This window comes from Mucilaginibacter gossypii (assembly GCF_900100945.1).
GTDB lineage: Bacteria > Bacteroidota > Bacteroidia > Sphingobacteriales > Sphingobacteriaceae > Mucilaginibacter > Mucilaginibacter gossypii.
The window spans coordinates 633880-691550 of record NZ_FNCG01000001.1 but is presented as its reverse complement, the minus strand read 5'-3'; the positions used below and the strand labels follow the sequence as shown (position 1 = coordinate 691550).

At 41.1% G+C, this 57671-nt stretch carries 48 protein-coding genes, 1 tRNA gene and 1 riboswitch (2 of these 50 only partly in view); of the genes, 29 read left to right on the top strand and 20 right to left on the bottom strand.

Features of this window, described 5'->3' with window-relative positions; translation table 11 throughout:
• The 13 genes from BLS28_RS02940 to BLS28_RS02880 form a co-directional block, all read left to right on the top strand.
• Positions 1-475 carry the 3' end of an SLBB domain-containing protein gene (locus tag BLS28_RS02940; RefSeq protein WP_091162793.1) on the top strand. Its footprint begins 2009 nt before the window's first position, so only the last 475 of its 2484 coding nucleotides appear in the window; the start codon falls outside the window, past its left edge; it ends in the stop codon at positions 473-475.
• Positions 476-501: 26 nt separating this feature from the next.
• Positions 502-1575 carry a GumC domain-containing protein gene (locus BLS28_RS02935; protein WP_091162792.1) on the top strand — a complete coding sequence of 358 codons (1074 nt, stop codon included), beginning with the start codon at positions 502-504 and terminating at the stop codon, positions 1573-1575.
• Positions 1576-1582: 7 nt separating this feature from the next.
• Complete coding sequence (locus BLS28_RS02930; protein WP_091162791.1) at positions 1583-2638, top strand: glycosyltransferase family 4 protein; 1056 nt, start codon at positions 1583-1585, stop codon at positions 2636-2638.
• Between the two features lie 82 nt (positions 2639-2720).
• Entirely contained in the window at positions 2721-4295 is a 1575-nt protein-coding gene (locus BLS28_RS02925) for a lipid II flippase MurJ (RefSeq protein ID WP_091162790.1), read from the top strand.
• The gene (locus BLS28_RS02920) at positions 4279-5568 is read left to right on the top strand and encodes a glycosyltransferase family 4 protein (protein WP_091162789.1); all 1290 of its coding nucleotides are present in this window, start codon (positions 4279-4281) and stop codon (positions 5566-5568) included. Before BLS28_RS02925 ends, BLS28_RS02920 begins: the two co-directional genes overlap by 17 nt.
• Positions 5569-5684: 116 nt before the next feature.
• Entirely contained in the window at positions 5685-7088 is a 1404-nt protein-coding gene (locus tag BLS28_RS02915) for a hypothetical protein (RefSeq protein WP_143020679.1), read from the top strand.
• Entirely contained in the window at positions 7081-8118 is a 1038-nt protein-coding gene (locus BLS28_RS02910) for a glycosyltransferase family 2 protein (RefSeq protein ID WP_091162787.1), read from the top strand. Before BLS28_RS02915 ends, BLS28_RS02910 begins: the two co-directional genes overlap by 8 nt.
• Positions 8119-8121: 3 nt before the next feature.
• The gene (locus BLS28_RS02905; protein ID WP_143020678.1) at positions 8122-9372 is read left to right on the top strand and encodes an oligosaccharide repeat unit polymerase; all 1251 of its coding nucleotides are present in this window, start codon (positions 8122-8124) and stop codon (positions 9370-9372) included.
• A gap of 2 nt (positions 9373-9374) precedes the next feature.
• A complete protein-coding gene (locus BLS28_RS02900) occupies positions 9375-10433 on the top strand; it encodes a glycosyltransferase family 4 protein (protein ID WP_091162785.1) in 1059 nt (352 codons plus the stop codon).
• Positions 10430-11548, top strand: coding sequence for a glycosyltransferase family 4 protein (locus BLS28_RS02895; protein WP_091162784.1), 1119 nt, complete (start codon positions 10430-10432; stop codon positions 11546-11548). The genes BLS28_RS02900 and BLS28_RS02895 overlap by 4 nt, the downstream gene beginning before the upstream one ends.
• Positions 11549-11669: 121 nt before the next feature.
• On the top strand, positions 11670-13013 hold the full coding sequence (locus BLS28_RS02890; protein ID WP_091162783.1) for a sugar transferase: 1344 nt from the start codon (positions 11670-11672) through the stop codon (positions 13011-13013).
• A 134-nt stretch (positions 13014-13147) separates the two neighbouring features.
• Positions 13148-15802 carry a glycoside hydrolase family 78 protein gene (locus BLS28_RS02885; RefSeq protein ID WP_091162782.1) on the top strand — a complete coding sequence of 885 codons (2655 nt, stop codon included), beginning with the start codon at positions 13148-13150 and terminating at the stop codon, positions 15800-15802.
• A 113-nt stretch (positions 15803-15915) separates the two neighbouring features.
• Complete coding sequence (locus tag BLS28_RS02880) at positions 15916-16554, top strand: MgtC/SapB family protein (protein ID WP_091162781.1); 639 nt, start codon at positions 15916-15918, stop codon at positions 16552-16554.
• Between the two features lie 961 nt (positions 16555-17515).
• Here BLS28_RS02880 and BLS28_RS02875 read toward each other — a convergent pair.
• A complete protein-coding gene (locus tag BLS28_RS02875) occupies positions 17516-18562 on the bottom strand; it encodes an NHL repeat-containing protein (protein ID WP_091162780.1) in 1047 nt (348 codons plus the stop codon).
• Positions 18563-19320: 758 nt separating this feature from the next.
• On the opposite strand from BLS28_RS02875, the gene BLS28_RS31505 reads away from it, so the two are divergent.
• Genes BLS28_RS31505 through BLS28_RS02845 form a run of 7 tightly spaced genes read left to right on the top strand, consistent with a single transcriptional unit; the run spans position 19321 to position 24599 of the window.
• Complete coding sequence (locus BLS28_RS31505; RefSeq protein WP_369596615.1) at positions 19321-19446, top strand: hypothetical protein; 126 nt, start codon at positions 19321-19323, stop codon at positions 19444-19446.
• Positions 19447-19479: 33 nt separating this feature from the next.
• The gene (gene folE / locus BLS28_RS02870; RefSeq protein ID WP_091162779.1) at positions 19480-20160 is read left to right on the top strand and encodes a GTP cyclohydrolase I FolE; all 681 of its coding nucleotides are present in this window, start codon (positions 19480-19482) and stop codon (positions 20158-20160) included.
• Positions 20160-20876, top strand: coding sequence for an SDR family NAD(P)-dependent oxidoreductase (locus tag BLS28_RS02865; protein ID WP_091162778.1), 717 nt, complete (start codon positions 20160-20162; stop codon positions 20874-20876). The genes folE and BLS28_RS02865 overlap by 1 nt, the downstream gene beginning before the upstream one ends.
• Position 20877: 1 nt before the next feature.
• Positions 20878-21534, top strand: coding sequence for a flavin reductase family protein (locus BLS28_RS02860; protein ID WP_091162777.1), 657 nt, complete (start codon positions 20878-20880; stop codon positions 21532-21534).
• 3 nt (positions 21535-21537) lie between these two features.
• Positions 21538-22788: an NAD(P)/FAD-dependent oxidoreductase gene (locus BLS28_RS02855; RefSeq protein ID WP_091162776.1), complete on the top strand. Its 1251-nt coding sequence runs from the start codon at positions 21538-21540 to the stop codon at positions 22786-22788.
• Positions 22785-23852, top strand: a complete 1068-nt coding sequence (locus BLS28_RS02850; RefSeq protein WP_091162775.1) for an oxygenase MpaB family protein — start codon at positions 22785-22787, stop codon at positions 23850-23852. The genes BLS28_RS02855 and BLS28_RS02850 overlap by 4 nt, the downstream gene beginning before the upstream one ends.
• 36 nt (positions 23853-23888) lie before the next feature.
• Complete coding sequence (locus BLS28_RS02845) at positions 23889-24599, top strand: MarR family winged helix-turn-helix transcriptional regulator (protein WP_091162774.1); 711 nt, start codon at positions 23889-23891, stop codon at positions 24597-24599.
• 416 nt (positions 24600-25015) lie between these two features.
• Here BLS28_RS02845 and BLS28_RS02835 read toward each other — a convergent pair whose 3' ends face one another.
• The 4 genes from BLS28_RS02835 to BLS28_RS02820 are packed head-to-tail and all read right to left on the bottom strand — an operon-like array spanning position 25016 to position 32180.
• Complete coding sequence (locus BLS28_RS02835; RefSeq protein ID WP_256337325.1) at positions 25016-25240, bottom strand: hypothetical protein; 225 nt, start codon at positions 25238-25240, stop codon at positions 25016-25018.
• A gap of 29 nt (positions 25241-25269) precedes the next feature.
• Positions 25270-27492: an alpha-amylase family protein gene (locus BLS28_RS02830; protein WP_218134332.1), complete on the bottom strand. Its 2223-nt coding sequence runs from the start codon at positions 27490-27492 to the stop codon at positions 25270-25272.
• A gap of 16 nt (positions 27493-27508) precedes the next feature.
• A complete protein-coding gene (locus BLS28_RS02825) occupies positions 27509-29107 on the bottom strand; it encodes a RagB/SusD family nutrient uptake outer membrane protein (RefSeq protein ID WP_091162772.1) in 1599 nt (532 codons plus the stop codon).
• A 19-nt stretch (positions 29108-29126) separates the two neighbouring features.
• Positions 29127-32180, bottom strand: coding sequence for a SusC/RagA family TonB-linked outer membrane protein (locus BLS28_RS02820; protein WP_091162771.1), 3054 nt, complete (start codon positions 32178-32180; stop codon positions 29127-29129).
• A gap of 287 nt (positions 32181-32467) precedes the next feature.
• On the opposite strand from BLS28_RS02820, the gene BLS28_RS02815 reads away from it, so the two are divergent.
• Positions 32468-33484 carry an AraC family transcriptional regulator gene (locus tag BLS28_RS02815; protein ID WP_091162770.1) on the top strand — a complete coding sequence of 339 codons (1017 nt, stop codon included), beginning with the start codon at positions 32468-32470 and terminating at the stop codon, positions 33482-33484.
• A 483-nt stretch (positions 33485-33967) separates the two neighbouring features.
• The gene (locus BLS28_RS02810; protein ID WP_091162769.1) at positions 33968-34315 is read left to right on the top strand and encodes a hypothetical protein; all 348 of its coding nucleotides are present in this window, start codon (positions 33968-33970) and stop codon (positions 34313-34315) included.
• 185 nt (positions 34316-34500) lie between these two features.
• Here BLS28_RS02810 and BLS28_RS02805 read toward each other — a convergent pair whose 3' ends face one another.
• The 8 genes from BLS28_RS02805 to kdsA all read right to left on the bottom strand — a co-directional run bounded on the left by BLS28_RS02805 (position 34501) and on the right by kdsA (position 42464).
• A complete protein-coding gene (locus tag BLS28_RS02805; protein WP_091162768.1) occupies positions 34501-35316 on the bottom strand; it encodes an AraC family transcriptional regulator in 816 nt (271 codons plus the stop codon).
• A 52-nt stretch (positions 35317-35368) separates the two neighbouring features.
• Positions 35369-36406 carry an SDR family NAD(P)-dependent oxidoreductase gene (locus BLS28_RS02800; RefSeq protein ID WP_091162767.1) on the bottom strand — a complete coding sequence of 346 codons (1038 nt, stop codon included), beginning with the start codon at positions 36404-36406 and terminating at the stop codon, positions 35369-35371.
• A gap of 298 nt (positions 36407-36704) precedes the next feature.
• Positions 36705-36786, bottom strand: a tRNA-Leu gene (locus BLS28_RS02795).
• A gap of 93 nt (positions 36787-36879) precedes the next feature.
• Positions 36880-37668, bottom strand: a complete 789-nt coding sequence (locus tag BLS28_RS02790) for a helical backbone metal receptor (protein WP_091162766.1) — start codon at positions 37666-37668, stop codon at positions 36880-36882.
• Between the two features lies 1 nt (position 37669).
• Positions 37670-39073 (bottom strand): undecaprenyl-phosphate glucose phosphotransferase, encoded by a 1404-nt coding sequence (locus tag BLS28_RS02785; RefSeq protein WP_090527329.1) that lies wholly within the window; start codon positions 39071-39073, stop codon positions 37670-37672.
• 210 nt (positions 39074-39283) lie between these two features.
• Positions 39284-40615 (bottom strand): nucleotide sugar dehydrogenase, encoded by a 1332-nt coding sequence (locus BLS28_RS02780; protein ID WP_091162765.1) that lies wholly within the window; start codon positions 40613-40615, stop codon positions 39284-39286.
• Positions 40616-40726: 111 nt separating this feature from the next.
• Positions 40727-41662, bottom strand: a complete 936-nt coding sequence (locus BLS28_RS02775) for a KpsF/GutQ family sugar-phosphate isomerase (protein ID WP_091162764.1) — start codon at positions 41660-41662, stop codon at positions 40727-40729.
• 25 nt (positions 41663-41687) lie between these two features.
• Positions 41688-42464 (bottom strand): 3-deoxy-8-phosphooctulonate synthase, encoded by a 777-nt coding sequence (gene kdsA, locus BLS28_RS02770; RefSeq protein WP_091162763.1) that lies wholly within the window; start codon positions 42462-42464, stop codon positions 41688-41690.
• Between the two features lie 340 nt (positions 42465-42804).
• Here kdsA and BLS28_RS02765 point away from each other — a divergent pair, with 340 nt between their 5' ends.
• The 4 genes from BLS28_RS02765 (at position 42805) to BLS28_RS02750 (ending at position 44695) form a co-directional block, all read left to right on the top strand.
• Positions 42805-43134 (top strand): ArsR/SmtB family transcription factor, encoded by a 330-nt coding sequence (locus BLS28_RS02765; protein ID WP_091162762.1) that lies wholly within the window; start codon positions 42805-42807, stop codon positions 43132-43134.
• A 6-nt stretch (positions 43135-43140) separates the two neighbouring features.
• Positions 43141-43560 carry a VOC family protein gene (locus BLS28_RS02760; RefSeq protein ID WP_090527313.1) on the top strand — a complete coding sequence of 140 codons (420 nt, stop codon included), beginning with the start codon at positions 43141-43143 and terminating at the stop codon, positions 43558-43560.
• Between the two features lie 122 nt (positions 43561-43682).
• The gene (locus BLS28_RS02755) at positions 43683-44171 is read left to right on the top strand and encodes a VOC family protein (RefSeq protein WP_091162761.1); all 489 of its coding nucleotides are present in this window, start codon (positions 43683-43685) and stop codon (positions 44169-44171) included.
• Positions 44172-44194: 23 nt separating this feature from the next.
• On the top strand, positions 44195-44695 hold the full coding sequence (locus BLS28_RS02750; RefSeq protein WP_091162760.1) for an SRPBCC family protein: 501 nt from the start codon (positions 44195-44197) through the stop codon (positions 44693-44695).
• Positions 44696-44756: 61 nt separating this feature from the next.
• Here BLS28_RS02750 and BLS28_RS02745 read toward each other — a convergent pair whose 3' ends face one another.
• Complete coding sequence (locus BLS28_RS02745) at positions 44757-45002, bottom strand: cysteine-rich CWC family protein (protein WP_091162759.1); 246 nt, start codon at positions 45000-45002, stop codon at positions 44757-44759.
• Positions 45003-45230: 228 nt separating this feature from the next.
• Positions 45231-47555, bottom strand: a complete 2325-nt coding sequence (gene metE, locus BLS28_RS02740) for a 5-methyltetrahydropteroyltriglutamate--homocysteine S-methyltransferase (RefSeq protein WP_091162758.1) — start codon at positions 47553-47555, stop codon at positions 45231-45233.
• Positions 47556-47728: 173 nt separating this feature from the next.
• Positions 47729-47919: riboswitch (cobalamin riboswitch) on the bottom strand.
• A 120-nt stretch (positions 47920-48039) separates the two neighbouring features.
• Here metE and BLS28_RS02735 point away from each other — a divergent pair.
• The gene (locus BLS28_RS02735; protein ID WP_256337324.1) at positions 48040-49452 is read left to right on the top strand and encodes an MFS transporter; all 1413 of its coding nucleotides are present in this window, start codon (positions 48040-48042) and stop codon (positions 49450-49452) included.
• A 97-nt stretch (positions 49453-49549) separates the two neighbouring features.
• Here BLS28_RS02735 and BLS28_RS02730 read toward each other — a convergent pair whose 3' ends face one another.
• Positions 49550-50791 carry an MFS transporter gene (locus BLS28_RS02730; protein WP_091162756.1) on the bottom strand — a complete coding sequence of 414 codons (1242 nt, stop codon included), beginning with the start codon at positions 50789-50791 and terminating at the stop codon, positions 49550-49552.
• A gap of 349 nt (positions 50792-51140) precedes the next feature.
• Here BLS28_RS02730 and BLS28_RS02725 point away from each other — a divergent pair, with 349 nt between their 5' ends.
• Positions 51141-51737, top strand: coding sequence for a TetR/AcrR family transcriptional regulator (locus tag BLS28_RS02725; RefSeq protein ID WP_091162755.1), 597 nt, complete (start codon positions 51141-51143; stop codon positions 51735-51737).
• Positions 51738-51742: 5 nt separating this feature from the next.
• Here the strand turns inward: BLS28_RS02725 and BLS28_RS02720 are convergent, their stop codons facing one another.
• Together BLS28_RS02720 and BLS28_RS02715 are read right to left on the bottom strand one after the other, a co-directional pair.
• Positions 51743-52177, bottom strand: a complete 435-nt coding sequence (locus BLS28_RS02720) for a TlpA family protein disulfide reductase (protein ID WP_091162754.1) — start codon at positions 52175-52177, stop codon at positions 51743-51745.
• A gap of 45 nt (positions 52178-52222) precedes the next feature.
• Positions 52223-53074, bottom strand: a complete 852-nt coding sequence (locus BLS28_RS02715; RefSeq protein WP_091162753.1) for a hypothetical protein — start codon at positions 53072-53074, stop codon at positions 52223-52225.
• 385 nt (positions 53075-53459) lie between these two features.
• Between BLS28_RS02715 and BLS28_RS02710 the strand changes: the two genes are divergently transcribed.
• Positions 53460-55826: an alpha-L-rhamnosidase-related protein gene (locus tag BLS28_RS02710; RefSeq protein WP_091162752.1), complete on the top strand. Its 2367-nt coding sequence runs from the start codon at positions 53460-53462 to the stop codon at positions 55824-55826.
• A 230-nt stretch (positions 55827-56056) separates the two neighbouring features.
• On the opposite strand, the gene BLS28_RS02705 is transcribed toward BLS28_RS02710, so the two are convergent.
• Together BLS28_RS02705 and BLS28_RS02700 are read right to left on the bottom strand one after the other, a co-directional pair.
• On the bottom strand, positions 56057-56665 hold the full coding sequence (locus tag BLS28_RS02705) for an MCP four helix bundle domain-containing protein (protein ID WP_091162751.1): 609 nt from the start codon (positions 56663-56665) through the stop codon (positions 56057-56059).
• Positions 56666-56769: 104 nt separating this feature from the next.
• A protein-coding gene (locus BLS28_RS02700) for a LacI family DNA-binding transcriptional regulator (protein ID WP_091162931.1) crosses the window boundary here: on the bottom strand, positions 56770-57671 show its 3' portion. 124 nt of this gene lie beyond the right edge of the window; the window shows 902 of its 1026 coding nt (coding positions 125-1026); the start codon falls outside the window, past its right edge — the gene reads right to left on this strand; its stop codon occupies positions 56770-56772.

Sequence of the window (57671 nt, the reverse complement as noted above, 5' to 3'; positions counted from 1 at the left end):
TTCGACGAAAACCACTACCGATACCGTACAACAAAGAAATAATTATGTTGGTATTGAGTTGGATAAAATTTTAAAGTCTCCCGGATCAAAAACAGATTTGCTTTTGGAAAATGGCGATGTTATCAGGGTGCCAAAGCAACAGCAGATTGTTCGTGTTAACGGCCAGGTACTTTACCCAAGCGCCGTGGTATTTGACAAATCAAAATCATTTAATGATTTTGTTTCCAATGCCGGCGGTTACGGGCCGGATGCACTGAGGCGCGGCGCATATGTGGTTTACCCTAACGGAACGGTAAAAGGCACACGGAAGTTTCTTTTCTTTAATAATCATCCATCTGTTAAACCTGGTAGTGAAATATATGTACCTAAAAAATCAGAAAGTAAGGGTAATACTGCCCAAACTATATTAGGGTTTACTACCGGACTGGCTTCTTTGGGAGCAATTATTTTAGGGATATTAAGTTTGAATAAATAGCAGCTAAAAATCACCAAACTTTATTCATGACTCAAACTATAAAACATAGCCCCGACGAAATTTCAATAACAGATTTTGTAAAAAAAATTCGGTCGGTGTCTTCATATCTCAAAAGCAAATGGCTCATAATATTAATTACCAGCATAGCAGGTGGAGGATTAGGGTTAGCATATGCGATACTAAAAAAAACCGTTTACACGGCCTCTTCTACTTTTGTATTAGATGATGGAAATAAATCCGGTGGTTTAAATCAATATGCAAGTTTGGCCTCCATGGCTGGTATAGATATTGGCGGAGGAAGCGCCGGTGGAATATTTCAAAACGATAATATTCTTGAACTATACAGATCACGTTTAATGATTGAAAAAACATTGTTAAGCGAAGCAACCTTTAACGGCAAAAAGCAACAATTAATTGAAAGGTACATTGACTTTAACCATCTTAGAGACGTTTGGAAACAAGAAGATAATAACGGTGATATTTCATTTACCGGCAGTTCAGATAATTTTAGCCGTAAACAAGACAGCATTATTTCTAAGCTTGTTGAAGTACTCAATAAGCAATCGCTTACAGTTAGTAAACCGGATAAAAAACTGAGCATTATAAGAGTAGATGTTACAAACAAAGATGAATTGTTTGCAAAGGAATTTAATTTGAAACTTGTTGCAAATGTTAACGACTTTTACAAAACAACAAGGACCAAAAAGAGCAACCAAAACATACAAACACTTCAATTCCAAGCAGACAGCGTTAAGAGGGTTCTAAATAATTCAATTAATGGAGTTGCATCAGCAATAGATGCTTCACCTAACGCAAATCCCAGCCTGCAGATATTAAGGGCCCCGTCTCAGCGAAAACAAATAGATGTACAGGCAAGTACCGCTATTTATGGGGAGATTGTAAAGAACCTTGAACTTTCAAAAATGTCATTGAGACAGGAGACACCATTAATTCAATTAATTGACAGTCCCATACTGCCTCTCGAAAAAACTAAACTTAACAAACTTGTAGGATTTTTTGTGGGGATGTTATTAGCATCTTTGTCAATAGTATTAATACTATTATTATTCAGACAATCCAAATTGGTTCCTAAAGCTTAACTAATACATGAAGATCAGCATTATACTACCTCATGTAATTCGAAGACCAGGAGGGGGCACAAAAATCATGTATGAGTTTGCTAATCAGCTAAGTGATTTAGGTCACGAGGTTGTGGTATATAATTGCATACAAACGTCTTTTTTTGAATTATCGGGGCTAAAACTATTAGTAAAAAGATTGTACCTGTTTTTTAATAAACACCCGGCATGGTACAAATTCAATAAAAGCATAAAATCAACTATCATTAAACAGGTAAGCAATATCTTGATTGATGATGCTGAAGCAATTTTTTTTACAGGATGGTCATTAGCGTATGACCTCCAAAAACTCAGTCAAACTAAAGGAAAAAAATTTAATCTGATTCAAGATCTTGAATTTTGGACAGGCGAAAAAGAAACTATTATTGATTCGTATTTATTCAAGAACATAATTAAGCTAACTTATTCAAATCACATACAAAACTATATAACACAGTTAGGCGAACAGGTTCATAAAGTTTCAATTAGTGTTGATACGAACTTTTTTAAAATAGCATCGCCCATTGAGAAACGGGTTGAACGCACTATTTGTATGATGTATTCAACAGAGGAAAGAAAAGGGTCGAAGTTTGGTCTTGAGGCCTTGCTTAGGCTTAAAGAGCAAAACAACGATCTAAAGGTTCATTTATTTGGGACTTCCGCCGGACCTTTAAATTTGCCGGAGGGATTTCAATATCACCAAACGCCTAAAAACCTGCCGCAGCTAATGAATAGCTGCTCTATATTTTTAACCCCGAGTTTATGGGAGGGGTACGGAATACCGGGTATTGAAGCTATGCATTGCGGGTGCGCAGTAGTTTGCTCGGACGCTGAAGGACATATGATGTATGCTAAAAATAATGACACTGCCATTGTTTTTAAAGCTGGGGATACCAATAATATTGTTCATGCACTATCAATGCTGCTTAATGACGATAAGGAGCGGATAAGAATAGCAAAAAATGGGAATAAATTTATTTTAGGTCAAAAGTCATGGGCGGATTGCGCGATCGAACTGACCGATATTTTTGAAAAAAATAAATAGTACTTCAGAAAAAGTTCTTTGGTATATACGTCTAAAACCTAAACCATTTTACAGATTAATACTTTTTTAAAGTCAAAGCACGTTGAAATTTAAGTCAAAACTAAATCAGTATTTTAAAAAATCCAGTATTGCAATAACTATCGGCTTGGGAGGGCTTAAGCTCATAAAGGCAGTATTAACATTAGTTATAATTATACTTTCCGCTAAGTACTTTGGCGCTTCATCTGATAGGGATGCCTGGCTTGTAGGGGTATCGATAATTACGGTATTTATACAACTCTTATTTGGCCCAATCAACGAAACTTTTATTACAAAATATATTCACATCCGTGAAGAAGAATCGGAACAAAGCGTAAACGATGCTACAAACTCATTAGTATCAACTATAATTATCTTATCTCTTATTATCAGTGCAGGTATATTTTGTTTTGCGGATAGTCTTGCAAACTTATTTGCACCGGGCTTTACCGAGGACCAAAGAAAGGTACTGGTTTTGATGATCGATATTTTGATTCCTTCATTGATTATGCTGGAAATTGTTAATATCTGGAGTTCTATTTTAAATGCTTACAAATCATATTTTATTCCCGATCTATTTTCATTTGTTTCGCTTACGCTCAATATCATATTGATTATCATACTATCGCCGTCAATAGGCATATACTCATTAATTGTGTCAGCATATATAGGCTCAATACTTCTGCTCATTATACTGTATCGGGAACTTAAGTATAAATTTAATTATAGTTTCAAATTTATAATTCCAAATTTCCAACAGGTAAAACCCTTCTTCCTCTTCGCGTTACCTTTATATGTTAATTACTTGTTCTCACAGGCCGATACTATTATTGAACGCAATATAACAACCACAAAAGGCACCGGTAGTGTGTCAATGTTAGATTATGCCAGGAAATTTACTGAGCTGCCTACAGGTTTGATGATTGCAGTTGTAACAACGGTATTAACTCCTCTGTTATCGCTTTATGCAGTTAAAAACACAGCGAAAGAGTTAATGGAAGAAACTCAGAAGTATTTTAGGTTTACCATATTGCTGATTTTGCCTATTTCCATTATGTTGATTATTGCACCTCGAGAGATTATTGAAGTGGTTTTAGTTCGGGGTAAATTTGTAGAACAATATGTTAACCCTACAAGTCTGTTGCTTAGGTGGTATGGGCTTGGGTTATTTGCGGTTATATTTTATGTAGTTTATACCCAACTTTTAATTGCCCAAAAAAAAGTATATTTTTTTTCTAAGGTTGTGATATTAACCTATGTGGTTAAAATAGGCTTCAATATTTTTTTTAACAATTATTTTGAATTAAATACATTTCCCATATCATCAATGCTATCCAACTTTATAATGGGGTTAATACTTATGTATTTTGGACTGAAAGAATTTAGGAAAAAGATGCTTACTGATGCCTTTTTCATGCTCTTGATATTTTCTTTATTAGCAACAGGCGGGCTTTTTTTTCATGATTATTTAAAACCGTATTTAAAAAACAACCTGTTAGTAATATTTATCTCTTTCGCGTTCATCTTTAGTTTTGAGCTTATTTTAATTTTGATTTTGAGAATCGATGAAGCGAAGATAATTAGCAGGTTCTTCAGTTCATCATATAAGCGAGTTTTTTTAAATGGAAAAAAAGATTAAAATTATTGAATGCGCAGATCAACTGGGCTTAGGCGGCACCGAATATGCACTCCAATTATATTGTAAATATTTAGATAAGGAAAAATTTGATGTTACTGCGGTTGGCCTCTACAAAGGCGGGGAAAGAGAGCAATTAATTAAGGGCCTCGGTATTAAAGTGGTGGTATTAAATGGAGACTTTAACGAATTCGAAAAGATTATTGAAGGAACAGATGTTTTTCATTGGCATGGATATGGTCAGGTGGACGAAAAATTATTTGCTTCTTTAAACAAAAACAAACCCCGATTAATAATTCAAACTAACGTTTTCGGCCACTTTGAGAAATCGCCATTTTATGATCTTATTGACTTTGATCTGTATATCTCAAAAATGATATTGGTGCGGCGAATGGCACTTGACGGCTCATATGCAGAGCAATTTGTGGGTAAGCGAAAGGTATTGCCGTATCCGGTTGACATAGATTTTTTAAAAGATGAAAATATAGAACCTCCCTTGGCAGATGTTGAACAATTTAAAATTAAGCATAACATTAATGACTGCTTTGTGGTAGGTCGGGTAGGCCGCGCCGACGATCATAAATTTGATATGATAACACTTACCGCTTTTGCTGAATATCTCAACTATAACAATAATGCTAAATTTTTATTGGTGGGTGCCACGAAAAGGATGCTTGCGTTGATCAAAAAACTAAAAATAACTAACAGCGTAATAATATTAGATAACACAACTCATATGAAACAGCTTCTTACTTACTATAAAGCAATGGATGTTTTCTTAGCAGCAAGTAATATAGGCGAAAGTTTTGGAATGGTGATGGCTGAGGCAATGAGTATGGGAGTACCGGTGGTAACCATTAGCACCCCCGCTAAAGACAATGCACAGGTTGAAGTTGTAGATAATGGGGATACCGGCTTTGTGACATATCGATTAAAAGAGACGATAGCCGCTGCAATTAATCAGATTTGTTGTAATCCGGAACAGGCAAAACTATTTGGAAAAAACTCCATTCAAAAAATATACCGCTCCTACAGAGCTCAAGATATAGTTCATAGCCTCGAGCAGTTAATATTAAAAAACTTAGGCATTGAATTTAAAGATGCACCTTACTTAATTGTAAATTGGGATAACGATCTTAAAGCTGATTATAAAAATAGATGCAGCAATTTATTCGGACAACCGAATCTTATCGGCAAAATAAAAGTAAGGTATTACCAAACATTTGCTTATAAAGTTCACAACAAGCTTTTTAGCATAATAAGAAAAATGTGGTAATGAAAATATTATTTATTAGCTCGGCTCAACAGCCCGATTACTTATGCGATGCCATGTACCACGGCCTAAAAACCGTTTATGAACAGGGTGTTGAGGCGGTCAACGATATGTGGTATATGTACACTTCCCTGTTAACCGACGAACAAAAACACTTATATGGCAAAGGTTTTTCCCTTTATGGGCTATTGGCTCCTGAAATTAAAAATGTACCTCCAATTAACGACGTGCTTAACCGAATCCGGGAAGGCTATTATACTTATATCGTTTACGGCTCTGTTCAACAATGCAAATTATTTCTTGACCTTGTTATTGAAAATTACAGTTCAGATAAAATCATCTTTATAGATGGGGAAGACCGCACGTCCATTGTTAAAGAACTAACAACTAAAGGGTACTATTTTAAAAGAGAACTGATAAATAGCACTCCAACAGTTTACCCGATAGGGTTTGCAATTCCTGCCAAAAAAATTGTAAAAACGATTCCACAGAAAAGCAGAGAGTGGGCAATTAACTATCCGGGTAAGCTACATACATACATACATAAAACAGAGGATTCATATTATTTTGATTATCAGACATCAAAGTTTGCTGTAACGTTTAAAAAAGAAGGGTGGGATTGTTTGCGGCATTATGAAATCTTGGCAAACGGTTGCCTGCCCTATTTTAAAGACTTACATGAATGCCCTGATAAAACTTTAACAAATCTCCCTAAAGATATATTGCTGAAAATAAAAGCTAAAATTGAAAGTGGCACTCCATTCTCTGATGAAGAATATAGTGAAACTGTAAACGGCTTATTGGAATTTACAACTCAAAATTTAACTACCGAAGCCTTAGTGGATTATGTTTTTAAAGTGGTAAAAAGCACCGTTGACAAAAAAACTGTTTCCGCCAGGCTTAATTTTGCTGAAGATGCGGTTATTTTAAAGACAAGATTTATAGATGATGCATTGAACATATTTAAAAAAAACAATCCGGTTATTATTCATTATAGTTTATCCTCTGTTCAGGAATTAAGATATTTGCAACATACTCCCGGTATAGTTTATGCACAGACTTGTTTTAAATCTGCAATAGATACATCGTGGTCAAAGGCTATTAATCTTCTTGAACTACGGGAACAACCGGTTTCGTTTGCTGATGTTATAATTTCAGATATGACATTGCCATACCAGGAAGACATTCTTGATTATATGCAAAACGTTATTAAAGCTATGAATCATGATACAAGATTGATTATTGTGGTGCCCAATTATAAAAGCTTTTCAACTGTATTGGGTTTCATTAAAAATGATCTTAAGTTTGGTCGACTGACGCTTGCTAAAACATCTCAGGTTAACTTTTATTCAAGCAAATCATTGCTAAAATTTTTAAAGTCATTTAACCTATACCAAAGCAGGCAATTAGCCTATGATTTTGATAATAGCCATCCGATCAAAAGAGTTTTGAACAAATTTAATTTTCTGCGGTATTTTACCTGTCGAAAACTGATGATTGAAGCGAGGTTAAAACATGAGTAAAGTATTCATAGTTTTAGTAAATTATACTAAGTATAAAGATACAATTGAATGCTTGGAAAGTGTTTTAAAATCTTCATACCAAAATTTTGAGGTTATCATAATTGATAATTCGCCCAACGATGAATCTGAATATAATATTCGTCGATGGCTCAAAGGTGAATATAATTGTTCAGAAATAAACACGTTATTCCCTGAATTGGTTTATCCTATGCTTGGCAAACCAATTTCGTATACCTATTTAAAAGAGGCTCAGCTTGAAAAAGCTGAGCCGGCGCCTAATAAGGTACTATTTATAAAAGCTATTAACAGAGGTTTTGCCGCTGCTAATAATTTGGCATTTAAATATATTTTAAAAAGTGCTAATCAATCATCATTCGTTTGGCTACTCAATAACGATACCGTTATTGAAAAAGAAACGTTAAAAAATATGATTAACTTTTATAAAAATAACGATCCGGTATATGTTATCGGAAGCAAACTCAAATATTATTATAAAAAAGAGGCTTTGCAGGCAATATGTGGCCGATACAATAAATGGCTGGGAAGTACCTATCATATTGGCGACGGAGAAATAGACCGTGGGCAGTATAACAATTACGTAATGAGCAATGACAATTATATTGTAGGAGCATCAATATTTTTTCCAATTGTTTTTTTAAGCACTGTTGGCGTGATGAATGAAGACTATTTCTTGTATTATGAAGAAATGGATTGGATTTTGACAGGACGCAAATATGGCTTTAAAATAGCGTTAGAACCAACCGCGATAGTATATCATAAAGAGGGAGCTTCAATAGAAGGAGCTTCGTTAAACGGGAAAAATAAAGACAAATCTGTTGCCGATTATTTCTCTATAGTGAATCGGCTTAAGTTCACAAAAAAATGGTATCCTCAATGTACTGTCAGTGTTACTATAGGGGTATTTTATGCATTATTAAAGAGGTTATTAAAGGGCAGGGTGAGGTTCGTAACAAGGGTGACCAAAGCTGTTGTTAAAGTTTTGTTTACATCCTATACTGGTAAAATATAATTAATGAATAATTTTATTCTGTTCATTTCCCTTACAATTTTAACAATAGGACCGATACTAGTTTGGCCCAGCAGGTACAATGTGCCTATGTTGCTTAATGTAGGTTTTGTATTTGTCGCTTATTTCGTTCCGCTTATAATGCTAAGCGATAATGAAAATTATAGCGGAGAAGTTTTTGATTTATTTTACAAGATCACGGTTTTAGGCGCCTTTGCTTATTTATTGGGATTAATTATAGGTTACCTTGTACCTCTAATAAGAATGCCCTTAAGTTTTGTGATACGTGATAATGAATTTTATCAAAAACGGTTTATTAAACTTACACAGATTTTTCTGATTATAGGTGTCGCAGGCATGCTATTAAGCTACCTCTTAATGGGTTTTGTGCCAGCATTTGCAAGTGATCCGTTAAATGCAAAGTTTTTTAGGGGCGCTTATGAAGCTCCATATATGCGTGTAGCAGTTTTATACCGCATTTCTAATCTTATCTTAATAAATGCCCTCGGCTTTGGCTTTATTTTGGTTTATATCAAGCGGACATTTTTTAACATTTCCCTTGTAATACTCGCTTCATGTGTTCTGTTATCAACTTTGAACCGTGGAACAACGGCATTTGCGCTATTAACGGTTATTGGCCTGGTGTGCGCTGATAAAGGCCGACTATATTCGTGGTTATTCGTTATTTTCAATTCTTTTACAATAATTATAGGCAGTATCTCCTACTACATAATAGGGCTTATTTTTGGCATAGATCAATTCACTGATCTGTATTCCGAAGATTCATTGTGGACGCTGATTGCTTCGGGGGCACCGGACATATCAGATCAACTACAATTTTTAAAAATGTATCTGCTTAACCCGGAGCTAACTTATGGAAAAACTTTTTTGGGAGGATTAATTCCGGGTCATTACCAGTGGAACCCCTCGGTTTGGGCACTAAAAGTAATAAGTCCTGACACCGACCTAAATGACATTACTTCTGGAGGGCTAAGACTGCCTGTATCTATATGGGGATATACGGCATTTTCATGGCTTGGCGTTATTGCTGTAAGTCTCATATCAGGTTTAATAATGGGATATTTTACAAAATATCTGAAACATTGGATAAAAAGCGGCAGCATGTCAAAAAACATTGTTGCAATAACGTTTTATAGTCTTATCGGCATTCAACTATCGGGGTTTTACGTTTTTTCATACATGTTTTTCCCGCCTTTAATAGTACTTTTTTTCTATGTTTTTATTTTAAAAAAGTAAACATGAAAATTATTATCAACGCGCGTTTCCTCACCCAAAAACTTACAGGAGTGCAACGTTTTGCCATTGAGATAGCAAAACAGTTAAAATTGATGATGCCGGGGATTATATTTGTGGCTCCGTCCAACATCATTCACCACGATCTGGCTCAGCAGCTTGGTGTAATCATCATAGGAAAAAATAAAGGGGTTATATGGGAGCAGCTTGATTTACCATTATATTTAAAAAAGAACAGCAGCCCCTTACTTATCAACATGTGCAATGTTGCACCGCTATTTTACAACAATCAGGTAATTACCATACATGATATTGCCTTTTTAGTTAATCCACAGTGGTTTAGCAAAAACTTTGTAAGGTTTTACAAATTCCTGGTACCAAAGATAAGCAGGAAAGCTAAGCGCATATTCACTGTAAGTGATTTTTCAAAAACTGAAATCGTAAAGTATCTCCATGTCGAAGCCGCAAAAATAAAAGTGATATATAATGGCATATCTGAACTCCCCTCTCCTACACCTGTTAAATCAGATTACGGCAAGTATATATTGGCTGTAGGATCAATAGATAAAAGAAAAAACATACAGAACCTTGTGCAGGCCTTCGGATCAATAAAACACAGAGGTATTAGACTTATAATAGTTGGAGACAGCAACTCGATTTTCAATAACGAAGATAATGCGCATCTTGATGTACATCCTGATATTATATTCACCGGGCGCGTTAACGACCACGAACTTGCAGGTTTATATAACAAAGCAAGTTTATTTGTCTATCCAAGTTTATATGAAGGTTTCGGAATTCCGCCGCTTGAGGCAATGGCCCAGGACTGTCCAACGTTAGTATCTGACATAGACAGCTTGCGTGAAGTTTGCGGTGATGCCAGTGTTTATGTAAATCCGCTCAATGTTGCGGAGATTTCGAAAAATATTGATTTACTTATTGAAGATGTGGCATTATGCGGGCGTCTTGTTGAAAACGGAAAACAAAATATAAAGCGGTTTAGCTGGGAAACTTCGGCCAGGCAAATTGTCAATTCCATTACTGATTTAATTACACAACCTTGAAAGTCGCATTAGTACATGAATGGCTTACCGTAATTGGGGGCTCTGAAAATGTTTTTAAAGAAATTGCCGCATTATATCCGGATGCGGATATTTATACGCTTGTAGCCCGCGAGGAAACCATTTTTAAGCTTGGCCTTTCCCGGCATAAGATAAACACTTCTTTTATTCAGAAACTGCCATTTGCAAAAACTAAATACCGGGCCTATCTGCCTTTATTTCCTTTGGCTATTGAGCAGTTTGATTTATCAGGCTATGATCTGATTATATCATCCTCACATGCTGTAGCTAAAGGAGCTTTAACCAATTCAAACCAAATACATATCTGTTATTGTCATTCGCCAATACGCTATGCCTGGGACTTGCATCATCAATATTTAAAAGAATCCGGGTTGGACAAGGGCCTGAAGGGCTTCATAGCGAAATATTTGCTGCACCGCGTCCGGCAGTGGGACATCATAAGCACCAACCGGGTCGATCATTTTATCGCTAATTCAAACTATATAGCCAGGCGAATTAAAAAGATCTACGGCCGTGAAAGTACAGTTATATACCCCAACGTAGCAACAGAAGATTTTTTACCTGTTTATGAAAAAAAGGATTACTACGTTACCTGTTCACGGTTTGTCCCTTATAAAAAAATTGATCTGATTGTGCAAGCCTTTGCCCAGATGCCTGATAAAAAATTATTTGTTATTGGCGAAGGTCCTGATTTTAAAAAGGTGAGCAAATTAACTACCTCAAATACAACCTTACTTGGCTATCAACCATTTGATGTACTCAAAAAATACCTGGCCGAAGCTAAGGCGTTTGTGTTTGCAGCTGAAGAGGACTTTGGCATTTTACCTGTTGAGGCCCAGGCCTGCGGCACTCCTGTAATTGCCTTTGGTAAAGGGGGCGCGTTGGAAAGTGTTGTCGAAAACAAAACAGGCATATTCTTCTATGAACAATCTGCCGAAGCCATTAAAGAGGCAGTGGAGCGTTTCGAGGTTAACGAATCGTTATTTAATTATAAAGAAATTACCCGGCACGCTTCTTCTTTTTCAACAGATATATTTAAAAATGAGCTACTTGTCCAAATTAATAATAAAACACAAAATAAAATAAAGAATTATTAGTTTTTAATTGTAGCGTTCTCGATGAATACCCCGTAATTAAGTTTAACAAACATTGGTTTTATTTAAAAACGATTCGTTTTAGTAAAATTATTATATTTGCACAACTTAACCCTGATCGCAAATGCGCTACTCTAAACTACTTCAGCCATTCACATTTTTTTGTGATTTAATCTTATTAAATATTGCACTACAGTGTGCCCACCTATTTATATTTGCATTTTATTCGTCAGAAATACAGTCGACTGATTTTTTATTATTAGTTAACTTAACCTGGATTACCATTGCTTCGGTAACTAAAAACTATATCATAAAAAGGCCCCTGATATTAAGTGACAATTTAAGCAAATTTATGTCCTCTATCGTATACCACCTGGTAATGGTTCTGGGGATAGTATATTTCTTTAAGCTTTATGAGATAAGCAGAATGGTGATGTTTTGCACGTATCTTTTGTTTTTTATCTTTATAGTTGTTCAGCGCTCCCTAATCTTTTTCACACTCGATTTTATTCGTAAAAAAGGTTATAATATTAAACATGTCATCATAATTGGTAATGCTGATATCGTTAACCGGGTAAAAAAATCATTTTCAAGGCATCCGGAGTACGGGTATAATTTTATTACCACCATACCCGAAGAAATGATTGAGAGCCTGCCCCATGAAATATTATTTGATAAAATCCTTGAGGCCAAGCCAGATGAAGCGTTTATATGCTACAAATTTATGGATCAGCTTTTATTAAATAAACTGGTTAATCTCGGCGACCAACATTCCATTAAAATTAAACTGGTTTCGGACCTTGTACTTGATAACAGCTATGCCAGTATCGTCAATTATGAAAATCTCCCTGTAATACAGCTTTCTTCTTCCATTGAGCTTAGTTTGAAAATTATTTTCTTCAAGCGCTGTTTCGATATTATGTTTTCCCTTTTGGTAATGATCCCTGGGCTTCCTGTGTTTATTGCATTAGCGATAATAACTAAATTAACTTCAAAAGGTCCGGTTTTTTATCGCCAGGAAAGAATTGGCAGGAATCATAAACCCTTCAGAATGTATAAGTTCAGAAGCATGTATGTAAATTCAGAACAAGCCGTTCCGATGCTGTCAAAAGATAAAGATCCCCGAATTACCAAATGGGGTGTATTTTTACGTAAATCCAGGCTGGATGAATTACCCCAGTTTTGGAATGTTTTAAAGGGCGACATGTCTATCGTTGGTCCCAGACCAGAGCGGCAGTATTTTATTGAGCAACTCATAGAAGAATCACCTAACTACAAAAAGTTATTTAAACTCAAGCCGGGTCTCACCTCTATAGGACAAGTAAATTATGGCTATGCCGAAAATGTTCAGGAAATGCGTCATCGTGTTCGTTATGATCTTATATATTTAAAAAACATCAACTTTAATAACGACTTAAGCATAATTTTCCAAACCATAAAAGTGATGGTTCAACTCAAGGGAAAGTAAACGTTATTCCCAAACTCGGGATAACGATCTCTCGAAAATATAATAAGTATTCAAAAAGACAGAGCAGGATGGTAATGAAACCATCCTGCTTTATTTTTATAAACCAATTTACCGGTTACCCTATACATTAAATTATGAGAGCACCATTTCTTATTGGATGTTTTTTATTTTCATGGCTCACTACCTCGGCACAAGTGGTTTTAAAAAATCTTTTAACCGAAAACCTGAAAAACCCAATTTGTATTGATGCACACAATCCGCGTTTTAGCTGGCAACTTGCAGAAAAAAATAATATACCCGTCGGCCAACAAGCTTATGAAATACAAGTAGACTCAGCCTCGTTCAGCGAAAATAATACAACCCCGTTATGGTCGAGCGGAAAAATAACATCAAATCAGTCAGTGTATGTACCTTACCGCGGCAAAACACTGCTATCATGCCATAAATATTTTTGGCGGGTAAGGATTTGGGATACCAACGGATTACGTTCAGCTTGGAGTGATCAGTCATTTTGGAAAATGGGCCTGCTATCTGCTTCTGACTGGCATGCCCAATGGATTAGGCCTGCCTTAAATGATACAGTAAACGCCCCCGCTCCTTTGCTGAGAACTAATTTTTCATTAAACAAAAAAATACGGGAGGCTACAGCTTATATAACTTCGCATGGCTTTTATGAAGCACAACTAAACGGGCATAAAGTAGGCGACAGCTTCCTTACACCAGGATGGACAAGTTATAATAAAAGGTTACAATATCAGGCCTATGATGTTACAACTCTGTTAGCCCAGGGAGAAAATGCCATGGGTATTACACTGGGCAGCGGTTGGTATCGCAGCCCGCTGGGCCCTTATACACCCAGGGCTAATTTTTATGGTGATAAAACAGCAGTTTTAATGGAGATGAGGATCATCTTTACCGATGGCTCAGAGAAAATCATATCGTCAGATCAAAGCTGGAGATCATCTACGGGAGCTTTACAATTTGCCGAGATCTACAACGGTTGTATTATTGATACGAGATTAGAAAAATCAGGATGGGCAAAGCCCGCTTCTGATGACCATGACTGGCATCCTGTAATCATAATGCCATACGCTAAAAACACCCTTATTGCTACATATAACGAACCCGTTAAGCAACATGAAACATTTAAGCCAATAAAGGTCATAACTACGCCACGCGGTGAAAAGGTGATTGATTTTGGTCAAAATCTGGTGGGTTGGGTAAAAGTTACACTGAAAGGCCATCCGGGAGACTCAATTAAAATTGCTCACGCAGAAGTGCTGGATAAAGCAGGCGAATTTTATACAGAGAACTTACGGGCGGCAAAGGCCGAAAACACTTATATATTAAAAGATACCTTAAAACGTACATTTGAGCCGCAATTTAGCTGGCAGGGTTTCAGGTACATTAAGGTTAGCGGTATAAAAGGCGCATTAAATCCAGATGACTTTACCGCTGTAGCTGTTTATTCGGATATGAAAGCTACCGGGAGCTTTTTATGCTCCAACCCCTTGCTTAATCAATTGCAACACAATATCCAATGGGGACAGAAAGGTAACTTTCTTGATGTACCAACAGATTGCCCGCAACGCGACGAGCGCTTAGGCTGGACAGGCGATGCGCAGGTATTTTCACGTACAGCAGCATTTAATATGGATGTTCACAATTTCTTTACCAAATGGCTCAAGGATGTAGCTGCCGATCAGTATCCAGGCGGTAGTATCCCCTTTGTGGTTCCGGATGTATTCAAAAATGGCACAAATGAGGTTGGCGGCAGTTCAGGATGGGGAGATGTGTCAACCATCATCCCATGGAATATGTATTTTGCATATGGAGACAAAAAGATTTTAGAAAACCAGTTTCAAAGCATGAAAGCCTGGGTTAATTATATCCAAAAGCAAACCAGGAACAATTTATGGGTAACGGGTAATCATTTTGGCGACTGGTTGTTTTATAGTGTGAATAACGACAGAGATGGTACATCTGCGATAACCAACAAATATCTTATCGCACAATGCTTCTATGCATATTCAACCCAAATACTGATCAACAGCGCCAAAGTTTTAAACAAAACAACCGACGAGCAATATTATTCAAAGTTGTTGCTCAAAATAAAACGGGCATTTGTGAACGAATATGTTACCGCTAACGGCCTGATCTCATCAGATACCCAAACAGCATACGTATTAGCTTTGGAATTTGATATGCTGCCGAAAAACTTGAGACAGCAGGCTGCAGCCCGCCTTGTTAAGAACATCGGGCTATACCGGGATCACCTGACAACGGGTTTTTTAGGCACTCCTTATCTTTGTGATGCCCTCACCAGGTTCGGTTACGCCGACGTGGCGTACAAGTTATTATTGCAGGATACTTATCCTTCCTGGCTATACCCAATTAAACAGGGGGCTACAACTATTTGGGAAAGATGGGATGGTATCAGGACCGACGGCAGTTTTGAAGAGTCATCTATGAATTCTTATAATCATTACGCTTACGGGGCTATCGGCGATTGGATGTATCGCTATATTGCAGGTATTACGCCTGCCGCACCAGCCTATAAAAAAATAACAATCAAACCGGTAATTGGCGGCGGGCTATCATGGGCCGAAGGAAAATACGATTGCCCGTACGGAACCATCTATAGTAAATGGCAAATCACTGATAGGAAATTAGATATGAGGGTAACTGTTCCGCAAAATACAACAGCTGATATTTTTGTTCCCGATTTTTCAGGAAATAATTACAAAAAATTCACTGTGGGCCCCGGCAATTATCATTACAGCAGATGACAGCAATCTGTCTCTGAAAACCGGGTTCTCCCGCTACATAAATGATGAAATCCGGCAGGTTCAAGTATCTATAAAAATCATATATTCGGTTATAATCAAATAAAATTGAATTTATGGCTTTCGATATAGAAATACTGGTCAGGTTTTTACTGGCCCTGTTGTGGGGCGGACTTGTAGGCGCCGAAAGAGAATATCATGGTAAGGCGGCTGGCTTCCGTACCACCATCATGATATCTTTTGGCGCTTGTTTTTTCACACTCATGTCAACCGCCATTGGGGCGCCTGACAATGCAGACAGGATAGCATCAAACGTGGTTACGGGGATTGGGTTCCTTGGTGCCGGCGTTATTTTCAGAGGTGAAAACCGGGTTAATGGCATCACTACCGCAGCTACCATCTGGGCCGTTGCAGCAGTAGGCATGGGTATTGGAGCCGGTTACTACTTAGCTGCCGGGTTCGCCAGTATAATGATCCTGTTTATACTTTCCGTACTTCCTTTCTTTCAAAAGAAAATAGATTATTATAATCAATCCAAAACATTTTATATTAAATGCCCGGTCTCGGTAAATGGTATCATCTTGTGCGAAGATATGATGACAGCTCATAAACTGAAATTCAAGATGGTTAAGAGGGTGAAAGATGGTGACTATATGCTTTTAACATGGCAGCTTCACGGACCTTCAGTTAAAATGGATCTGTTCATCAACTCAGTTAGCGATATTCCAGTTATCGAACATTTTGAGTTTTCGTGATATCGACAACGTATTAATTATTATATCCACAAAGCAAATGCTTTTTCATTCTCCCACAAGAATTCTGCTTGATCCGAGTTCTGTTTGATCAAATCGAAAAGTAGCGGCTTTTTATAATTAAAAAGGTTCACTCTTTTAAAGTGCCCCTTTCAGAACTCAGACACAGTTCCTATATGGTGCGCCTAACGGTACAGAATTCGAACCAATTTCTAAAGGATTTGGCTGTTTTATGCGAGTTATCAGCCATGCAATAGCTTTTTTTACACACCAAATATCCTCCGGAAAGTCAATCTGGTTTATTTAGCTTTTTGAACCTTATATATCCCAATCCCCCTTCAACATAAGTCAGCTGGCTTTTGCTATGTTTAAGATCATCATTTTAAATAACAGGTTTTTAGGCATGATACGCCAGTGGCACGAGCTGTTTAGCGGATCTTGAAAACCCAGCCGGATTCCGGCATTTTGATTGCGCCGAACGTTAATGTGTTGATGATTGACCTAAACAGCTTGTCCAATCAATATTTGATTGTTTAGGCGTTATGATTAATTTGTTCCGATCCTCTGTCCGTATCGCGGACTGCGGGTGTAATCAACATTAGGATTCAGAAATAATGTTGAATATGATATGGTCCATGAGGTTCAATTATTACAAATTTAACAAGAGGAATAAAACTCAATTGTAAATAATTAGCTTAATCGATTACCTCAAGAGAAGCAATTGGCTACCTGCAATTAATTCATAAAAAAGTTGCCAATAAAATTGACAACTTGCCTAAAATAGTACTAAAACCCGATGTACCCACAGACCTATTTTGGATGAACTGAAACTATTAGCCACTCTGTTTGATGGTCAGGCTGATTTCAAATATCTAACCCGTTTTCGATAGAACCGATTATTCAGGGTTTATGCTTGACCATTCCTAACATATAATGGAGTTTTAATAGATATCATTCAGAGAGTTTATCTACTTATCACTATTTTCCGTATCATAGTATTGCCATCAGTTACATATAAATTGCCGAAATTATCTGCGGCCACGTCAGTTGGGGTTTTAAATGTAGCTGTAGCGCCCGGGCCATTATCTGACCCAAACTCACCGGTACCGGCTACCGTGGTTACCACACCTTGAGGGGTCACCTTGCGTATTTTATTATTCAGACGATCCGCCACGTATATATTACCTGCGGCATCTATACCCAAACCAAACGGAGTATCAAATGAAGCTGCAGCACCCTTGCCATCAGCTTCACCCTTGGCGCCGCTTCCTGCAAGCGTACTTACCACGCCTCCCCGGTTAATCTTACGGATTAGGTTATTGTGGGAATCTGCCACATATAGGTTACCGATAGCATCTACTATTACATCAGAAGCACCATTAAATGACGCAGCAGTACCCTTGCCATCGGCCGAACCTGCTGCACCGCTACCTGCAAGGGTTGTTACTACGCCTTCCGGGCTTATCTTACGGACCAGGTTACTATGTACCACGTAAACATTACCGGAGGCATCTAAGGCCAAACCTCCCGGATTATAAAATGTAGCCGTAGCTCCCGGGCCATCGGCTGTTCCCTGGGCACCGCTACCTGCAAAGGTTGTTACCACGCCCTCCGGGTTTACTTTACAGATCCGATTGTTATGACTATCGGCTACATATACAGTACCTGAAGCATCTACCGCTATGCCGGACGGATACCAAAACACAGGGCCCCGGCCATCCATGTCAACCTTATCGTTGCCGGCAAGGGTTGTTACTACAGCCGCCGGGCTTATCTTACGGATCAAGCCGGTCCAATTATCTGTCACGTATATGTTACCGGCAACATCTGTTGCTATACCCACTGGGCTGTTAAATGAAGCCGATGTGCCGACACCATCAGATGACCCTCCAATACTTTGACCGGCAAACGTGCTAACCGTTACTGTGGTGGGTTTGTGAAAGTCTTTAATACAGGATGCATTGCCTAACAGAAAGGCTAATCCTAAAACAACAGTTATTTGCGTTTTCATAATACAACGAGTAAAACTAAAAAAAAGAGATCCTTATTACTCCAGTGCTGATTTCAACAACCTATATGATGATCTTTACTAGATATGCTGAAAAAAGCAATACCCAAATTTGTATCCCAAAAGACACAATGCGCTTAATCTTATAATGGATAGCTCAGGTATGCCGGCCATTGGGCGGACTGCGAAATTTGTACTACCTTATACATCAATAGGCGATAGACAAATGCCGGGCAAACCGTTATTAACCAGGGAAGTCAAATATTTTTTTCTGTGTTACAAATTGTAAAAACATAAGCAATAATAGGAAAAGGATCAGGTTTTCAGAATGCTTGTCATCATCTAAATAACTGACTGTCATCATCTACAACATGCATTTATCATCTTTTTATCAACTGAATTATAACATTGGTTTTTGGGATCAATTAAAAAAGTTTGCGGAAATAGTAATTTATAATCTTTCTTAATTTATACAAAATTGTACTACATGTTAAAATATAGTATATGATTGTATTATATTTGAATCGTAAACTAAATGCTAATTTTCCTTAAATGTTAAAGTCAAATCCTATCAATAATATTATCCCTGACGAAAAATCTTCCGTAGCGGTGATTGGCTCTGGGTTTTCTCGTTTAAGTGCAGCAGCCTATTTAGTCAAAGCCTGATATAGTGTCACTGTATAATGGTTTGCTGACCGGCACGGGCCTGGAAAACCTGGTAGTTTGGTATAACCCGGGCACACATCATAGGCGTACGTATCTTGACCATTTCTGTAGAGGATGTTTTTTATGGGATGAATCTGATCCTGCTAAATGTAATGATCTATACAGGTTTAAACACAGGGTTTTATTTCCGGCTTAAAAATCAGCGAAGGGCAATAATATAGTAAACGCCATTTAACTTATACTAATACGACTTCATGATAAAAGACGAAACAGTTAACGACTTAACTTTAGCGCAGGTAGTAACTGATCTGGAACAAGATCATTATAACGCTGCTTTCGACACGCCACTCCGGCCTGATGCATTTGAACTGGACGACGATACCAAAATGGAACTTATCGCCAAACATTTCGCCGCAATAATGGAAACCTTGGGAATGGACCTGGAAGATGACAGTTTGAGAGACACACCTAAGCGGGTAGCTAAAATGTATGTGAAGGAGATATTTAGCGGCCTTAACCCTGCTAACAAACCCAAACCCACTTTATTCAAGAATCCATTCAACTACAATCAAATGCTGGTGGAACGGAATATTGCTGTATTTAGTAACTGTGAGCACCATTTTGTACCTATTGTAGGTAAAGCCCACGTTGCCTATATCAGCAATGGGCAGGTAATCGGTTTATCAAAACTGAACAGGATTGTTCAGTACTGTTCGCAAAGACCACAGGTGCAGGAAAGGCTGACCATGCAAATCGCCAATATGCTCAAAGAAGCGTTAGGCACGGAAGATGTAGCGGTAATTATAGACGCGCATCACCATTGCGTATCCAGCCGTGGTATCCGGGACGCCGGCAGTACCACGCTTACAGCTGAATACAGCGGGCAGTTTCTAAATATTGAAACCAAGAATGAATTTTTAAAGTATATCGGATAATGGACTTCAACGGAAAGAATATCCTGGTGGTCGGAGGCAGTTCCGGCATTGGCTTATCATTAGTTCAACTGCTTCATCGGCAGAACGCCAATATTTATACGGTATCAAGATCGGCATCAGCCGAGTGGCCGGAAGATTTACATTTTTTAAAAGCAGACGTTTTAGAAAGTTTGGATGCGATGGAGCTGTTCCTTCCTGAGCAACTGCACGGGTTGGTTTACTCGGTCGGAAGCATTACGCTGAAACCGTTCGGCAGGTTAACTGATGAAGATTTTTTGAAAGATTTCCAGCTGAACGTTTTAGGTGCAGCACGTATGATCCGGCAGGCTATGAAACCAATTAAAAATGCCGGAGGTTCATCCATTGTTCTGATCAGTTCGGTCGCCGCCAAAACTGGCATGCCTTACCATGCCAGTATAGCAGCTGCCAAAGGCGCAGTTGAAGGCATGGCGCTTTCTTTGGCAGCCGAGCTTGCTATCCAGCATGTCAGGGTTAACGTGGTAGCCCCCTCATTAACAGACACCCCACTCGCTCAGGCCTTGTTGAGTACCCCTGAAAAACGGGAAGCCTCCGGTAAACGTCATCCTTTAGGAAAAATAGGACAACCCGAAGATATCAGTCGGCTTATCGCCTATTTATTATCGGATGACAGTACCTGGATGACGGGGCAGGTTATCGGCATGGATGGCGGCTTAGGTAAATTAAAAACAAGTTAAGATGCAGGATATAAAAAGCGAAAACATCTATCAGCTGGAAAAGCAATACAGGACAAGCCTGATCAACAGTTTGATAGGCTACCGGGCTTTGAATCTTTTGGGAACAACCAGTAATGACGGTGTCACTAACTTGTGTATCATCAGTTCTGTTTTCCATTTGGGTGCGAACCCGCCGCTTATCGGAATGGTGATCCGACCCGAACGTGAGCACAATGATACGCTGCGTAACATCAGATCAACAGGACAATATACCCTCAATAACGTGTTACCAGAATGGTACATGCAGGCGCACCAAACCAGTGCAAGTTATCCTTCCGGCTTTTCTGAGTTTGACACCTGTCATTTCAAAAAGTATTATACAAATGGATTTAAGGCACCTTTTGTGAAAGCATCCAACGTACGCATAGGGCTGGAATTACGTGAGATGATTGATATGGAGGTTAACGGAACAACAATTGTTATAGGTGAAATAGTCCATATCCTAACAGAAGATGGATTGATCGGGGCAGATGGAACAGTTGATCACGGTAAAGCTGGAACCATGACCGTGGCCGGTTTGGATACCTACTATCTACCGCAACCCGTTGGGCAACTCGCCTATGCCAAGCCTGGAGTTGAACCTCATTTATTAAATACAAATACCAGCTTCAATACATAAGCCATGAAAAAAGACGCGGAAGTGATTGTTGTAGGTGCAGGCATAGCCGGTTTAACAGCAGCCAAAATATTAAAGGCTGCTCAAAAATCGGTCTTGGTTTTGGAGCACTCCGATGGAGTAGGTGGTAGAGTGCGAACCGATGAGGTGGATGGCTACCTGCTCGACCGGGGTTTCCAGGTTTTTTTAACAGCTTATCCGGAGGCCAGAAACCTATTGGATTATAAGGCGCTGGACCTTTGTAAATTCGATCCCGGCGCAATTATTTTGAACAAAAAAGGCGCTAATATTTTAGGCGATCCGATCAGGCAGCCAGGTTCAACAATGAGCACTTTGCTGTCTTCAGCTGCTACATTTACTGATAAATTACGCATGCTCCGATTAAAGCTAAAATTGGCCGGTAAGAGTATCGACAAGATTTTTTCAGAACCAGAGATCACCACCACAGAATACCTAAAAAAAGAAGGTTTCAGCGGAACCATCGTAAACCAGTTCTTCATGCCCTTTATGACCGGGATATTTCTCGAAGACCGCTTAAGTACCTCCAGCAGAATGTTTGAGTTTGTTTTTAAAATGTTCAGCGAGGGTGATGCCGCTATCCCAGCCAAAGGAATGGGCATGATACCTAAACAACTGGCCGAATGCCTTGCTCCGCAGGAACTCTTATTCCATCAAAATGTATCCGTAGTTAATGGAGGCTCGGTAACAACAACAGATGGGCTTAGCTATCACGCTAACTTTGTTTTGATAGCTACCGATCCTTTGCGTTCTCCCATAAGCAACAGAAATTCGAACATTGAGCATCATTCTGTAAGCAATATGTATTTCACCGCCAGGAAACGACCGTTTGAAAAGCCCCTGATAGCTTTAAATACGTTACCTGGAAAAATTGTAAATAACATTGCCGTATTGGATCGTATTTCTAACAGGTATTCTGAAAGCGGTGATACTTTAATTTCATTATCGTTAATAGGCGACCATTCAAATGCGAACCAAAATGAACTACAGGAAAATGTGGTTAGCGAATTGAAATTCTGGTATCCCGAAGCCGTTAGCTGGAAACACTTAAAAACCTACCATATTGATTATGCGCTGCCGAATGACGACCACGTGACTAATGAACCTGGTTATACAACCATACGGGTAAATGACCAATGCTTCATTTGCGGGGATTATTTGATGAATGGCTCAATTAATGCAGCGATGAAAAGCGGCAGGCTGGCTGCAGAGGGCATTATAAATACCATGCGCTTATGATCAACCATAATTTATATAGCAATGAACTTTTAAACCGCAAGCGGCTGTTGGGTGATAAACGGGCGGACGAGTTTATACATTATGTTTTTAGCGATCCGGTAAAGAAGAAGCAATTACAGGACTGGATGGGTGGCCAATCAGGTGCCGACCATTTGAAATTATTACAGCATTTATTCCCAAAAATTGACTTTATTGATAAAGCTACGGAACTGCCAATATGGGCGCAACCACTACTGATGAGAAACGGCGCTATTTTCTATGCCCGGCATTCGGAGATAATTATGAGTTTACTCGGGCTGTTATCATTACCCTATTGTTATAATGCAGCCAATGGCGCGATGGTGCTGTACTTGTCCGAACTGATCCGTAAACAAACTACCAAAAGGCTTTATGATACCGCTGTGTTTGTTTGGGAGGTTATGGGGCCGGATGCTTTCGGTAAAAACGGAAACGCTTATGAAGAAATTTTAAAAGTGCGGATCATGCACGCTGCCGTTCGTTACTACACACTGCAAAGCGGTAAATGGGATGATAGCTGGGGATTACCGATCAACCAGGAAGACATGGCCGGAACAAACCTGTCATTTTCACTGATCGTTATTCGCGGGTTACGAATGCTCGGTTACAGCGTAAGCCAGGATGATCAGGCGGCGTTTATGCACATATGGGGAGTAGTAGGTTATCTGTCGGGATTAGATGAAGATCTGATCCCTGAAAACTCTAAAATGGCGCAGCAACTTGATAACATTATTAAACGAAGGCAGTTCGCTGTTTCTGCACATGGACAGGAATTAACCAGATCGCTGACCGCTCATATCCTTTCCGTTAATAAAAGTAAGGCCACGGCCAACGATATACTGGGCTTGATGCGTTACCTGCTTGGAAAAGAAATGGCCGATATGCTGGCGATCGACGCCCCCGAACTGCCTGCTTATAAACTAACCCTGATCAAAACGTTGAACCTGTTTAAAAGCATTAAGCCGCAGGGAGATGCCAAGAAAAATTACCAGATTGCCTATGCTACCTTCAAGACGCAAAACCCAGCACTCGTTAAAAGAAACTAATTTTGAAAATTGCCGGCATGCTTAATTTATAAAAACATGAAATCATACCAACTCATTCATCAACTGATCGATCTTGTAGATGAACTGGAAAAAGAAAACCAGGGACGGGAAGTGTCTTTGCAGGATTTTACAGGTTTTCTTTTGAATAAGGTTGGCGATCCCGCCGTTAATAATCATAGCAGTGAAGTTAGGTTCGGTGATAATGACAGCGCCGCTTTGGATATTGCTTATCAGTTGGATAATAACATCGGGCGCCTGTTTGTTTTCATGAGTCGTTACGCCAAATCATATATTAAAAAAGCACTGGAGGGTACGCCCTTGCAAACCGCCGAGGATTTTACGGCACTGGCTATTTTATTAACGCACCCGCACTTATCAAAAAGTGAACTTATCAGCCATAATCTACAGGAAAAAACTTCTGGTACGGAAGTGATCAGGCGTTTGGTTGTGTCAGGGTTGGTTAGGCAGTGGGACGATGAAAAGGATAAAAGAAGTAAGCATATTGCCATTACTGACGAAGGCAAGAAATTATTGTTCCAGGTATTTGAACATACCAACTATGTGGGACAGATCATCACCGGCAGGTTGACCTTTGCCGAAAAATTCACGCTGCAATATCTTTTACAAAAATTGGAAAACTTTCATTTGGAACACTACGAAAAGAAAACCATCCTCAGCAAGGAAGATCTTAAAAAAGTAGCGACCGGAATCACACCGCATAATGGGCGTACCTCTGATCCAGAGTAACATCGATACTGAAGTCATTATTGAAATGCCGTACAAAGCCAGGGCCTCTTCGTTGCGATCAGGCTGTAATTAGATGACATTGACCATCAAGATCGAACTCATGAGCAGAATGAATTATGCATTTTTAAATTTTGCCGTCAACTTGTAAAGGGAGGTCGAACGAAACACACTGCGCCCGGTAAAAGAAGTTATCCAGTTTAAATGAAATACTCAAAAAACTAAAAATCAGCAACACGATTTGTGAAAAGAAAATGATTAAACAGGCTTTATATAAATCAAGTTTTGAATCAGGTAATTGGTAGAACGTTATCGCTTGCTGAACCAATACAAAAATTCATCCTAACACGATAACAATAAGAGGTAAGTTTACGGCTTTAAGAAAACACAAAGCGTACTCTTGTAAAATAAAATCATGGCTACGGTGAAAAAACCATGATCTTCAGGTAATCGTTTTTCAGAAACACTGCCGTGTATTCCTTATCCGTTTTTTCATCAGATATTTTTTCGACAACCGGGTGGGGATAAACAACACCGCTACTGCCCTGGTAAACCCCTTTCTCCAGAAACATTGGATTTTTTTCCGGTTGTCCGATCCCATAGGTCGGGATGGTCACTTGTTCCGCCCAAGCTTTTACTTCCATATCGGGTATATTATAATTGTAGTTTTAAATTAATTAGATGGTACCAGTTTAAGCATTCTCGCATCTGCTGCAGGTACGCTGGTAGAAAAAGTTTCTTGTCCGCTTTCGATCTTGCCTACTGTATGATCCGTCAGAAAATCTTTTATAAGGTAACCGGTGTTCGTAAGACCCAGCTCCTTCTTTTTCCAAATTTGGTCATAGCCGGCGGAATTACTGAAGTTGAACTGTGAGATCAAGACTTCTTTACCCGGCAGAAAAAATGCCATCTGCTGGTCGAGTGACTCACCGTCAGCTACCTTTACTGGTGTAAAAGCCTTTGGTGCACTAAAGAAAGCGCACAGGTATTTGTTGTTCAGGTAAACTGCTGCGCGATCAGCCGCGAGTTTATTCCGGTAATCCGAGCCGTCCCCAAGTATACTGCCCATGCTCATCATAGCATACAGACGTACCTGGATATCTTTTTCAGTCAGATCAGGATTTTTCTGGAAATTCTTCATGATGGCCACATCCAGGTTGGTATACGGCCAAAGTGTTCCCTGTACCCACCAGAGATGAGACCCGCTGGCAAGGGATGCCTCTGTACTACCATAATGCGGGAAACCCGGCTGATCGTCCCTAAAATGGGAGTAGACATCCGTAGAAACAAAACGGCCATGGGCATACTGGCTGGGGAACATGGGAGAAATTGCCTCAGTTATAAAAACGTCTTTGCCCAGAATGGAATCCGCCAGTGATTTCAACATGTTCATACCGTAATTGTAAGCCTGAAGACCGGAACGAACGGACGAGTTGTACCGACGGGTAGATTCAAGTGCGCCGGCAGTTAAGAAATCGATCTTCAAAAATTTTGCGCCGATCTCTTTAGCTTTTTTGAGCTGGTAGATCACGTACTGCCGAACGGCAGGGTGTGTAGGATCCATCGCCAGGCACCCCCAGTCGCCTTCCTTATACCAGATCGGGTTGCCGTGATCGTCTGAGAGCAGCGCGTCTGAAAGGTTATAATCTGATCCCTGAATTTTAGTATTTGCAGTATTGTTCCGCCAGGTCCACATGGCGAAGGGTATAAAGTAGAAGCCAAGATCCTGTTTTTTCTTGTCAATGTATTTACCGAACGATGCCAGCAAACTCGTGGTATATATACCCTGATCATAAGAATCGATACTCATAACCGGTCTTGAATATTTATTGAACTGATCAAGCGTTGCAATAAAATCTGAAATCTTGGGAATATCACGCGGCATCATTTTCCCCTCATAACCCAGCACGCCTTCCACACCAAAACTATTCCAATAAAAAGGTGCTGCGCCTTTCCAGTCCAGCCGGCCGTTTAGTAAAGCGTTGGCATTGCCGTAGTCAATAAAAATTTTGCGGACATCTCCCGCAGCAAGGAAAATCACGGACGAATGAACTGACGGCCCCTTAGCGGTACCATGCACTGCATGATCGTGGGTTCCGTCGTTGCCCCCATACTCTGGTCTTAATGCAGAATTATCGGGGGTTGCTACGCCGTCGGTAACAGATAGTGAATCGACCTGACCCGTAGTCTTACCTGAATGATATGCAATACCGGTTTTCCAGAAGTCGTGGCTCAGACTGCCAAAGACGATACCTGAAAAACTATTGTTGTCGTAAACTGAAGAAAACTCGTAGGTTATGCCGTTGAATGCAGGTTTCCCGGGTTCCCAGCGTCGTTCCAGAATATGCGTCCAGTTATCGTTGTCAAACGGAACGTCGAGCAAACGCGGCTCGGCGCCCGGCTGCACAAGCAGGGCCTTTTCTTTTGGTAAAACAGCCAACGCGCAGATCTCACGGGTTTCCATTTCTTCATCCGTACCGTCTCCTTTAATGGCAGTAAGATTAGCAAAAATGTAGGGGTGATCGGTATAGATCAGCAACTGCTGCAACAAGGTAATTCGGGCCGCATTTCCGGAGTGTCGTATCGTCAGCCGTATACCTTTGCCGGCGGCATTGCTGAACGTATCAGTGCTTACCTGGTGCAACTGGCAGTCAGTCGTCGCCAAATATCCGGAAGATAATTCCCTTACATAGGCAATGGCGTTATCAATCGTAACGCCATTGCCAAATTTAAAATCCAAACGCCCTGTTTTTTGGTTGATAGTGACGGCGGACCCTTCGCTTCTAACCATTAGCGCGTCACCCGACCGATCTACTTGCTGTGCGAGCGATGCGAATGGGAAGCAGTAAAGAACTGAAGCCAGGGTAAACAGCCACAGATATTTGAATTTGCTCATATATAAATCAATTTAATTAGTAACCAGGATTTTGTGCTTTTAATCCCAGTGCAGCATTATTTTGCAATTCGCTCAGAGGAATAGGATACAACAAATTTTTGGAAGAAATCTCCTGCGTTGGATGCGGATCGGTAGACGAGTTATTTTTCTTCATAAAGTCACGTTTTGGATCGTCGTAACGTTTCACCCGCGAGATCAATGTGCCCGTACGCTTCAGGTCGAACCAGCGCCAGCCTTCAGCGCCCAATTCCCGGGCACGCTCATCCAGTATGATCTCTCGCATCGAGACCTGATCGGTCAAAGCGTAATTTACCGAACTATTTCCAAAAGCGCGTTCACGTATTTTATTGAGCGGTACCAGTGCTGCCTGAGTTTGACCCAATTCGTTCAAAGTTTCCGCATACATCAGGAATACGTCTGCTGCGCGCAGATAATATAAGTTTTTGCCAGAGTGATAAACATCAATGTCGCTGGAAGAGATATCATACTTTTTCACGGTTGGTAACCCCGGGTCTGCCCACCAGCTCATGGTGTTACCGTTACTGTCATAACGATCGTGACTGATAGAAGCTTTGTAACGTGCGTCATACTGATATGCCCATGAGTAAGGTTTCGCAAAAACGGTATCAGCGTAAAACGCTGTGGAAGTTATCACCGTACCGCCATAGCCTGGAGTATGCTGATTGAATTGTTGAAAAGGCACCGGAGGACCAGCGTAGGAACCGTAAAGATTCTGCAATCCCTGAGTGTTATTGTTGTTATCTGTAGAATACTGGATCTCAAAAAGTGATTCTGTATTATTTTCATGCTGACCATCAAAGAGATCAGCATAATTTGCCAGCAAAGTCAGTTTATTACCATTAATCAGTTCCTCAAACGTTGTTTTAGCATTCTGGTAGTCATGCAAGGTCAGGTACACTTTTCCTAACAAGGCTTTTGCCGCTTCCATATTGGCCCGGCCGGCGGCACTTGCTCCAAGTTGACTTTTAGCCCAGCAATTGGTCGAAGCAAACTTAAGATCGGAAATGATCTGGTTATAAACTGTAGCCTGCGGCGTACGCGGTACGCCGTTGTCGAAAGCCGTGTTTTCAAGCGGCATAGGCACATCGCCGAATAATTGAACCAGGTAGAAGTAATAAACCGCGCGCAGGAATCGGGCTTCGCCAACCAAACGGTTTTGCAACGAAGCGTCTCCGAAATTCTTGATCTGCGGAATATTAAGAACTGCTGCATTTGCATTGGCAATCCCTTTATAACAAACGCTCCAAAAGCCGCTGATGTCAGCGTTCTGACTGTTGAAGGTAAGGTCATAAACGTCAATACCCACTACTCCAGCCCAATAAGAACCATAACCCTGCGCCTGGTAAGCGCAGCGCGCCTCATCGGTGCCAATTACGCCAATAAGCTGATAGTCAGATTTTTTAAGCGTCTGCAATTGCTGATAGATACCGGTTACACCTGCTATAGCCCCGGCCTGGTCCTTATAGAGGCTTTGGGCCGAAACAAATACTTCCGGAGTATAGTCAAGTTCCTTACGGCAACCGGCGATGACAAACAACAGCATGATGGCTGTGATACCGATTGCTTTGAATTTTATACGTTGAAAAGTTTTCATGTCTAATTTGGTCTTAATGTTACAGGGAAAGTCTTGCGCCTAAAATGAAAGTACGGTAACGAGGATAAATTTCGTTAGATGCATAATTACCGGCGATATCCGGGTCAATTCCTTTGTAACTGGTGAAGACAAATGGATTCAGCGCCTGCGCATAGATATTCAAAGTGTTGACTTTTATCTTTTTCAGTAGCGAAGAAGGTAGATCATAACCTAACGTAATATGCTGGATTCTCAGGTAGCTGGCATTCTGGATGGAATAGCTTGATCCCTGAGAGATACCACCAGGCAATGTTTTAAGCGAAGTACCGAAAGAGTTTGGTCTTGGAATTACTGTATTTGTATTCGTTGGGGTCCAGTAGTCACCCCCCTGAACGGTGACGTTGCCCTGGCTACCAAATGCCGAATTGTAATAAGTCAGGTTGGTAAAAGTCAGGTTGTTCAACTTCTGACCATACGCAAACGTACTGTTCACAGTCAGTGAGATCGCCTTGTAACGGAAGTAATTCCAGAAATTGCCCGAACCTTTTGGAATGCTTGAACCTACCACCACCTGATCCAGCGGTGTAATCTTTCCGTCACCATTAACGTCGCGTATTTTGATGTCGCCAGGTTTGCCATTTGGATTTAACTTGAAGTTATCTCCCTGCTGGTACAGGCCGTCGAAAATGTAGTTTACGAAAGTGCCCGCTGGCGGCAAGCCAACGCGAAGGTACAGGTTAACGGAATCCCTGCCCGGGAATAGCTTGGTTACCTTGCTGTCATACTTCGACCAGTTGATCTGCGCCTGCCAGGTAAAGCTGGCCGTCTTCACCGGAGTTGTTTTCAGTGCCACGTCAATGCCGCGCGTTCTCATGGCCGCAACGTTCACGTATTCTGTTTGAAAACCAGATGATGGCGCCAAAGGAAGTGGCATCAGCAGGCTGCTGATATTTTTATTATATACGTCAAGTGATAATTGAATGCGGTTATCGAACATGGCAATGTCGGTACCTGCATTGAACTGGTGCTGCACTTCCCATTGCAGAGAGTTGTTTCCGAATACGCCGTTCGTGCCCCCCGCCAGGTAGCCACTGGTTACACTCGTCCCGTTAAACGGATAAGTGGTTGGGTCATACCGGGTATAAATTGCGTCATAAGGCAAGTTCTGATTACCTACCAAGCCGTAGCTGGCGCGGAGTTTAAAGTCGCTCAGCCAAGTTTTCAGCTTGAAGCCGATCCATGGCTCATCGATCACCCGCCAGGCGCCGCTGACTGTGGGGAATACACCGAATTTATTGTTACCCCCAAAGCGGCTGGATCCGTCCTGACGGATCGTGCCGTTCAAGATGTAACGTCCTTTAAATTTATAGACAGCCCTGCCGAAGAATGAGCGTACTGCCCAACCATCATAATTGCTATTGTCCTGCAATTTCTGACCGGCACTGCCGATGGCTTTATAACTCAGCAAGTCCGTTGGAAACTGGCTTCCCTGCATATCAGTCGCCGTATTTTCGTGACGTTCAAAAGTGAAACCGCCCAGTAAACTCAGGTCGTGGTTGCCTTTCGTCAGGTTATAGGTTGCAGTATTTTCCCATAGTACGTCCGTAGCACGGGTATTATAAATCTCACCTAAGCCATTTGTCGGTGCATAACCCGGTCCTGTCGTTCTTGGCCAATACTTATCTTCTTCGGCTTGATAGATATCAGCGCCGATACTGGAACGGAACATCAGGTTTTTTACCGGTGTAAACTCGACGAATAGGTTTGCATTGGTCCGGTTGGTGGTGTATAAGTCGATGGCGTTTAAGGCCAGTGTTACAGGATTGAAAATAGTCGGTACCCCCGTGGAGTTGTCCACAGTGATCAACGGCTGACCGCTGCTGTCATAGATCGGCTGCAACGGGCTTTGTGTCAGCGATTGCTGATACTCGTTCGGCATCGCATTGTGGGTAATGTCATGAGTAAAATTCATGCTACCGCCCAATTTCAAAAATGATCTGATCGCTGTTTCGTCGCTCAGGTAGCCGGAATATTTTTTATAGCCGGTGTTAATAAGTATGCCGTCCTGGTTCTGGTATTGCCCACTGAAATATACCTTGTTAGAGCCGGTTCCATTAGCCACAGAAAGTGTATAGTTCTGAGTGAGTGCATTATTATGCAGGATTGCTTTTTGCCAGTCATAACCGGTATAGCCATCAACTATGCTCTGTAATTCGTTAGCATTAAATATCTTGGCGTCAGCGGTCGTCGTACCCGGCTGACCGAAGGTCCCCGGATCCGCATCCTGATAAGCCAATCGTTTAAGTGTAGCATAATCATGCGCCCCGAGCATCTGGTAAGCCGGATTATTATGCTGGATGCCCGCATACATATCAAAATTCACATTAGTCGCCCCTGCTTTTGGCTTTTTTGTCGTGATCAGAATCACACCTTCTGCCGCACGGGAGCCATAGATACCGGCCGCGGCGGCATCTTTCAGAATTTCAACAGACTCGATATCATTGGGATTAATGTTGCGGATATCACCGACTAAGGCGACACCGTCAACAATATAAAGCGGGCCTTGTAGCTGGGAAATCGAGTTGAGACCCCGGACATTAACCGAAGCGCCTGAGCCAGGCTGTGTACTGGTTGCGTGCACTTCCAGTCCCGGAACGCGCGAGCCGAGTGCCGTTGCAAGGTTGGTGGACGGAGCTTCACTGAGTTGCTGCGCCGTAACGGTAGTTACCGCACTGGTCAGATCTTTACGCTTTTCACGACCATAAGCGATCACAACAACCTCAGAAAGATTGGTATTGCTTTTAAGTGGAACGGTAAGATCAGAACTTGCCGCTAGCGTAATCCGGGCCGGTTCGTAACCAGCGAAAGATACCTGGATGATCATACCCGTTTCTGCGTCAACCGAGAACTTACCGGCCCGATCGGCCGCAGATTTGCTAATAGTCTTTCCGTTAGAGATGATGGAAATGGTGGCGAAAGGCAGGGTTTGCCCGGATTGTGAATCCTTAACCGTGCCGGTGATCTTCCGCTGCTGAGCGTAAGCGCTGATCAGACCGGCCGAAAACAGCACAACGAATAGTAGTAGTTTTCTCATTGAATTGGGTTTAAAAAAATTAGTTCTGCGCCAGAGAGATGGACAATAGAAATCAGGGCCAGGCTTTTACCTGGCATCAATAAAAAAACGAATAATCAAGATTTTTCGAAATTTAGTTTCCTACTGAAAACCGTTCAGGCGAATAATATATTTACATATTGGTTTTATACATCAAACTTACAACCTTTCGACCATGCTAAAAATGACATATTTTGTGATTGTGATGGATTTTTACAAACAATGAAATATTTTTATACACTTTTGCCGATATCTTTATTCAGCATTAAATGTCCAAAGACAAATCATTACGCAAGAGAGATGGGTTTGACGGTCAAAGACTGATTGTGATCCCCAAAAAAATTGTTTCGGATTTTTTGATCGATGACCCGATCACCAGGCAGGTTTACATCACTGATATCGGCTATTATCCCAGGGCACTATTCCACTACGCGCAGCGGTCGCAAGGCATCAATCAGCATATAATAATCTATTGCACAGATGGTTATGGATGGATTGATATTAACAAAAAACGAATTCAAATAGCTCCTTCACAATTTATCGCAATACCAGCAAATACGCCGCACGCTTACGGCGCTGACGAAAAAAATCCATGGTCGATCTATTGGGCACATTTCAAGGGAGAAAATGCGCGATTCATCACTGACCTGATCGTAGAAAAGCAAGAATCTTTTAAACCGCAGTTAACCTACAGCGCTGAACGTATTAAGATCTTTGACGATATTTACTACAACCTTGAAAAAGGTTACGGAGAAGATACGCTGCGTTATGCGAACATGAGTTTTTATCATTTTTTGTCCTCCATGATCTACACGGAACAATTTAACTGGGAGAAGAAAGAGCCGAGTACGGATACCGTAGAATCTGTCATCAATTTCATGCAAGACAACATTGAAAAGATTGTCACCTTGAAAGAAATGGCTGATCATTCCCAAATGTCAGTCACCTATTTTTGTAAAATATTCAAGAAAAAAACAGGACATACGCCTATGGAATATTTTAATTACCTGAAGATACAAAAAGCCTGTCAGTACCTTTCATTCACGGCCATGTCTGTCAAAGAACTTGCTTTTCGCATCGGCATCCATGACCAATACTATTTTTCCCGGATGTTCAGCCGGTTAATGGGCACATCCCCGTCTGATTACCGAAAAAGGCTTTCGGAAAGTAACAACTTGGTAAATTCCCCAATAGCTGCCAATATGGAAGATCCATCGGATAGCCATCAAAAAAACAGTGCTTATCAACCCATGATTGCTAAGCTTAAACGGTCTCCACAGTCCTGATGTGCAAGCCAACCGTTAAATACTATACATGAGTCTGGCGTATCAGGCTGTTAGTGATTATCAATAAAGATGACAACTTCACCTCATCCTTCACACAATAAAAATCGCCTGGCTGCCAATCCTGAATCTGTGGAAATATATTGTTTTTTGACAGTTCTTCAGCAACAGCAGATACTAAAAGCCCGATTCACCAGCAATTCCAACGCAAAATCTAATTGCATTAAACATGTCCACGGCTCATCATCATAATCGACCCTATTTCACAGCGAAAATTTCTAAGTTCAACAAGCTTTCCGTATTGCCGTATAAGTTGTTTACTCCATGAACAACCTGACATATTTCTCAAAAAGGATTTCTTTGGATCCTACTGTTCAAATATTTTCAATGTTTTTGGAACTGTACTTCACGAAAAACTGGAACAGGTCCTGGATTATTTAAGTCTTTCTAAGCCTTGTATCGCCTGCAACCGCCAGCTTCAAAGACATGGTAAAGGTTAAAACACAGGAAGTTGTGGTGAAGAAAAGCCAGTTGAAGGAACTGATCAACGAGGAAATTGAAGTAGAAACCTACCTGAAATATTATGAAAAGTTTCAGGCTGAAAAGACACGGCTGAGTGAGGAAATTAGTTATAATCAAAAGCTGGGGGACGACAGCCTGCATCAACAAACGATCTTATTAACTTCGCTGACCTCAATACCGGGCGTTTATAAAAAAGCGAACCTCAATCAAAAACATCCTTTATTAAAGGGGCGTTCGAACATAGTCTCATGTTTAGAGAGGGGGCATATCGCACACCCTACATCAATCCGGCGTTCGAGGATAACTTACTAAAAATCAATAAAAAAGGGCTGCTCTTTTTGGAGCAACCCTCTCGAAATTTCGACAGAATCCCATGTGGTGCACCTAACGGTACGGAATTCGAACCATTTTTTAAAGGATTTAGCTATCCTATGCGGGTTATCTGCCATTTAAGAACTTTTAACAACACAAAGTATCCTAAGAACAGTTGTTTCAATTTATTTAGCTTTTGACAATTCACTTGGCGTAAAACCAAATTGTTTTTTAAAGGCATATGAAAAGTGCGAGAGGTTTTCAAAGCCCGTTTCCAAATAAATTTCAGAAGGTTTGCGATTCTTTTCAGCCAATTGGTATCGGGCGAGTTCAAGCCTTTTTTGCATGAGCCATTTCTGAGGCGTTGTACCATACACTTTCTTAAAATCACGCTTAAAGGTTGTTAAACTTCGGCCTGTCAGATAACCGAATTTTTCTATGGGCATGTTAAACATATAGTTACGTTCCATAAACTCGACAAGGTTAATTTTATGCGGCTCTGAAAAATCGGATAAAATATGGTCCATACTGTCATTTATAGATCGCAATATGGCTATCGCTTCCTGTATTTTCAACTCCGAAAGTTCGCGCGGTAATTTGTATTCCAGATCAAAATAAGGAAGCATTGAAGCAAAAAAACTGTCCAGTAACGGCCCTTTAGATAAAGGAATTATGGCATCAGTTTTAAATACCGTAAAGACTTCATTTTTTTTATGCTCGTAAAATGCTTTCAGCACATCTTGGGTTAGCTTTACAATAATCGCTCTGTAGGGCAAATCGTCTTTTCCCGTTTTTATGAGCCGGGCTAACCGGTTCTTAGGAAATAAAAAAGTTTCCCCAGTTTCAAAAAAGTAAGTTTTATTAGATTCTATTACTTTCAATTGGCCTGATAATACCCGGACAATAGAATGTTCCTCCGCAACCAGTTCACTATTTTGGTGTACCGCTTCGCTACAGGTAAATACAATCTCCGCGTAATTATTTATTTGCCGTACCGCCATAATACAAAAATAAGCAAATAAAGCCCAACAGCTTGGGCCCTATTTGTCTTGTTTATTGAACATCAAATTTTGTATCAGTAAGTTCCTCGCTCAAAACCCAAAGCCTTTGTGCCGCATTCGGCTCCAGGGCAAATGGGGCCACACCGAATGTCCCGCCAGGGTTGCGCTTCCCTGCGTTACTATCGTATGCATCGGGATTGTAACTGGCAACTTCGACATCTTGCAGATAAACACCGCCTATATTTTGCAATTGCGGACTTGTTGCGGCCCATACGGTTGTGGCTGCGCCCTGCTCTTTAGTCTTAGACATTTTCTGCATCGCTGCCTGGGCTTCTTCATTGGGTGTGCCGTCAGCATTTACAGCACCCAAAGTAACAAAATCTTCAAAGGTCAGGTGCCTGCTCAAATTGGTATCCAACATTAGACCGGGATGCAGTGTATAAGCACGGACACCGAACGGACGGGCTTTTTTATCAAGTTCAACAGTAAATAGCACGTTAGCTGTTTTAGATTGGCCGTACGCCTCAAATTTGTTGTATTCTCTCGTATGATAATTAACATCATCAAATAGTACAGGAGAATAATGGTGTGCCGAAGAGGAAACCGTCACCACCCTTGCTCCTTCTGCCTTCTTAAGGGCTTCCCAAAGTTTTGCTGTAAGTTGAAAATGTCCTAAGTGGTTGGTAGAAAACTGTGCCTCATAACCTCGGCTGTCACGTTGTAAAGGTGTCCACATGATGCCCGCATTATTTATTAACATATGCAATTGCCTATCTGATGCCAGGAATTTTTCAGCAAACGAAGTAATAGAGACAGGTTCCGTTAGGTTCATCGGCTCCACTTCTACATTGGCAATTCCTTGAAGATTTAATTTTGCTTTTTCAATATCCCTGGCAGGTACAATTACTGCCGCACCTGCCTTAGACAACGTTTTGGTGATTTCCAGGCCAAGACCTCCGTCGCCGCCTGTGACAATAGCAATTTTTCCATTAAGATCCACTTCCTTTATAACATCAGATGTTGTGGATACTGCGTTGAAGCCTGAACCTACCGGTTTTTGCAAAGTCCCATTATAATTATTTTGTTCCATAATAATTGAATTTTATGAAAGCAAAATTAGAAGGTAGCCTATTCAGACGTTTTGTTTTAAAGGCCGAAAAACTTTGTTTATAAGACCATAGAATTTAATGCAATTTAAGTCAGCCTGGCAATGAATTAGCATGTATAACAAAGATTTTTTGAACTTTGAGTAGTTGGGTTGATGCCTGGACTGGAACCAGTAAATCACTAAAATACAAATACTTAAAACGGATGACATTTTAAATAACCTATCTATCGAACCAAAAAAGCCTCCAAAATCAATGACTTTGAAGGCTTTTACTTTTAAGTGCGGAAGAAGGGACTCGAACCCCCACGCCGTGAAGCGCCAGATCCTAAGTCTGGTGCGGCTACCAATTACGCCACTTCCGCGTTTCTGATTTAACAGGCTGCAAAGATAGCGTTTAAAATTATACTTAAAAACATAATTTTCATTTTTTTGCTATCATGCTCATTTAGTAGGAATTAATTTTTCACAAGCCCATTTATCAGTTGTTTGAAGTATACGGGTGCGTATAAAAGCCTGCTGCCATACCATGAAAACATTTCACCATCTACCAAAACTATCTTTGCATTTGGTAAAAGCGCCCTAAACTCCTCTATATGTTTTTGAGCGAATGGATATGGCTCTGATGATAGAAAAAGAAGATCCGGATTAGCCGCGACTAAAGCATTTGCATCAATCTCCGGGTAACGCTCCCCCTCTGTTACATTGTTTAGTCCACATGTTTGCAGCATACTATCAATGAAAGTTCCCCTGCCGGCAAGCATATAGGGTTTACGCCAGATGAGATAGGCAACTCCCAGCCTCGTTACAGAAAACTTTATACCCTTAAAACCACCATTAATTTCCGTGCAAAGCACGTTTGCCTGCCCGGGCTTACCTATCATATCACCAATGCAAACAATCATTTGCAAAGCCGATTCCAGATCAAAAATATCACTGATCCAAACCGGGCATATATTCATTAACTCTTCTACCTGAAGACGGTCGTTCTCCTCTTTATTGGCGATAATTAAATCCGGGGTCAGCAATCGGATTTTTTCGACATCAAGCTGTTTAGTCCCCCCTACTTTCGTTGTTGAATTAAACCTATCTGCCGGATGGATACAAAATTTAGTAATGCCTATCACCTCAACGTTTAAGCCAAGGTAAAAAAGCAATTCTGTTTGTGAAGGGACAATGGATATGATCCGCTTAGGGATTCCGGAAAGTTCAACCTTTCGGCTTAGCTGATCCCGGAATATCGGCATATTAAAACGCGTTCTTTTCGCCTCTAAACACGTTCCATACCGTTAGGAAGATAATCTTCATATCCAGCAGGAACGACCAGTTTTCAAGATACCAAACGTCGGCCTCCACACGCTCAAGCATAGCCTGTGTGGTTTGAGTTTCGCCCCTCAGGCCTGACACCTGGGCCCAACCCGTAATACCAGGTTTAAGAAAATGCCTTACCATGAAAGTATCAATAAGCTGCGAATATTGTTGAGTGTGGCTTATCATGTGCGGCCTCGGGCCTACTACAGACATATTGCCTAATATTACGTTAAAGAACTGTGGCAATTCGTCGATACTTGTTTTACGGATAAATGCCCCGGATTTGGTTATACGTGAATCGCCGCGTGTAGCTTGTTTTTTATCTGAATCGTGATTTACCCGCATGCTACGGAATTTATAGCATTTAAACGGCTTATTGTCCCTGCCTGAGCGCTCCTGCACAAAGAATATCGGCCCTTTTGACTCAAGCTTTATAATGATGGCCAAAATGGGGAATAACCAGCTAAAAATAAACAGGATCACAAATATAGAAAAACAGATATCAAACAAGCGTTTGATGGAGCGGTTCAGCATGTTCTCCAAAGGTTCTGGCCTTACGGATATAACCGGGATATGGCCGAAGCTTTGTATAAAAGTTGGCTTTTTAGCGTAGTCGTAATATTCTGGCACAAATTTAAACCTAATCAGATTTTTATCTGCATCAAGCATCAACTGCTCTATTTTCTCGGCTTCAGAGTTTGGTAGGGTACAAAATATTTCATCAACTTTATTGTTGAGCACATAGCTTATACAATCATTAGTACCGCCTAAATAAAGGCTTTGATCAAGTACGCTGTCTGATGCATCATCAAAAAAGCCAACAAGCTTATACCCACGTTCGGGGTTTTGTTTAAAAAAGCTATGCAGGTCTGACCCGATGCGGCCCCCACCTATAATGATAACAGTACGTATATCGATAAGCGTTGCGCGGTCGCTTTTACGGATGCTCAGGAATATTAACTTCCATAAACCAAGCAGGAAACCGAATAACGCCAGTGAATAAAAAAGATACTCGCGTGTTATAAAATACGCTTTGGTGCCTATCAATATAATGATAGTGAAGCAAATAAAGCTTACAAACAGCAGATAAGTTTTAATTACACCGCGATAGGTTTTAATTGAATCTTTATTCAGAACATGTTCATAAAGCCCGGTAATATTAGCTGACAGCAGCCAAATTAGATTAAAAACTAACACAATAGGCAGGTACTGCCTGTTGTTAATCCAAAAAATATATGACCGGTCTTCAATGAAGTAAGAAATTACCATGCTCATATTAAGTATAATATAATCAATGGTAAGGTTCACTGCTTTAATAAAAGTAGCGTATCTGTGAATCATGTATATGTGCTTATGTAGTATGCAACCCTGCTAAAATTACTATAATTATTTACTAATAACAATGTCATAATTAAATGAAGACACGGTTACGAATGTATTATTTTCACAGCCACAAAATTAGAAATTAAGAAATTTATTCAAAATGAATTCTCTGTTAACAGTGACAAAAAAATGATTTTCTATGCGAAAAAATAACTGTAAAAAAAACATTTACAGCCGTCCGCTTACAACATCCTTGTTTAAAATACCTTTTATATCATAAATTACCGATGATGGTTTATGTTTTAAGCTTGCATAGTCTAAATCATAAAACTCGCGATGTGCCACAGCCATAACAATAGCATCGTAAGCGCCGCTTAGTTGCCCGTAATTTTTTAATGTAGAGATACCATATTCTCTTTTTACTTCATCCGGGTCAGCCCATGGATCATATATTTCACAGGTTGCGTCAAAACCATCAAATCCCTTAATAATATCAATTACCCTGGTGTTACGAACATCCGGGCAATTTTCTTTGAAAGTAAAACCGAGCACCAGGATCTTTGAGTTTTTTACCGAAATATCATTCTTCACCATCAGTTTAATGACTTCAAGGGCAACGTACGTACCCATACCATCATTAAGCCTTCGTCCGGCCAGGATAATTTCGGGATGATAACCCATTTGCTGGGCTTTTGCTGCAAGGTAATACGGATCAACTCCTGTGCAGTGGCCGCCTACAAGACCTGGTTTAAAATTCAGGAAATTCCACTTGGTACCTGCCGCTGCCAAAACCGCATGGGTATCAATATCCATGATGTTGAATATTTTGGCAAGTTCGTTTACAAAAGCGATATTGATATCCCGCTGTGAATTTTCGATCACCTTACAGGCTTCCGCAACTTTAATGGCGGGGGCTTTATGCGTTCCTGCTTTTACTATTGACCGGTATAAGTTGTCAATAAAATCAGCAGCCTCGGGCGTTGAGCCCGATGTTACTTTTAAAATATTGGTCAGCGTATGGACTTTATCCCCCGGATTTATACGCTCGGGCGAGTATCCTGCAAAAAAATCCCTGTTATACTGCAAACCTGATTCTTTTTGTAAAACAGGCACACAAACATCCTCAGTTACGCCGGGATAAACTGTTGATTCATAAATAACAACATCCCCCCTCTTCAATACTCCTGCTATTGATTTACTTGCCCGAATAAGCAGGCTCAGATCGGGCCGGTTGTGCTGATCGGTAGGTGTTGGTACCGAAACAATATAAACGTTACAGGAAGCAATGTCTGTTATCTGCGATGTGAAAGTAAGGCCCTTGCTTTCATCCTTTAAATTTAAAACTACCGATAGTTCGTCGCTACTGGTTTCAAGGGTACGGTCAAACGCGTTATTCAGCTCATCTACCCGGCTTTGTTTAATATCGAAACCTTTTACAGGATATTTTTTGGCAAATTCAACAGCAAGGGGCAATCCCACATAGCCAAGACCTATTATTGCAATATGAATATTTGCAGGAGCCTGAAATTTATTAGTGATCGAATTTGATTGATCAGACATTTAATTTAACACGGTAGAATATGATAGATACCGGTAAAGATAATCAAATATTACCAAAATCAGCTGCCTCCCGATCCAAAGAATGCGCGGCTTAGGCTAATCAAAAGTGTTTCAGGCCGTATATATCTGGTAAACACCTGTTATTGACCGGTTTTGTGCAGAACCCACCAGTAAGGTAGTGATCTTTTTTTCAAGCATTAACTGCTCGGCATAGCCTACAAATTCATGCTCATCAATAATAACCGGGTTAACGGTCATGATTTCGGCGATGGTTAAGGTTGAGGTATCCGGGTGTTTTAGCAAGGCCCGGCGAAGGTCGCCATCTGTAACCACCCCCTTAATCCGGGACGCGTCGCCCACTATAACCATACCCAACCTGCCTTCGGACATGCGCAGTAACAAATCCATAAATGAAGCTTCCTCATTAATAAAAGGAAGCTTATCGGTACGCATGAGGTCTTTAACTTTTACCAGCAGTTTGCGCCCAAGGCTACCGCCCGGATGAAAACGTGCAAAATCATGCTGCTGAAAGTTTCGCGACTCCATTAAAGCTATAGCAAGGGCATCGCCCATAACCAGCGCCGCGGTAGTTGATGAGGTTGGCGCCAGTTCAAGCGGACAAGCCTCCCTTTCAACTTTTATATTAAGGTGATAACTGCAGTTTTTGGCAACGGTTGATATAGGATTACCTGTTATGCCGATCATCACATTCTTGTTCCATTTTAAATAAGGAATAAGTTTCAGCACCTCGTCGGTTTCGCCCGAATAGGATATCAATAAAACAATATCATTGGGGCTTACCATCCCTAAATCGCCGTGAAAAGCCTCTCCCGGATGTAAAAAAAAGCTCGGTGTACCTGTACTGGCCAATGTGGCTGCTATCTTTTTACCGATAAGCCCCGATTTGCCAATGCCAATAACAACCAGCTTTCCTGTTGATTTTAATATGGCATCAACAACCCTTGCAAACTCATCATCAATTGAGCCGGCTACCTGCTGCAGCGACTCTATTTCAATATCAAAAACCCTTTTTGCAATATCTTTCATGGATCCGGACATTCAGAACAAAAACTTACCCTACTAATGGTGCTAAAACCTTATCCAGTTCGTGCAGCTTAACCATATTAGGGCCATCGCTCAGGGCATTATCAGGATCGGGATGCGTTTCTAAAAAATAGCCATCTGCCCCAAAAGCTTTTGCTGCCAGCGCCATCATGGGCACAAAAGTACGGTCGCCGCCGGTTTTTCCTCCTGCTCCGCCCGGACGCTGAACCGAATGGGTACAATCCATACAAACCGGGTGGCCAAAAGCTTTCATATCGTAAATATTCCTGAAATCGACAGCTAAATTATTATAGCCATACATATTGCCCCGCTCGGTTAATATTACCTGGTTATTGCCGGCTTCAATAACTTTTTGAGCCGGATAAAACATATCATGCCCCGAAAGGAACTGGGCTTTTTTTACGTTGACGATTTTACCGGTTTGGGCAGCCGCAACCAACAGGTCTGTTTGGCGGCATAAAAACGCAGGGATCTGCAATATATCGGCAACCTCGGCTACAATAGCTGCCTGGAATGGCTCATGAATATCTGTAGTAATCGGTAAACCAAAACGCTGCTTAACATTCATCAGCATTTCCATGCCTTTCTCTAATCCCGGGCCGCGGTATGAATGAATAGATGTGCGGTTGGCTTTATCAAATGACGATTTAAAGATCACCGGCACATTGTATTTCTGCCCGGCTTCGGCTACTTTTTCGGCAACAGTATATAATAACTCCTGGCTTTCCATTACACAGGGTCCAAGAATAAAGAACGGCTTTTGGCTTATTTGATCAAACAGCATATTGTTAGGATATATTTATCAGCCACAAAGATGATGATTTTTTTGAGAATCATACAGGATGGCCTATTTCACTCCCGGGCAAACGCACATAAATAGGGTTAACAGGGTTACCACTTTTTTAAAATATAACTCACAAGATATTCATAATCAAATATTTATTTTTTTAGGGGTTACACTACGCTAATGTTTTTGAGCGCTTAGGCAAGTCCGAATGTTTAAATGTTGACCCTGTACTTCTCCCCTTTTTTATTTACAAATAAAAATATTCAAAAAATTTGCGTAAGCGATTGCTTACATATTATATTTGTAAGCAATCGCTTACATATTATATTTGATTTAGATGAGACGAGATGTTTTCCAGGCCATTGCCGATCCAACCCGCAGGGATATCATTAACCTGATAGCCTTTAAACCCATGAACCTGAATGCCATAGCGGATAACTTTGATGTAAGCCGCCCCGCTATATCCCAGCATATAAAAATTTTAACCGAATGCGGTCTTATCGCTATTAAAAAACAAGGCCGTGAACGGTATTGCGAACCCCGGCTGAAACAGCTTGAAGAGGTTGCTCAATGGGTTGAGCGTTACCGCAAGGTTTGGGAAGAAAAATTTGACGCACTCGACAATCTGCTCGAAGAATTAAAAAACAATGATAAACCATTAAAATAACCAATTATGACGAAGCAATTCTGGATCAATCTGCCTGTAAAAAATGTAAATGTATCAAAGGAGTTTTTCAGCAAACTCGGCTTCCGGTTTAACTCGCAATTTGGTAACGGCCCGAATTCTGCAGCCATGCAGGTTGGCGAAAAAGATGTTACCGTAATGCTTTTTGACGAAAGCACCTTTAAAGGCTTTGTTGAAAACTGCGGTCTTGCGGATACGGCAAAGGGAGTTGAAGTTCTGCTGTCTATCGACGCGGAAAGCAAGGAAGAAGTTGATGAACTGGCTCAAAAGGCTATCGAAGCCGGTGGCAAAAGCAATCACAAGCCCCGGGAAATGGATGGCTGGATGTACGGCTGCCTGTTTACTGATCCTGATGGCCATAGCTGGAATGTGCTGCACATGGATATGAGCAAAATGCCAGGGAGATAAAAATCAATTTGTCGCTAATACCCCCTTATCTCGTCGTTTTTGGGCACTATTAGCCCTTGCCAGGGCAGGTAACTTTGAGATATCGAAAGCAACAAATTTTTAATCAATAAAAAACAGAAACCATGGCAACATTTAAAGCAACCCAGAAAGTAACCCCTTTTTTATGGTTTAACGGCAACCTTGAAGAAGCATTGAAATTTTATACTTCGGTATTCAAAAACTCCGAAAGCGAAGTAAGCTCACTTACCGATCCCGGCAATGGCCGCAAAATGTTAGTTGGAACATTCAGGATAGAAGATCAGCAGTTTTTAGCTTTAGATGGCGGACCAATGTTCAATTTTTCGCCTGCTACATCATTTTACATCAACTGCAAAACCCAGGAGGAAATTGATTATCTGTGGGAAGTACTACCTGCAGGCGGCGGCAAAACCAATCAGTGCGGCTGGCTCGACGATAAATTCGGCGTTACCTGGCAAATTGTTCCTGAAGTTATGAGCGAATTACTTTATAACAACGAAAATCCTGAAAAAGCCAAAAAAGTTATGGCTGCCATGATGAAGATGACCAAAATGGATATCAAGCTTTTGCAGGAAGCTAACGATAACGATTAATCAATCACCTAAATAAAAACACCATGATCACCACAAAAAATCAAACAGAAATTAAGGCCGAGCCCGGAAAACAGGAGCTTTTTATAACCCGCGAATTTGAAGCACCGCGTGAGCTGGTTTTCAGAGCTTTCACCGATCCTGAGCTTATTGTTAGATGGCTGGGCCCGCGCGAACTTAAAATGCGCATAGATAAGTTTGACTGCCGCAGCGGAGGCGCTTACCGTTATATTCATACCGACCCTGCCGGTAATGATTATGGCTTTCATGGTGTTATCCATGATGTAACCGCGCCTGAACGTATCATCCAAACATTTGAGTTTGAAGGATTGCCAGAAAGTGGTCATGTAACGCTTGAAACCACCAGGTTTGAAGCACTACCAGGGAACCGTACAAAAGTGACTGTACAATCTGTTTTCCAATCGGTGACTGATCGTGACGGCATGCTGCAATCGGGCATGGAACGCGGGGTAAATGATTCACACTGGCGTTTGGATGAGCTTTTTGAAGCAGGAGAAATAAAATAGATGCAAAAGGCTGAACGCAGAAAGCCAAAAGCTTTTGATTATCAGCACCGGGCTTGTACTATTACTTACCTTTCCTGATTGCTTCAAGTATCGTTTTCATTTTTTCCTGAGCTGCGGTCGAGCTGATCTCATGCTTCATAACCATCAGGCATTTACGGCAAAGGCAATCCGGGTAGGTTAAGCGGATATAATCGCGCTCCTGGTCGGTAAAGCTGATGCCCTGGCACTGGCACAACAGGATGCTGCCTACTTTGCATTCAAAGGGCTCTTTACACCGGGGGCAGTGTTTATTTTCATGCTTTGTCATATTAAGTATTTAAATCCCGTGGCCCTTTAGGCCTGTCAGTCTGAGTGTTTAAATCCAGAGGCCTCTGAAGGTGAAATGACAAAAGAGGGACTGTCAGTCTGAGCCTGTCGAAGACTCGCGCGCAGAGGCCTACCCACCATGCTTCGACAGGCTCAACATGACACCCATTTTTTAATTATACCTATAAAACTATTGTGTACCCGTAAGGATACACAGTAGTTTTTTTATTTAAGCAGTTACATTGCTGATAACATTCTCGCGGACAGCTTTCGCGGCTTCAACCATCTCTGTTAAGGCTTTTTGGGTTTCATCCCAGCCCCGTGTTTTTAAGCCACAATCGGGATTTACCCAAAGCTGGGCATCGGGTATTACGGCCTGGGCGCGTTTAAGCAAACGGATCATTTCCTCCCTGTTGGGCACACGCGGCGAATGGATATCATATACACCGGGGCCAATTTCGTTAGGATACTTAAAATCAGCAAAAACATCCAGCAGCTCCATTTGCGAGCGCGATGTTTCTATCGTGATTACATCGACATCCATGTCGGCTATGCTTTTAATGATGTCATTAAACTCCGAATAGCACATGTGCGTGTGGATCTGTGTACTGTCCTGAACGCCGCTTGCCGAAATCCTGAATGCTTTAACTGCCCAGTCAAGGTAATTTGCCCTGTCATCCCTGCGAAGCGGTAATCCTTCGCGAATGGCCGGTTCATCTATCTGGATGATCTTGATACCGGCGCTTTCCAGGTCACAAACTTCATCACGAATGGCCAATGCTATCTGCGTACAGGTTTCGGAACGGGGCTGGTCGTTGCGCACAAACGACCATTGCAAAATAGTTACCGGGCCGGTTAACATACCCTTCATCCATTTTGAGGTTAGTGATTGCGCATAAGCCGACCATTTTACCGTCATAGGCTGTGGCCTTGATACATCGCCATAAATAACCGGTGGCTTAACACAGCGGCTGCCATAGCTTTGCACCCAGCCATTTTGTGTAAAGGTAAAACCGGCCAGTTGTTCGCCAAAGTACTCAACCATATCATTACGTTCAAACTCGCCATGTACCAGCACATCCAACCCTATTTCTTCCTGCCATTTTATAGCCTTTTCAGTTTCGGTAGCTATCAGTTTATTATACTCCCCCGGGGTTATCGCGCCTTTTTTTAATTGGGCACGCCAGCTTCGTACTTCGGCGGTTTGCGGGAACGAACCAATAGTTGTGGTGGCAAAAAGCGGCAGGTTAAGCAGTTGCTGCTGCTGTTCTTTGCGTGCAGGAAAAGCACTTATACGCTTTGCATCATTTTCGGTGATGGCGCTTACACGCTGTTTAATCGCTGGGTTATGGATCAGTGCAGATGTTCGGCGGGCCTCGTTTGCCTGCCGGTTTTTTGCCAGTTGATGCAGGCTGCTATCGCTCACCACATCTTCCGATAAGTTGCTCAGCAATACCACTTCGTTTATTTTCTGCCGCGCAAAAGCCAGCCACTGCTTAATTTCGGGAGTAAGCACTTCATCGTTGGTTTCATTTTGCAGATCGCATGGCGAATGGATCAATGAGCATGAAGGGGCTATCCAAACGCGGTCGGCACCTAATTTATCCTTCGCATTCTTTATAATGACCAGCGAGTTAACAAAATCATTTTTCCAGATATTGCGCCCGTCAACAACACCTAAAGAAAGGATAGTTTTTTGGGGCAGATGCTCCATTACTTCATTCAATTGCTGAGGCGCCCGCACTAAATCGACATGTAAAACATCAACAGGTAAAATTGCCGCTAATTGAGTGTTATCGCCCAGGCGTTCAAAATAAGTTGCCAAAACTATCTTCAGAAAAGGAAATTCCTTCCTCAATTGCTTATAGGTATCTTTAAATACCTCTTGTTGTTTTTCGCTTAAATCAAGTGCTAAAAACGGCTCATCAAACTGAACCCATTCGGCACCTAAAGCTTTAAGCTTATTCAGAATGTCAAAATAAACAGGCAGCAGATTTTTGATCAGGTCTATCCTATCGAAACCAGCCTCTTTCTCCTTACCTAACAACAGGTACGATACAGGGCCAAGCAATACCGGCTTGCTAACGATGCCCAACTGTTTAGCCTCATAAAACTCATCGATAACTTTGGTGGAGAACAGTTTAAACTGCTGGTCTTTATAAAACTCGGGTACTATGTAATGGTAATTGGTATCAAACCATTTGGTCATTTCCATGGCTACCACATCCAATCCATCTTTTTGATAGCCGCGGGCCATAGCAAAATACAGATCGAGCTCGGTATTGCCTTTTTGACTGATCACTTCATGATAGCGTTTAGGAATAGCGCCAAACATCAGTGAATGATCCAGCACCTGGTCATAAAATGAAAAATCATTTGATGGGATGAGGTCGATCTCGGCTTCTTTTTGCAGCAGCCAGTTCTCTTCCCTGATGTATTTACCCACGGTAAGCACATTTTTTAAGCCCGTTTTGCCTGCCCAGTAGTTTTCGCAGACTTTTTTCAATTCGCGCCGGCTACCAATACGCGGGTAGCCTAAATTTTGCGTTAGCATCTCTTTTAATTGATTAAATGAATAAATCGGTTAAAAGCCCTTTTAGCTAAGCTTCGTAATACTTTGGTGATATGTAAAAATGGAGAGAATATATGGGCACAGCCTGTCATAACAGGTCATGGACCCAACAGGCAAGTAATCATAACCCAGACCAAGCTTCATACCGCGAAAGCATTGTCAATTCAGTATTAGGCAGGTCTCCTGACTTGTAACATTTTTGCCGCCCTTCCCATCCCTTTCATCAGGACAGTGGACATTACTGGCAAAAACCTTTGTGTTACTTACAGTTGCGCGACAGTTCGTGATTTACACACGATTCCCTATTAATCTACAATTAAGTAAAACCTATACCGGTTGATGAAGTAAAGTAAAGAACTATCGGGGCAAATATAATGATATGCCGGCTGAATATTCAGGTTATTTTATTGGTGAAATTGTAGGCTATATCATGGTCAATAAACGCGTAAACCTATAAAACGTTGAATTGTACCATACCAGATGCAAACTGATCCTTACCTTTGGCAGCTTCTATATGGATCAGAAAACACATTCAAACCTTCCGGGCTTTGGCTGGGCGGTATTAACTACCAGTTTGGCCTTTGTAGTAGCACAACTTGATGTTTCTATCGTTAATATTGCACTACCTGAAATTGCAAAAGCATATCATGCGGGTATCAGCACCCTGCAATGGGTAATTGACGCATACACGCTTGCATTTGCAGTACTCATGCTGTCGGCAGGTAGCCTCGGCGACCTATTAGGATCAAAAAAGATCTTCCAGATTGGCATGATCATTTTCGGTATTGCATCAGCAGGATGCGGTTTGGCCCCTGATGCAATTACGCTTATCATTTGCCGTGTGGCCCAGGGAATTGGGGCTGCTATGATGATCCCAAGCTCGCTTGCATTGCTCAATCACCAGTTTGCACATACACCACAAACACGCACGCGGGCCGTAGGCTTGTGGACAGCTGCCGGAAGCGCTGCCATGGCGGCAGGCCCCACTATTGGTGGCTTCCTGATAGCATTCAGCAGTTGGCGTTTCATTTTTATTGTTAACATCCCAATCTGCATAATTGGTTATATCCTGAGTTTTAAAATGGCGCAAATGACAAAAACAAGCAAGAGGAGTTTTGATTTGCCCGGACAACTCACCTGGATGCTATCAGTCACCACGCTCATTAGTGTAATTATTGAAATACCCCGGCTTGGATTAAGCCATGTACTAATCTGGGGAGGGCTTATTTTGAGTTTATTGATTTTCGGTCTTTTTTTATGGATTGAAGGCAAAACAGCACATCCAATGCTGCCATTCCATCTGTTCAAGTCAGCGAGGTTTAATGCACTTTTAATACTCGGTGCGGTTTTAAACGGATCTTACTATGGCAGCGTTTTTATTTTAAGCCTTTATCTGCAAAAAGTACTAAACTATCCATCCATTATGGCCGGGCTGGCATTTCTTCCGCTTACTGTAGGCTTTGTGATCTCCAATGTGATTAGCGGCCGCATCGTTAACCGCTACGGCATCCGTAAACCTATCATTGTTGGCCTCATCATGTTTGCCGCCGGCTTTGCGGGTTTATTCATAGCTCACGAGCATACCCCATATCTTGAACTATTCCTGCCTTTCCTGGTTATCCCGATGGGTATGGGCCTTGCTGTACCAGCCATGACCAATGGTATTTTATCAAGTGTAGATAAAACATTATCAGGAACTGCCTCGGCTATATTAAACACGGCAAGGCAAACAGCGGGTGCCATAGGTGTAGCCGTTTTTGGTGCAATGGCTGCAGGAGGCACACTGGCCATTTTAGGCGCCGTATCCAAAAGCGCAGCCATATCCATCGGCTTAACCGCTTTCGCCATGTTATTAATTGTAAAAGGACTAAAAAGATAAAACTGCTGATATCACACACCAAAATGGAAGCCGATAATTCCTTACCGGCTTCCATTATTCCATCATAAAGTTATATGAAACCAGGGAATCTTATTCCTTATACAACAGCTACCTCAGCAGCTAAAATAACAGCCGCTTCTTCTTGTTTTTGCTGCGAAGCCCTCGCTTTGATGAAAAGCATCAGTGTAACAACAGCCAGTATCGCGAACGATAAATAAGCGGTTCCTAATAACTGCTGATTTTTGATAGCCATAATATTTACAATTCCATAGCTAAAAAATGAAGTGATAATATAAAGTGAGCCGCCGGTCACGCCGCTTGCAATACCCGCATTTTTTGAAAACCGGCCTAAACAGTAAGCAAATATATTATTGAATATAAAGCCAGATAACAGGTGAACCAATGCTGTAAATGCCATCAGCGTAAATAAATTTGTTTTAATCCCTGCTGTGAACACCATTAAAGCGGCAAAGCCTAATTGCAGTGCAAGCGCTATAGATACTTTTTTGATAAGCGGCTTCCTGATGAGGGTTTTTGAAATAATACCGCCCGCCATCAATGATACCCCCGAAAGCAGCGAACAATAACCGGTTACCACAGGCGACAAATGAAATACATGCTCAATTATAAAAGGGCTGCTCATACCATACACCACCAGCATGGCATAGCTCAGGGAGATCAGGATGAGGCCCAGGGAAAAATCACGGGTTTTAATGGTAGCCAGGTAAACCTGCAGAATACTTTTGGCTTTGAACGGGTGATAATTTTTTAATGATTCGCCACCGTATACCAGCTCTAAAACAAGTAGTGAAAGAGTGGCTATCCCCAGGAAAAGGAAGTTGGATTCCCAGCCAAAGGCAGCTTCAAGGTAACCTCCGATAAAAGGCGCTACAATAGGCGCGGTTGCCCAGATGATAGAAAAAAGACTTGTATAATGTTTAAGCTGCTCGCCCGAGTACATATCTACAAAGTATGCCCTCTTCCCTACCACAATAAGCGCTACCGTGATGCCCTGCAAAATACGCATGGCATAAATAAGCTCAATATTATGGCAGATAGCTATGACAAAACTTGCAAATGCAAACACCAGTAAAGAGACAGTACCGATACGGTACCGGCCAAAGCTATCGAGCAAGCTGCCAACAAACAACTGACTAACGCCCGAACTGATCATAAACGCGATGAGCGAAAGCTGAACGGCCGAATTATTGACAGCTAATTCCCTGGCCATAGAAGGTAGGGAAGGTATATAAATATCAGTTGCAAAACCCGAAAGCGGGATCAGCGCGAACGCTAAAATTGTGCTGATGCCCCTGTGGTGTTCTTTTATAAGTTTCATAGCTTAATGTTGAAATTTAACAGATCGTAAAAACAGTATGCTGTGCGTTTTTATTTAAAACAAAAGTAGACTAATTGGTTTATTAAATAAAACCGTTTGGTCTACTTTTAACCATATTTACATTACTGTGTCAATCGCTGTTTAATCGGCTTATAAATACACGCATTCATAAGATGAGTGTAAAAAAATCAACCTAAAGTTATACATTTACAAACCAAACCCGAAAATAAAACACTAGCTGACAGATATTTACAAATAATAAAACATTCAGTTAATTTCAATAGGCAATCAACGGCCTTTATTTTTTTTTAAACCATTTAGTCTATATTTGCATAGTAAATAACTGAAGATGAGCAAAGGCGAGCAAAAAAGGCAATTCATTATTGAGCAAGCAGCGATTTTATTTAATGAGAGGGGAATTGCCGGCACTTCTGTTGATGAGGTACTTGAAGTTGCCAATACCAGTAAGGGATGTTTTTATGGCCATTTTGAAAGCAAAGACGAGCTGGCACAAGCCGCTGTTGATTACCTTTTAGGAAAACTAAACGACAGAAGGAACAACACAGTAAGCAAACATAAAACTGCCATTGCCAAGATCAATGCCGCTTTAGACAACAGCAAAAATCCATTGAAAAGCTATATTGAAGGCGGCTGCCCGATAGTTAATTTTTCGACAGAGACGGATGATACTAACCCGGCCATCAAAAAAAAGTTAAAAGACATGGTTGATACCGCAATAACAACCTATGCCAATATTATTCAGGACGGAATTGAAAACGGGGAACTCTCAAACGCCATAAATCCCGTTGAATTTGCAACCCGGATGATGCTTTCGATAGAAGGAGGCAACGCGATCTGCAGGGTATTAAACAGCACAAAACCAATGCAGATCATGATCAAAAGCCTGAAAACTGAACTGGCATCATATGCCCTGGAAAAAGCATAAACACACTATGGCTTTGCAATAGCCTCACTGATTAATTGTTCGGCCTGCGCACTCCCCGGGCCGGGAGCGTCAAAACTGAGCATTTTGCCTTCTTTATCAATCAGTATATATTTTGGAATTGCATAGGCTATGTATGATTGTGCAACTGTACCGTCTTTGTCATAAAGCTGCAGCCAGTCCGGCTTTTCTTCTTTGAGTGCATTTCGCCATTCCTTTTCTCCGTCATGTACGGCAATACTGACAAAAGCAACCTGCGGATTAGCTTTGAACTTGTCGCTTAGCTTTTTATATGCAGGCATCTCCTGGCGACATGGCCCGCACCAGCTGGCCCAAAGATCAATATAAATAACTTTTCCTTTAAAATCGGCCACGTTAAAAACCTTGCCACGGTCGCTGGGCAAAGTAAAAGCCGGGGCCGGTTTCCCAATTTGCACGTGCATCAGCTGTAACTTTTTTTCGGTAAAATTACCGGTGATGTTATTTTTTTAAGCCGGGTTACTTATTGCGTCAATGAATACACGCATCTCCTTTTGGGCTATATTCAATTTTTCAAGAGAGTTAGCACTACCAATTCTCTTTTCAACGTACCGGTTTAGATAATAGTCCCTCACCTTGCCGGTAAAAAGCTGTTTGATTTTGCCAAGTGTGTACCCGGGCTGCTTCACCGAAGCAGAATCGCGCAGCAGATCCAGCCGCTGTTCATAAGCATAATAAAGGGGTAAAACCCATGATTTATAGTCTTCTGATACTAAATATTCGTCATGCGATATACCTTTTGAAAATGCTGAAGGGGTATTTTTTGATACCAGCTCCCGCATCTGCGCTGCATTGTATTTACTCAAATCAAGGTGCTGAAGCAGCATGTAAAAATTTAAGCTTTGATTATCTAAATCAATCATTTTCTTAAACGTATTGAAATATTGATCCTGCTTTGCCGGCTTGTTAAACACAACATTTAGTAACGAGTCTTCTAACGTCTTGCTTTTTTTAAGGAACGGGATTAACTCATCGGTCTTTAGTTCATACCACGCTGTTTTGTCGTTCCGGGCTACCAGGATTGAATCTAATTTTACACGGTATTGATTGGTTTCGGCACCTATACCGGTTATCTTTTTAGTTTTCGACAGGTTGACGTAATTAATGGCATCACCGGTTATATGGAGATCATAGCCCGGTGCTACATAGATCCGGTTGATTTGGGTATTGTTTTGCTGGATGCTGGTGCGTTGAGGCTTTACTATTTTGTACGTTTTTAAATAAAACTCACCCGAATCATTAAGCCTGATCGTATCCATAAGAAGTTTACCGTTGGCATCTTCAAAAAAGATCTTCAACATCTTTTCGGCCGAATTGCTGAGCTTTCCCTGGATAACAAGTGGTTGAACCGGGTTTTGAGCTACCCCCCCCCGCTGATAAAATAAAATGAAAGCAGGAACAGGATCATTTTTTTCATAGATGTATAGGTTTAAACAAATATAAAGTTCAGCAGCTTATTTAATACAACTTCGGGATTTAGTTTGCATGTTATCCCAATCCTGACGCAAGCCGAACCAACGATGGTTCAAAAAGAAACATAATCCCGTCAGCTTTGCCAAATCATAAAAAATTAAAAATTATAATAAAATGCTAAATCGATTTAATTATATTAGTCAAACCAATTTATCTACTTAATGCAAGCAGGAAAAACAACCTGACCATCACCAATTAATCAATGAAATCTGCATGAAACACCTTCTGATTTTAATTTTATCTGTAACTATCCTTCTCTCATCACAAAACACTAATGCCAGGCCTGTTCATAAAACTGCAGAGGAAAAGACATGGAATGCGCAATGGATCTCCATGCCCGGCATCACCGGAAATGAATACGGCATTTATTATTTCCGTAAAAACATTGAGCTGACCAACAAACCGGCCGGCTTTGTCATTCATGTATCGGCAGATAACCGTTACAAATTGTATGTAAACGGCACATTGGTATCATTAGGCCCGGCAAGGGGCGATACTTTTTACTGGAACTATGAAACCGTCGACCTTGCGCCTTATCTCGTAGCCGGTAAAAATACCGTAGCTGCTTTAGTGTGGAACGAAGCTCAATACCGCCCTGAAGCGCAGATCAGTGTCCGCACAGCCTTTATTATACAAGGTAATTCAGCAGCCGAAGAGATCCTTAATACCAATAACACCTGGAAAAGCATTCAGGACAAAGGTTATCAGCCCATCTGGGGCTATTTTGCAGCCAGCACCGGCGAAATGGTGGATCTGAATAAAAGCATTATGAACTGGTATTTGCCTAACTTTGATGATAGCAGCTGGCCGAAGGCGGCAAACCTCTTCGGTGGGCAATTAAAGGGCCGGTGGGACGGTTTCGGATGGCAATTGGTACCGTCCTCCATTCCGCACCAGGAATTAATTTGCGAGCGGATCCCTGTTGTACGTAAAGCCTCCGGGATGGATGTTCCCCCGGCTTTTCCGGGCACTAAGGCACCGCTTACTATTCCTGCAAATACTACAGTTACCATACTGCTTGATCAAACGCATCTTACCAACGCCTATCCTACTATTAATTTTAGCGGTGGGAAAGATGCGGGGATCTCTTTAAGCTATGCCGAATCGCTTTTTGATAATTTAAGCAAATATGGCATGCGTAAAGGTAACCGTAACGATGTGGAGGGCAAGGATTTTTCGGGCAGAAATGATAGTTTGATCTCCAATGGCAGCAAAGGACAATCATATACTACGCTCAACTTCCGCACTTTTAGGTACATCCGCTTAATTGTGCATACACAAAACGAGCCTTTGGTTATTGATGACCTGTATGGCACCTTTACCGGGTATCCATTTAAGCAGCGTGCCGTTTTCAATACCGATAATAAGGAAATAAAACAGATGCTCGATATTGGCTGGCGTACGGCCCGCCTTAATGCATTTGAAACCTATACAGATTGCCCTTATTACGAGCAACTGCAATACATCGGCGATACCCGCATCCAGGCAATGATATCCTATTATTATAGCGGCGACGACCGGCTGGCCCGCAATGCCATTAACCTGATGGACCACTCCCGTTTAACAGAGGGCGTTACCCAAAGCCGTTACCCTACGCATGATACCCAAATTATTTCAACTTTTTCGTTATGGTACATAGGTATGCTGTATGATTACTGGATGTACCGCAATGACAGTAAATTTATTAAGGATAAGCTGGATGGCGAACGGGCAGTATTAAAGTTTTTCAGCCAATACCAACAAGCTGATGGCTCATTAAAAAACACCCCTTACTGGACTTTTGTGGATTGGGCCAGCGGCAAAAACTGGGATGTAGGCTCGCCGCCAAAAGGCACCGACGGCAGTTCGTCCATTATTGATTTGCAATTACTTTGGGCTTATGAGTGGGCTGCCGCTATGGAAACAAAAATGGGCATGCCCGGTTACGCCACTTTATACAACAAAGAAGCTGCGAAACTTAAGCAAACCATTCAACGCAAATATTGGGACCCGACAAAAATGCTGTATGCCGATACATGGGACAAGAAACAATTTTCGCAGCATGCCAATTCATTAGCCATACTTACAGGCATGGTGAAAAACGCAGATCTGCCTGTGTTATCCAAACGATTATTAACCGATACCTCATTGACCCAATGCACCATTTATTTTAAATATTACCTGCACCAGGCCTTAGTAAAAGGTGGTTTAGGTAACGATTATATGAACTGGCTGGGTATCTGGCGCGAGAATATTAAAATGGGCTTAACCACCTGGGCCGAATATTCCGACCTTAAATACAGCCGTTCGGACTGCCATGCCTGGGGAAGCAGCCCTAACATTGAGTTCTTCAGGACTGTTTTGGGTATTGACAGCTATTCGCCCGGATTCAGCAAGATCAAGATCGACCCTCATTTGGGAACAATGACCAATGTGAGCGGCGAGATCCCACACCCTAACGGTAAGGTTGCAGTAGCTTATGTTTTAGAAAATAAAAAGTGGAAAATAAAGGTCAGTTTACCGCAGCATACATCCGGCGTATTGGTTTGGAAAGCAAAATCCTACCCGCTTAAAGGCGGTGAAAATGTGATGGTTATTTAAGAAACTCGAAGAAGCTGTTTAAAAACGAATGAAATGAATGTTTTTTGCAGAGACGCATCACATGCGTCTCCCGTAGGACAAGCCGTGCTTAATAAGCGAGCAAGCGTAAAATGGATGCGGGAGACGCATGTGATGCGTCTCTACATTTGGAAATCATCGTTTTTAAACAGCCTCGAAGACTTACGAAGTTTTAGAAACTTCGTAAGTCTGGTTTTTATTATTTAAGATCTTTAATTGAGCAAATGCCTTTCGTCCTGCCTTAAAATCATTTGTTCCCTGGCGCTTAGCAGCACCATAATAAATAATCCAAGTAAAATACAAACAACCACACCAAAATTGGCTGTAAGTATACTTGAACTTACATTTCTTTGTCCGCTTTGCAGCAGGCGGTTGCTCTCGCCAACCTGTATCGCTATCAGTTGATCAAGCGATTTAAGGGCCTGATTAAAAACATACTCTGCATTATTCAGGCCAGCTTCCTGCTGCTGCAGATCACGCAATTGCACACGAAAGGTCTTCCATTTTGCTGATTCTTCGCGTGTTAATTGAGTGGCCTCATATTTCTTTGCTAACGCTTCTATAGCTGCATAATTACCATTAATTTTTACCTGGACATCTGCACCAGAAACAGCTGCCAGTTTATTTTCATAAAGCCGACTGCTTATTTCATGCACAAAAGTAGCTGGCAATAAGCGGTCCTTCATAATGGATGTCAGCGTTTTATCCAATTCTTTAACATTGTCCCGACCATTCCAGTTGGCTAATAAAAGCATAGCGGTAAGCACAGCTAAAGCCAAAACCATTCTCGCTTTATTTTTTATGATAAAAGCCCGTGTCATAACAGTAAATTTTTATTAAAGATAATAAAAGGATGCCCGGTTACAGAAAACCTATCCCCTGCAAGTGTATTATTTACATCTGCTAATATATGGTTCTTTTAAAATTAATCAATCTTTAAACCGGATGATGATCCCCTGATCTGCAGATTAGTTTTAAGAATTATGGAATGAGAAGCGGTACTACCCCCCTTGGTATTAAGCTTTTTGAGTAACACGGTGATCACATTATCGGCAATTTCTTCAACCGGCTGAGCTATGGCGGTTACCGGGGGCGAGTACAGCTTAAAAACGTCATAATCATCAAACGATATAACGGCCATATCCCCGGGCACTTTAATACCCAGTGTGTTAAATACTTTTAACCCGCAGGTACCTACGTGGTTGGTGCCAAAAACTACCGCGTCGAGATCCTGATGCTTTTTAAAAAAGGCCATCATCGGTTTAATGATCATTTCTTCGTCCTGGTTAAAAACAATCTCTTTAACCACCGGAGCAAAACGGCTTTCCTTCAGCGCATCCTTATAGCCCTGCATCCGGGCCAGCATTTGTGTTTGTGACGAAGCGAAAGTAACGAAGCCTATATTTTTGTAACCCTGTTGTATTAAGTGCCTGGTGGCATTATAGGTGCTGAAAAGGTTATCAATCTCTACATAATCGGTATTTACTTTGGGTAAATGCCTGTCGAACATTACCACCGGCAGGCCATCCTTAAGCAGTTGTTCTACATCGTCTTCAATACCTTCGGGTGGAGCAATAATATAGCCATCCACATGCCTGTCACGAAACATACTAATCAGTTCCCTGGTTTTTTGGGTATCATTATCGGTACTGCAATAAATTATTTTGTAGCCGTTTTTATAAGCCCTATCCTCAATAAGCCGGGCTATGCTTGCAAAAAAAGGGTTTGAAATATCTTCAACCATTAAACCAATGGTATTTGATTTACCGGTACGCAGGCTTTTAGCCAGGGAATTAGGTTTATAACCCACTTCTTCTACATATTTGG

What these genes read in the sequence shown, in the direction of transcription:
- BLS28_RS02935 (WP_091162792.1), top strand. Translation starts at nt 502, where the DNA reads ATGACTCAAACTATAAAACATAGCCCCGACGAAATTTCAATAACAGAT.
- BLS28_RS02930 (WP_091162791.1), top strand. Translation starts at nt 1,583, where the DNA reads ATGAAGATCAGCATTATACTACCTCATGTAATTCGAAGACCAGGAGGG.
- BLS28_RS02920 (WP_091162789.1), top strand. Translation starts at nt 4,279, where the DNA reads ATGGAAAAAAAGATTAAAATTATTGAATGCGCAGATCAACTGGGCTTA.
- BLS28_RS02915 (WP_143020679.1), top strand. Translation starts at nt 5,685, where the DNA reads ATGTACACTTCCCTGTTAACCGACGAACAAAAACACTTATATGGCAAA.
- BLS28_RS02910 (WP_091162787.1), top strand. Translation starts at nt 7,081, where the DNA reads ATGAGTAAAGTATTCATAGTTTTAGTAAATTATACTAAGTATAAAGAT.
- BLS28_RS02905 (WP_143020678.1), top strand. Translation starts at nt 8,122, where the DNA reads ATGAATAATTTTATTCTGTTCATTTCCCTTACAATTTTAACAATAGGA.
- BLS28_RS02900 (WP_091162785.1), top strand. Translation starts at nt 9,375, where the DNA reads ATGAAAATTATTATCAACGCGCGTTTCCTCACCCAAAAACTTACAGGA.
- BLS28_RS02890 (WP_091162783.1), top strand. Translation starts at nt 11,670, where the DNA reads ATGCGCTACTCTAAACTACTTCAGCCATTCACATTTTTTTGTGATTTA.
- BLS28_RS02885 (WP_091162782.1), top strand. Translation starts at nt 13,148, where the DNA reads ATGAGAGCACCATTTCTTATTGGATGTTTTTTATTTTCATGGCTCACT.
- BLS28_RS02880 (WP_091162781.1), top strand. Translation starts at nt 15,916, where the DNA reads ATGGCTTTCGATATAGAAATACTGGTCAGGTTTTTACTGGCCCTGTTG.
- BLS28_RS02875 (WP_091162780.1), bottom strand. Translation starts at nt 18,562, where the DNA reads ATGAAAACGCAAATAACTGTTGTTTTAGGATTAGCCTTTCTGTTAGGC.
- folE (WP_091162779.1), top strand. Translation starts at nt 19,480, where the DNA reads ATGATAAAAGACGAAACAGTTAACGACTTAACTTTAGCGCAGGTAGTA.
- BLS28_RS02865 (WP_091162778.1), top strand. Translation starts at nt 20,160, where the DNA reads ATGGACTTCAACGGAAAGAATATCCTGGTGGTCGGAGGCAGTTCCGGC.
- BLS28_RS02860 (WP_091162777.1), top strand. Translation starts at nt 20,878, where the DNA reads ATGCAGGATATAAAAAGCGAAAACATCTATCAGCTGGAAAAGCAATAC.
- BLS28_RS02855 (WP_091162776.1), top strand. Translation starts at nt 21,538, where the DNA reads ATGAAAAAAGACGCGGAAGTGATTGTTGTAGGTGCAGGCATAGCCGGT.
- BLS28_RS02850 (WP_091162775.1), top strand. Translation starts at nt 22,785, where the DNA reads ATGATCAACCATAATTTATATAGCAATGAACTTTTAAACCGCAAGCGG.
- BLS28_RS02845 (WP_091162774.1), top strand. Translation starts at nt 23,889, where the DNA reads ATGAAATCATACCAACTCATTCATCAACTGATCGATCTTGTAGATGAA.
- BLS28_RS02835 (WP_256337325.1), bottom strand. Translation starts at nt 25,240, where the DNA reads ATGGAAGTAAAAGCTTGGGCGGAACAAGTGACCATCCCGACCTATGGG.
- BLS28_RS02830 (WP_218134332.1), bottom strand. Translation starts at nt 27,492, where the DNA reads ATGAGCAAATTCAAATATCTGTGGCTGTTTACCCTGGCTTCAGTTCTT.
- BLS28_RS02825 (WP_091162772.1), bottom strand. Translation starts at nt 29,107, where the DNA reads ATGAAAACTTTTCAACGTATAAAATTCAAAGCAATCGGTATCACAGCC.
- BLS28_RS02820 (WP_091162771.1), bottom strand. Translation starts at nt 32,180, where the DNA reads ATGAGAAAACTACTACTATTCGTTGTGCTGTTTTCGGCCGGTCTGATC.
- BLS28_RS02815 (WP_091162770.1), top strand. Translation starts at nt 32,468, where the DNA reads ATGTCCAAAGACAAATCATTACGCAAGAGAGATGGGTTTGACGGTCAA.
- BLS28_RS02810 (WP_091162769.1), top strand. Translation starts at nt 33,968, where the DNA reads ATGGTAAAGGTTAAAACACAGGAAGTTGTGGTGAAGAAAAGCCAGTTG.
- BLS28_RS02805 (WP_091162768.1), bottom strand. Translation starts at nt 35,316, where the DNA reads ATGGCGGTACGGCAAATAAATAATTACGCGGAGATTGTATTTACCTGT.
- BLS28_RS02800 (WP_091162767.1), bottom strand. Translation starts at nt 36,406, where the DNA reads ATGGAACAAAATAATTATAATGGGACTTTGCAAAAACCGGTAGGTTCA.
- BLS28_RS02790 (WP_091162766.1), bottom strand. Translation starts at nt 37,668, where the DNA reads ATGCCGATATTCCGGGATCAGCTAAGCCGAAAGGTTGAACTTTCCGGA.
- BLS28_RS02785 (WP_090527329.1), bottom strand. Translation starts at nt 39,073, where the DNA reads ATGATTCACAGATACGCTACTTTTATTAAAGCAGTGAACCTTACCATT.
- BLS28_RS02780 (WP_091162765.1), bottom strand. Translation starts at nt 40,615, where the DNA reads ATGTCTGATCAATCAAATTCGATCACTAATAAATTTCAGGCTCCTGCA.
- BLS28_RS02775 (WP_091162764.1), bottom strand. Translation starts at nt 41,662, where the DNA reads ATGAAAGATATTGCAAAAAGGGTTTTTGATATTGAAATAGAGTCGCTG.
- kdsA (WP_091162763.1), bottom strand. Translation starts at nt 42,464, where the DNA reads ATGCTGTTTGATCAAATAAGCCAAAAGCCGTTCTTTATTCTTGGACCC.
- BLS28_RS02765 (WP_091162762.1), top strand. Translation starts at nt 42,805, where the DNA reads ATGAGACGAGATGTTTTCCAGGCCATTGCCGATCCAACCCGCAGGGAT.
- BLS28_RS02760 (WP_090527313.1), top strand. Translation starts at nt 43,141, where the DNA reads ATGACGAAGCAATTCTGGATCAATCTGCCTGTAAAAAATGTAAATGTA.
- BLS28_RS02755 (WP_091162761.1), top strand. Translation starts at nt 43,683, where the DNA reads ATGGCAACATTTAAAGCAACCCAGAAAGTAACCCCTTTTTTATGGTTT.
- BLS28_RS02750 (WP_091162760.1), top strand. Translation starts at nt 44,195, where the DNA reads ATGATCACCACAAAAAATCAAACAGAAATTAAGGCCGAGCCCGGAAAA.
- BLS28_RS02745 (WP_091162759.1), bottom strand. Translation starts at nt 45,002, where the DNA reads ATGACAAAGCATGAAAATAAACACTGCCCCCGGTGTAAAGAGCCCTTT.
- metE (WP_091162758.1), bottom strand. Translation starts at nt 47,555, where the DNA reads ATGCTAACGCAAAATTTAGGCTACCCGCGTATTGGTAGCCGGCGCGAA.
- BLS28_RS02730 (WP_091162756.1), bottom strand. Translation starts at nt 50,791, where the DNA reads ATGAAACTTATAAAAGAACACCACAGGGGCATCAGCACAATTTTAGCG.
- BLS28_RS02725 (WP_091162755.1), top strand. Translation starts at nt 51,141, where the DNA reads ATGAGCAAAGGCGAGCAAAAAAGGCAATTCATTATTGAGCAAGCAGCG.
- BLS28_RS02720 (WP_091162754.1), bottom strand. Translation starts at nt 52,177, where the DNA reads ATGCACGTGCAAATTGGGAAACCGGCCCCGGCTTTTACTTTGCCCAGC.
- BLS28_RS02715 (WP_091162753.1), bottom strand. Translation starts at nt 53,074, where the DNA reads ATGTTGAAGATCTTTTTTGAAGATGCCAACGGTAAACTTCTTATGGAT.
- BLS28_RS02710 (WP_091162752.1), top strand. Translation starts at nt 53,460, where the DNA reads ATGAAACACCTTCTGATTTTAATTTTATCTGTAACTATCCTTCTCTCA.
- BLS28_RS02705 (WP_091162751.1), bottom strand. Translation starts at nt 56,665, where the DNA reads ATGACACGGGCTTTTATCATAAAAAATAAAGCGAGAATGGTTTTGGCT.